The organism is Vibrio sp. CB1-5 (assembly GCF_059412285.1).
The window spans coordinates 57,238-114,908 of record NZ_JBJHPB010000013.1; the positions used below are offsets into that span (position 1 = coordinate 57,238).

General features: G+C 47.3%; 55 protein-coding genes (1 of these 55 running past the window's edge). 27 read left to right on the forward strand and 28 right to left on the reverse strand.

Annotated elements, in window-relative coordinates; all coding sequences use genetic code 11:
* Nucleotides 1-946, reverse strand: partial view of a PAS domain-containing hybrid sensor histidine kinase/response regulator gene (locus tag ACJB0T_RS11285; RefSeq protein ID WP_479288515.1) — the 5' end (the start) only. Its footprint begins 2,483 nt before the window's first position; only the first 946 of its 3,429 coding nucleotides appear in the window; the start codon lies at nucleotides 944-946; the stop codon falls past the left edge of the window.
* A gap of 70 nt (nucleotides 947-1,016) precedes the next feature.
* Nucleotides 1,017-2,204 (reverse strand): 3-phenylpropionate MFS transporter, encoded by a 1,188-nt coding sequence (locus ACJB0T_RS11290; RefSeq protein ID WP_479288513.1) that lies wholly within the window; start codon nucleotides 2,202-2,204, stop codon nucleotides 1,017-1,019.
* Between the two features lie 228 nt (nucleotides 2,205-2,432).
* On the opposite strand from ACJB0T_RS11290, the gene ACJB0T_RS11295 reads away from it, so the two are divergent.
* From ACJB0T_RS11295 to ACJB0T_RS11355, 13 genes are all read left to right on the forward strand, one after another.
* A complete protein-coding gene (locus ACJB0T_RS11295) occupies nucleotides 2,433-4,253 on the forward strand; it encodes a putative nucleotidyltransferase substrate binding domain-containing protein (protein WP_479288511.1) in 1,821 nt (606 codons plus the stop codon).
* A 16-nt stretch (nucleotides 4,254-4,269) separates the two neighbouring features.
* On the forward strand, nucleotides 4,270-4,896 hold the full coding sequence (locus tag ACJB0T_RS11300; protein WP_479288510.1) for a 3'-5' exonuclease: 627 nt from the start codon (nucleotides 4,270-4,272) through the stop codon (nucleotides 4,894-4,896).
* Between the two features lie 176 nt (nucleotides 4,897-5,072).
* Nucleotides 5,073-7,022, forward strand: a complete 1,950-nt coding sequence (gene acs / locus ACJB0T_RS11305; RefSeq protein WP_479288508.1) for an acetate--CoA ligase — start codon at nucleotides 5,073-5,075, stop codon at nucleotides 7,020-7,022.
* A 277-nt stretch (nucleotides 7,023-7,299) separates the two neighbouring features.
* Nucleotides 7,300-7,749: a type II 3-dehydroquinate dehydratase gene (aroQ, locus tag ACJB0T_RS11310; RefSeq protein WP_479288507.1), complete on the forward strand. Its 450-nt coding sequence runs from the start codon at nucleotides 7,300-7,302 to the stop codon at nucleotides 7,747-7,749.
* 59 nt (nucleotides 7,750-7,808) lie between these two features.
* Nucleotides 7,809-8,270, forward strand: coding sequence for an acetyl-CoA carboxylase biotin carboxyl carrier protein (gene accB / locus ACJB0T_RS11315; RefSeq protein WP_479288504.1), 462 nt, complete (start codon nucleotides 7,809-7,811; stop codon nucleotides 8,268-8,270).
* Between the two features lie 14 nt (nucleotides 8,271-8,284).
* Nucleotides 8,285-9,628 (forward strand): acetyl-CoA carboxylase biotin carboxylase subunit, encoded by a 1,344-nt coding sequence (gene accC / locus ACJB0T_RS11320; RefSeq protein WP_479288503.1) that lies wholly within the window; start codon nucleotides 8,285-8,287, stop codon nucleotides 9,626-9,628.
* 104 nt (nucleotides 9,629-9,732) lie between these two features.
* The gene (prmA, locus tag ACJB0T_RS11325; protein WP_353497336.1) at nucleotides 9,733-10,614 is read left to right on the forward strand and encodes a 50S ribosomal protein L11 methyltransferase; all 882 of its coding nucleotides are present in this window, start codon (nucleotides 9,733-9,735) and stop codon (nucleotides 10,612-10,614) included.
* A gap of 200 nt (nucleotides 10,615-10,814) precedes the next feature.
* Nucleotides 10,815-11,783, forward strand: a complete 969-nt coding sequence (gene dusB / locus ACJB0T_RS11330) for a tRNA dihydrouridine synthase DusB (protein WP_479288501.1) — start codon at nucleotides 10,815-10,817, stop codon at nucleotides 11,781-11,783.
* A 23-nt stretch (nucleotides 11,784-11,806) separates the two neighbouring features.
* On the forward strand, nucleotides 11,807-12,103 hold the full coding sequence (gene fis, locus ACJB0T_RS11335; RefSeq protein WP_042478607.1) for a DNA-binding transcriptional regulator Fis: 297 nt from the start codon (nucleotides 11,807-11,809) through the stop codon (nucleotides 12,101-12,103).
* Between the two features lie 139 nt (nucleotides 12,104-12,242).
* Complete coding sequence (locus ACJB0T_RS11340; RefSeq protein WP_479288499.1) at nucleotides 12,243-12,839, forward strand: hypothetical protein; 597 nt, start codon at nucleotides 12,243-12,245, stop codon at nucleotides 12,837-12,839.
* A gap of 92 nt (nucleotides 12,840-12,931) precedes the next feature.
* On the forward strand, nucleotides 12,932-13,156 hold the full coding sequence (locus tag ACJB0T_RS11345; protein ID WP_479288497.1) for a helix-turn-helix transcriptional regulator: 225 nt from the start codon (nucleotides 12,932-12,934) through the stop codon (nucleotides 13,154-13,156).
* Nucleotides 13,137-13,388 carry a helix-turn-helix transcriptional regulator gene (locus ACJB0T_RS11350; protein WP_479288495.1) on the forward strand — a complete coding sequence of 84 codons (252 nt, stop codon included), beginning with the start codon at nucleotides 13,137-13,139 and terminating at the stop codon, nucleotides 13,386-13,388. Before ACJB0T_RS11345 ends, ACJB0T_RS11350 begins: the two co-directional genes overlap by 20 nt.
* Nucleotides 13,389-13,481: 93 nt before the next feature.
* Nucleotides 13,482-14,063, forward strand: coding sequence for a YagK/YfjJ domain-containing protein (locus tag ACJB0T_RS11355; protein WP_479288493.1), 582 nt, complete (start codon nucleotides 13,482-13,484; stop codon nucleotides 14,061-14,063).
* A 199-nt stretch (nucleotides 14,064-14,262) separates the two neighbouring features.
* Here the strand turns inward: ACJB0T_RS11355 and ACJB0T_RS11360 are convergent, their stop codons facing one another.
* Nucleotides 14,263-14,958 carry a hypothetical protein gene (locus ACJB0T_RS11360; protein WP_479288491.1) on the reverse strand — a complete coding sequence of 232 codons (696 nt, stop codon included), beginning with the start codon at nucleotides 14,956-14,958 and terminating at the stop codon, nucleotides 14,263-14,265.
* A gap of 241 nt (nucleotides 14,959-15,199) precedes the next feature.
* Here ACJB0T_RS11360 and ACJB0T_RS11365 point away from each other — a divergent pair, with 241 nt between their 5' ends.
* Entirely contained in the window at nucleotides 15,200-17,197 is a 1,998-nt protein-coding gene (locus tag ACJB0T_RS11365; RefSeq protein ID WP_479288489.1) for an RNA/DNA-binding domain-containing protein, read from the forward strand.
* Nucleotides 17,198-17,587: 390 nt separating this feature from the next.
* Here ACJB0T_RS11365 and ACJB0T_RS11370 read toward each other — a convergent pair whose 3' ends face one another.
* The 3 genes from ACJB0T_RS11370 to ACJB0T_RS11380 all read right to left on the reverse strand — a co-directional run bounded on the left by ACJB0T_RS11370 (nucleotide 17,588) and on the right by ACJB0T_RS11380 (nucleotide 20,502).
* A complete protein-coding gene (locus tag ACJB0T_RS11370) occupies nucleotides 17,588-18,562 on the reverse strand; it encodes a DHH family phosphoesterase (RefSeq protein WP_479288488.1) in 975 nt (324 codons plus the stop codon).
* Between the two features lie 16 nt (nucleotides 18,563-18,578).
* Nucleotides 18,579-18,737 (reverse strand): hypothetical protein, encoded by a 159-nt coding sequence (locus tag ACJB0T_RS11375; protein WP_479288486.1) that lies wholly within the window; start codon nucleotides 18,735-18,737, stop codon nucleotides 18,579-18,581.
* 544 nt (nucleotides 18,738-19,281) lie between these two features.
* Nucleotides 19,282-20,502: a tyrosine-type recombinase/integrase gene (locus ACJB0T_RS11380; protein WP_479288484.1), complete on the reverse strand. Its 1,221-nt coding sequence runs from the start codon at nucleotides 20,500-20,502 to the stop codon at nucleotides 19,282-19,284.
* Between the two features lie 395 nt (nucleotides 20,503-20,897).
* On the opposite strand from ACJB0T_RS11380, the gene ACJB0T_RS11385 reads away from it, so the two are divergent.
* Nucleotides 20,898-21,326 (forward strand): VOC family protein, encoded by a 429-nt coding sequence (locus ACJB0T_RS11385; protein ID WP_479288482.1) that lies wholly within the window; start codon nucleotides 20,898-20,900, stop codon nucleotides 21,324-21,326.
* Between the two features lie 646 nt (nucleotides 21,327-21,972).
* Here the strand turns inward: ACJB0T_RS11385 and zntR are convergent.
* Nucleotides 21,973-22,386 (reverse strand): Zn(2+)-responsive transcriptional regulator, encoded by a 414-nt coding sequence (gene zntR, locus ACJB0T_RS11390; RefSeq protein WP_479288480.1) that lies wholly within the window; start codon nucleotides 22,384-22,386, stop codon nucleotides 21,973-21,975.
* Nucleotides 22,387-22,676: 290 nt separating this feature from the next.
* On the opposite strand from zntR, the gene purH reads away from it, so the two are divergent.
* Both purH and purD read left to right on the forward strand, forming a co-directional pair.
* A complete protein-coding gene (gene purH, locus ACJB0T_RS11395) occupies nucleotides 22,677-24,269 on the forward strand; it encodes a bifunctional phosphoribosylaminoimidazolecarboxamide formyltransferase/IMP cyclohydrolase (protein ID WP_479288479.1) in 1,593 nt (530 codons plus the stop codon).
* An 85-nt stretch (nucleotides 24,270-24,354) separates the two neighbouring features.
* Nucleotides 24,355-25,641: a phosphoribosylamine--glycine ligase gene (gene purD / locus ACJB0T_RS11400; RefSeq protein WP_479288477.1), complete on the forward strand. Its 1,287-nt coding sequence runs from the start codon at nucleotides 24,355-24,357 to the stop codon at nucleotides 25,639-25,641.
* A gap of 73 nt (nucleotides 25,642-25,714) precedes the next feature.
* On the opposite strand, the gene ACJB0T_RS11405 is transcribed toward purD, so the two are convergent.
* Nucleotides 25,715-26,401, reverse strand: coding sequence for a DUF1481 domain-containing protein (locus ACJB0T_RS11405; RefSeq protein ID WP_479288475.1), 687 nt, complete (start codon nucleotides 26,399-26,401; stop codon nucleotides 25,715-25,717).
* 215 nt (nucleotides 26,402-26,616) lie between these two features.
* Complete coding sequence (hupA, locus tag ACJB0T_RS11410; protein ID WP_042478600.1) at nucleotides 26,617-26,889, reverse strand: nucleoid-associated protein HU-alpha; 273 nt, start codon at nucleotides 26,887-26,889, stop codon at nucleotides 26,617-26,619.
* Nucleotides 26,890-27,208: 319 nt separating this feature from the next.
* On the opposite strand from hupA, the gene ACJB0T_RS11415 reads away from it, so the two are divergent.
* Nucleotides 27,209-28,366, forward strand: a complete 1,158-nt coding sequence (locus tag ACJB0T_RS11415; RefSeq protein WP_479288473.1) for a CNNM domain-containing protein — start codon at nucleotides 27,209-27,211, stop codon at nucleotides 28,364-28,366.
* A gap of 95 nt (nucleotides 28,367-28,461) precedes the next feature.
* Here ACJB0T_RS11415 and ACJB0T_RS11420 read toward each other — a convergent pair whose 3' ends face one another.
* Entirely contained in the window at nucleotides 28,462-30,351 is a 1,890-nt protein-coding gene (locus tag ACJB0T_RS11420) for an ATP-dependent zinc protease family protein (protein ID WP_479288472.1), read from the reverse strand.
* A gap of 300 nt (nucleotides 30,352-30,651) precedes the next feature.
* Here ACJB0T_RS11420 and ACJB0T_RS11425 point away from each other — a divergent pair, with 300 nt between their 5' ends.
* On the forward strand, nucleotides 30,652-32,985 hold the full coding sequence (locus tag ACJB0T_RS11425; protein WP_479288470.1) for a Tex family protein: 2,334 nt from the start codon (nucleotides 30,652-30,654) through the stop codon (nucleotides 32,983-32,985).
* A 41-nt stretch (nucleotides 32,986-33,026) separates the two neighbouring features.
* On the opposite strand, the gene ACJB0T_RS11430 is transcribed toward ACJB0T_RS11425, so the two are convergent.
* Together ACJB0T_RS11430 and bioH are read right to left on the reverse strand one after the other, a co-directional pair.
* Nucleotides 33,027-33,476: an ATP-dependent Lon protease gene (locus tag ACJB0T_RS11430; protein WP_479288469.1), complete on the reverse strand. Its 450-nt coding sequence runs from the start codon at nucleotides 33,474-33,476 to the stop codon at nucleotides 33,027-33,029.
* A 133-nt stretch (nucleotides 33,477-33,609) separates the two neighbouring features.
* Nucleotides 33,610-34,380, reverse strand: coding sequence for a pimeloyl-ACP methyl ester esterase BioH (gene bioH, locus ACJB0T_RS11435; RefSeq protein WP_479288467.1), 771 nt, complete (start codon nucleotides 34,378-34,380; stop codon nucleotides 33,610-33,612).
* Between the two features lie 82 nt (nucleotides 34,381-34,462).
* Here bioH and ACJB0T_RS11440 point away from each other — a divergent pair, with 82 nt between their 5' ends.
* From ACJB0T_RS11440 to cysQ, 4 genes are all read left to right on the forward strand, one after another.
* Nucleotides 34,463-35,143 carry a ComF family protein gene (locus ACJB0T_RS11440; RefSeq protein WP_495292920.1) on the forward strand — a complete coding sequence of 227 codons (681 nt, stop codon included), beginning with the start codon at nucleotides 34,463-34,465 and terminating at the stop codon, nucleotides 35,141-35,143.
* A 117-nt stretch (nucleotides 35,144-35,260) separates the two neighbouring features.
* Entirely contained in the window at nucleotides 35,261-35,848 is a 588-nt protein-coding gene (gene nfuA, locus ACJB0T_RS11445; protein ID WP_479288464.1) for a Fe-S biogenesis protein NfuA, read from the forward strand.
* A 218-nt stretch (nucleotides 35,849-36,066) separates the two neighbouring features.
* On the forward strand, nucleotides 36,067-36,624 hold the full coding sequence (gene nudE / locus ACJB0T_RS11450) for an ADP compounds hydrolase NudE (RefSeq protein ID WP_479288463.1): 558 nt from the start codon (nucleotides 36,067-36,069) through the stop codon (nucleotides 36,622-36,624).
* A 1-nt stretch (nucleotide 36,625) separates the two neighbouring features.
* Nucleotides 36,626-37,453: a 3'(2'),5'-bisphosphate nucleotidase CysQ gene (gene cysQ / locus ACJB0T_RS11455; RefSeq protein WP_479288461.1), complete on the forward strand. Its 828-nt coding sequence runs from the start codon at nucleotides 36,626-36,628 to the stop codon at nucleotides 37,451-37,453.
* A gap of 73 nt (nucleotides 37,454-37,526) precedes the next feature.
* On the opposite strand, the gene ACJB0T_RS11460 is transcribed toward cysQ, so the two are convergent.
* From ACJB0T_RS11460 to gspC, 12 genes are read right to left on the reverse strand one after another with little or no spacing between them, the layout of a single operon-like run.
* Complete coding sequence (locus ACJB0T_RS11460; protein WP_479288458.1) at nucleotides 37,527-38,285, reverse strand: type II secretion system protein N; 759 nt, start codon at nucleotides 38,283-38,285, stop codon at nucleotides 37,527-37,529.
* A 3-nt stretch (nucleotides 38,286-38,288) separates the two neighbouring features.
* The gene (locus ACJB0T_RS11465) at nucleotides 38,289-38,783 is read right to left on the reverse strand and encodes a type II secretion system protein M (RefSeq protein ID WP_479288456.1); all 495 of its coding nucleotides are present in this window, start codon (nucleotides 38,781-38,783) and stop codon (nucleotides 38,289-38,291) included.
* 6 nt (nucleotides 38,784-38,789) lie between these two features.
* Nucleotides 38,790-40,022, reverse strand: a complete 1,233-nt coding sequence (gspL, locus tag ACJB0T_RS11470) for a type II secretion system protein GspL (RefSeq protein WP_479288454.1) — start codon at nucleotides 40,020-40,022, stop codon at nucleotides 38,790-38,792.
* A complete protein-coding gene (gene gspK / locus ACJB0T_RS11475; RefSeq protein ID WP_479288452.1) occupies nucleotides 39,991-41,016 on the reverse strand; it encodes a type II secretion system minor pseudopilin GspK in 1,026 nt (341 codons plus the stop codon). The genes gspL and gspK overlap by 32 nt, the downstream gene beginning before the upstream one ends.
* On the reverse strand, nucleotides 41,013-41,702 hold the full coding sequence (gene gspJ / locus ACJB0T_RS11480; protein ID WP_479288450.1) for a type II secretion system minor pseudopilin GspJ: 690 nt from the start codon (nucleotides 41,700-41,702) through the stop codon (nucleotides 41,013-41,015). Before gspJ ends, gspK begins: the two co-directional genes overlap by 4 nt.
* Nucleotides 41,689-42,045: a type II secretion system minor pseudopilin GspI gene (gene gspI / locus ACJB0T_RS11485; RefSeq protein ID WP_479288448.1), complete on the reverse strand. Its 357-nt coding sequence runs from the start codon at nucleotides 42,043-42,045 to the stop codon at nucleotides 41,689-41,691. Before gspI ends, gspJ begins: the two co-directional genes overlap by 14 nt.
* Nucleotides 42,029-42,628, reverse strand: coding sequence for a type II secretion system minor pseudopilin GspH (gene gspH, locus ACJB0T_RS11490; protein ID WP_479292162.1), 600 nt, complete (start codon nucleotides 42,626-42,628; stop codon nucleotides 42,029-42,031). Before gspH ends, gspI begins: the two co-directional genes overlap by 17 nt.
* 55 nt (nucleotides 42,629-42,683) lie before the next feature.
* On the reverse strand, nucleotides 42,684-43,127 hold the full coding sequence (gene gspG, locus ACJB0T_RS11495; protein ID WP_112460935.1) for a type II secretion system major pseudopilin GspG: 444 nt from the start codon (nucleotides 43,125-43,127) through the stop codon (nucleotides 42,684-42,686).
* A 60-nt stretch (nucleotides 43,128-43,187) separates the two neighbouring features.
* The gene (gspF, locus tag ACJB0T_RS11500; RefSeq protein ID WP_479288446.1) at nucleotides 43,188-44,420 is read right to left on the reverse strand and encodes a type II secretion system inner membrane protein GspF; all 1,233 of its coding nucleotides are present in this window, start codon (nucleotides 44,418-44,420) and stop codon (nucleotides 43,188-43,190) included.
* Nucleotides 44,421-45,917, reverse strand: a complete 1,497-nt coding sequence (gene gspE / locus ACJB0T_RS11505) for a type II secretion system ATPase GspE (protein ID WP_479288444.1) — start codon at nucleotides 45,915-45,917, stop codon at nucleotides 44,421-44,423.
* Nucleotides 45,917-47,941: a type II secretion system secretin GspD gene (gspD, locus tag ACJB0T_RS11510; RefSeq protein WP_479288443.1), complete on the reverse strand. Its 2,025-nt coding sequence runs from the start codon at nucleotides 47,939-47,941 to the stop codon at nucleotides 45,917-45,919. Before gspD ends, gspE begins: the two co-directional genes overlap by 1 nt.
* Nucleotides 47,942-47,972: 31 nt before the next feature.
* Nucleotides 47,973-48,869 (reverse strand): type II secretion system protein GspC, encoded by an 897-nt coding sequence (gene gspC / locus ACJB0T_RS11515; RefSeq protein ID WP_479292160.1) that lies wholly within the window; start codon nucleotides 48,867-48,869, stop codon nucleotides 47,973-47,975.
* A 279-nt stretch (nucleotides 48,870-49,148) separates the two neighbouring features.
* On the opposite strand from gspC, the gene hslR reads away from it, so the two are divergent.
* The 4 genes from hslR (at nucleotide 49,149) to ACJB0T_RS11535 (ending at nucleotide 54,414) form a co-directional block, all read left to right on the forward strand.
* The gene (gene hslR / locus ACJB0T_RS11520; RefSeq protein WP_042478583.1) at nucleotides 49,149-49,535 is read left to right on the forward strand and encodes a ribosome-associated heat shock protein Hsp15; all 387 of its coding nucleotides are present in this window, start codon (nucleotides 49,149-49,151) and stop codon (nucleotides 49,533-49,535) included.
* Between the two features lie 15 nt (nucleotides 49,536-49,550).
* Nucleotides 49,551-50,432 carry an Hsp33 family molecular chaperone HslO gene (gene hslO / locus ACJB0T_RS11525; RefSeq protein WP_479288442.1) on the forward strand — a complete coding sequence of 294 codons (882 nt, stop codon included), beginning with the start codon at nucleotides 49,551-49,553 and terminating at the stop codon, nucleotides 50,430-50,432.
* Nucleotides 50,433-50,781: 349 nt separating this feature from the next.
* Nucleotides 50,782-52,410: a phosphoenolpyruvate carboxykinase (ATP) gene (gene pckA / locus ACJB0T_RS11530; RefSeq protein ID WP_479288440.1), complete on the forward strand. Its 1,629-nt coding sequence runs from the start codon at nucleotides 50,782-50,784 to the stop codon at nucleotides 52,408-52,410.
* A gap of 111 nt (nucleotides 52,411-52,521) precedes the next feature.
* Complete coding sequence (locus tag ACJB0T_RS11535) at nucleotides 52,522-54,414, forward strand: AsmA family protein (RefSeq protein WP_479288438.1); 1,893 nt, start codon at nucleotides 52,522-52,524, stop codon at nucleotides 54,412-54,414.
* A 33-nt stretch (nucleotides 54,415-54,447) separates the two neighbouring features.
* Here ACJB0T_RS11535 and ACJB0T_RS11540 read toward each other — a convergent pair whose 3' ends face one another.
* Genes ACJB0T_RS11540 through ACJB0T_RS11555 form a run of 4 tightly spaced genes read right to left on the reverse strand, consistent with a single transcriptional unit; the run spans nucleotide 54,448 to nucleotide 57,324 of the window.
* Nucleotides 54,448-55,368, reverse strand: a complete 921-nt coding sequence (locus ACJB0T_RS11540; RefSeq protein ID WP_042502153.1) for a bifunctional GNAT family N-acetyltransferase/hotdog fold thioesterase — start codon at nucleotides 55,366-55,368, stop codon at nucleotides 54,448-54,450.
* Nucleotides 55,369-55,406: 38 nt separating this feature from the next.
* Nucleotides 55,407-55,841 carry a D-aminoacyl-tRNA deacylase gene (gene dtd / locus ACJB0T_RS11545; RefSeq protein ID WP_479288435.1) on the reverse strand — a complete coding sequence of 145 codons (435 nt, stop codon included), beginning with the start codon at nucleotides 55,839-55,841 and terminating at the stop codon, nucleotides 55,407-55,409.
* Nucleotides 55,813-56,748: a virulence factor BrkB family protein gene (locus ACJB0T_RS11550; protein ID WP_479288434.1), complete on the reverse strand. Its 936-nt coding sequence runs from the start codon at nucleotides 56,746-56,748 to the stop codon at nucleotides 55,813-55,815. The genes dtd and ACJB0T_RS11550 overlap by 29 nt, the downstream gene beginning before the upstream one ends.
* 6 nt (nucleotides 56,749-56,754) lie before the next feature.
* Nucleotides 56,755-57,324: an AAA family ATPase gene (locus ACJB0T_RS11555; RefSeq protein ID WP_479288432.1), complete on the reverse strand. Its 570-nt coding sequence runs from the start codon at nucleotides 57,322-57,324 to the stop codon at nucleotides 56,755-56,757.
* Nucleotides 57,325-57,671: the final 347 nt, after the last annotated feature.

The following is a 57,671-nucleotide window of genomic DNA, read 5'->3' on the forward strand; positions in this document are numbered from 1 at the left end:
TCGCTTCAGCAAACTTGGGAATACTAATCACGAACGTATCCGGTGACGTGCCCATCAAAAGACCTTGCCCCACCCAAGCAATCGGCAATACAAATAGTCCCATCAACACAAGATAAACAGGGAATAACCAACGCGCGGTATGCAAGTCCTGGGCGCGCTCATTCTCGACCACCATGGTATGAAACTGGCGCGGCAAACAGACGATCGCCATCATAGTCAAGCTGGTGTGAATCAATAAGGTGGGTATATTAGGAGATTGATAAGTACTTGAGGCAAGCTCGGTGAGCTTGATGTCAGGGCGCTCCCAAGCGAGATAGAGTATGAAGAATCCAACCACCAAAAAAGCCACCAGCTTAACAATAGACTCAAACGCCACCGCCATCATCATGCCTCGGTGATGCTCAGTGTTATCAATATGGCGAGTACCAAATAGCATGGTGAAGATCGCCAATGCACCAACAACAAACCAAGAGATGTGCTTATCTTGATACCCGAGCTCAGACGCTAAATCAGGGGCGACGACTTCAAGCCCCATGGTGATGCCGCGAAGCTGCAATGCGATATAGGGTAAGATACCCGCGACGGCGATTAAGGTCACGACAACCGCTAAGCCTTGGGATTTACCATAGCGAGCCGCGATAAAGTCGGCAATGGAGGTGATATGCTCGCGCTTGGCAATAAGGATAAGGCGAGCGATGACGCGCCAACCTAAGGTAAAAACGATGATTGGCGCGATATAAATGGGCAAGAACGCCCAAGGGTTGCTGCTGGCCTGACCAACGGTGCCGTAAAAGGTCCAAGAGGTACAGTAAACAGCAATGGATAGGCTATAAACCCAGGGACGCCAATTGGATAACCACTTTTTTTGCCTATCCCCGTACCATGCAATAAGAAATAAGATGCCCAAATAGGCTAATGACACGGGGACGACGATCCATCCTTGCATAAGTGATATCCCTTTAAAATCGTTAACTATTATTTAAAGGGTTATCACAAATTTTCTCAAACTCCGTAACTCAATTCTGTGGCTCAGGCTGAGATTTTTTCTGGATGTCTTTCACGCCATTTTTACCTGGTTCAACTTTGATAAACAGCGCCAATACACCCATAGCCGCCATACCCCAGAACACATTCGCGCCCCAATTCTCATAACCCCAGCCACTCACAGCCATCATCAGAGCAATGAACGCACCGAGAGGGATAGCGTTATATAGCGCCTGTAATGCCACCATTTTGTTGGCTTCTGATTTCTGGATGTACTGGATCGCCGCAATATGCGCGATAGCAAACGTCACGCCATGTAAAAGCTGAATCACCACCAAGGCACCGACAGCGGTGGTTGAAGCCGTCAAACCCCAACGCACAATAACGCCCACGGAAGAAATCACAAACAGAGTACGTAGCGACCAGCCAGCAAACCATTTCTTGCTAAAAGCAAACAACATCACTTCCGATACCACACCCAAGCTCCACAGGTAACCAATGAGGCTCTCAGGGTGACCGGCTTCTTTCCAATAAATAGAGCTAAAACTGTAGTACGCGGCGTGACTGCCTTGAATCAGCGCAATCAAAACCAAAAAGCGAATGACTGACGCCTCTTTTAATAACGCGCTAAGCTTCGGTCTTGCCGCATCATCATGACTTTGCGATACCGGCATAGTCGCAGGATTACGCATCACCAGTAGCATTGAGATGACAAAGCCTGCCAAAGCCGTGTAAACAATCATGTTGGCACCGAATTGGGAAGCAAGGTAACCCACCACAGAAGAGCCTGCGATAAATGCCACCGAGCCCCAAAGGCGTGTGCGTCCATAATCAAGCATATCCCTGTTCGCATAATGATTCGCTGCCGCATCTGACAATGGAACTACAGGACCAAAGCTCAAATTGAACAGTACAGTGACTAACGCTAGCATGGCGAAACTCGGTCCTGCGGCTAGGTGAGCGGCCACAAACAGAGTACACGCCAAGGTCGCCCAGCGAAGTGCCGGCAATAGACTTTCGGCTTTGTGAATGCGCGGCGTGATAAGCAGGTTCGCCACACATCGAGTGGCAAAACCCAATCCCATTAGCAAGCCAACATCGGCAGCTGACACCCCTTGGTCTTCAAACCACAAAGCCCAAAACGGCAAATACACTCCGTAGGCAAAAAAGAAACCAAATAAATATTGGGAAACCCAAGCAAAAGGGGAAGGCGTTAACATGTCAATGATCCTTGCTACAACAGGATAGGCGGATTAAAAGTGGCGCTATTATGCAACGAGACCTTGCTCATAAAAAGGGAATTAATCGATAGCGTAAATTTCCCCCTATCCTGCGTAGCAAAGGCCTTCAGAAAGACCCCACTAACGGTGTTCGACTAAAGTCGTCTGGAGCTTGGCGACGAATTTGCCAGACTATAGCCATGATGGAAGAAAATGGAGCGCTCTGGTATGCCTGATAAATTCAATATGTCGTCACCACCTTTCGATCGACTCAGTGACAGCCAACAAACCGAACTTCGCTCTGCGCTCGATGTCGCCTACTATCGAGACAAAGACACCATCCTAAAGGCGGGTGGCAATGCCGACCACCTGTATGTCATTATCAAAGGCTCTGTCGAAGAGCGCGATAGCGAACAAAAAGAGGTCTACGCTCACTATACTTATGACGATATGTTTGATGTCAGAGCGATACTCAGTGAAACCGTCAAACATGATTACGTCGCCCTAGAAGACACGCTGGTTTACCTACTTCCTAAAAATGTATTTCTCTCGCTTTATCACAGCAACGGTCAGTTCGCCGCTTACTTCGACACCAGCCTGGCGACACGCCAACAATTGATTGAAGAGGCGCAAAAGCAGCAAAATTTAGGCGAGTTTATCCTCACCAAAGTCGATGAAGACATCTACCATCCGCCATTAATTCTGCCTGCAGACATGCCAATCGCCACGGTGACCGAAACCTTACTCAGCCAGGGCGTGGACGCTGCATTGATTGAACTATCCAACGACGACCCTCGCATCGCTAAAAATACCACGCCTTATGGCATCGTCACTCGAACTAACATGCTCCACGCCGTGGTACTCGACAAGCTAGACAGCGACACGGCGATAGGCAAGATTGCCACTTATCCTGTGCATCAAGTGGAGAAGCATGAGTTTTTATTCAACGCCATGGTGACCATGACTCGTCAACGAGTGAAACGCTTAATGGTGTGTGAAGGCAGCCAAGCGGTGGGTATGCTCGATATGACGCAGATTCTTAGTGCGTTCTCCACCCACTCTCATGTGTTATCACTCAGCATTGCCCGAGCGAACAGTGTTGAAGAATTGGCGTTAGCATCTAATCGTCAACAGCAACTGGTCGATAGCCTTGTAACCAACGGTATTCGCACCCGATTTATGATGGAGTTGGTGTCAGCCGTTAACGAACAAATCATTGAGCGTGCCTTTGAGCTTGTAGTACCACCCGCGATGCACAATCACTGCTGCTTAGTTGTGATGGGCTCTGAAGGGCGCGGAGAGCAAATTCTTAAAACTGATCAAGACAATGCCCTCATTCTCGAGCCAGGTCTGGAATGGCCAAATCAACAAAAAGTGCTTGATGAACTCAACCACACGCTCGCACGTCTTGGCTATCCACTTTGCCCTGGCAAAGTCATGGTCAGCAACTCTCACTGGGTACGCACGACTGACGCTTGGCAGCAGCGCATTGATGAGTTAGTCGCCAGTGCCAACAGCGAAAGTGTCATGGAGATTGCCATTCTCGCTGATGCAAGAGCAGTAGCCGGCAACGAAGCCTTGCTCTCACCGGTCAAGCAGCACCTGCAACAAAAAATGGAGGGCCAAGAGCTAATCTTAACCGAGTTCACTCGCCCTGCCCTTAACTTCGCAGTGCCGCTCACCCTATTTGGTAACGTAAAAAGCTCGAAGCAAGGCGTGGATCTCAAACAAGGGGGAATTTTCCCTATCGTGCATGGCGTCAGAGCATTGAGCATGGAATACGCCATTGATGCCACTAACACTTTTGATCGCATCGACCAACTGGTAGCAAAGCGAGTCCTAGAGCAAGCGACTGCTGAGAACTTATCAGAGGCTCTCAAACACCTATTTAAACTGCGCCTTCAGCAGCAACTCTCCCACCATGATACGAGCAACGCCATAAAATTGGATGCGCTTGAACGACCCGAGCGCGATCTACTTAGACACGGTTTGCATGTGGTGAAGAAATTCAAGCAATGGCTTGGTTACCACTATCAAATTCGCCACTAACGTAGCGAGGTGAAACATGAATATTGTCACCAGAGCCTTTTGGCACTACCGGACAAAAGGCACGCCTTACCAAGGTTTGTTCACCAAGCCCGATCCCGATGAGTTTGTCTCACTTGACTGTGAGACCACCAGCCTCGACCCGAACGTGGCCGACATTGTTACCATTGCAGCAACAAAAATCATCGACAATCGCATTATTACCAGCGCCCCATTTGAAGTGCGTCTGTCAGCGCCAAAGACCCTCGATGAAGATTCCATCAAAATTCATCATATTCGCCATGACGATCTCAAGCACGGCATCAGCGAGAAGCAAGCGATCAAGGCGCTGCTGCAGTTTATTGGTAATCGCCCTCTCGTTGGCTACCACATCCGCTACGACAAAAAGATCCTCGATCGCGCCTGTAAAAAGCACTTGGGGTTCCCATTGCCAAACGCCTTGGTTGAGGTCAGTCAGATCTACAACGATCAGCTGCTGAAACTGCTGCCCAATGGCTACTTTGACTTAAGCCTAGAAGCCATCTGCCGTCATTTACAGATCCCCAACTATCACAAACACGACGCATTAGAAGATGCTAAAGCGGCCGCCATGGTGTACCTAAAACTGACCCGTGGCACATTACCGCCATTTCGACCTCAGAACTAAATTCGCAAGAACTGCGACCAAGATCTCATTACACCACCAGCCTAAGCCATTAATTTAGTTCGATTTTTATTCAGTACGCCTAAAGTCTAATTGCTCATTGCCGCGAACTAGTCGAGAGTTAATACACGATCTAGTTCAGCCCTAGCCCGCTAAGCTCAATTCAAAGGAGAGAAGCAATGAGTGAAGTTCATGTCTATCCGGTAAAAGAAAACATTAAAACTAACACCCACGCGGATAACGACACTTATCTATCCATGTATCAACAGTCTGTCTCGGACCCAGAAGGATTCTGGGGCGAACACGGCAAAATCGTTGACTGGATTAAACCATTCACTAAGGTCAAGCAAACTTCTTTTGACACTGGCCACGTCGACATTCGCTGGTTTGAAGACGGCACCCTAAACGTCTCTGCCAACTGTATTGACCGCCACCTCGCAGAGCGCGGCGACGACGTTGCCATTATTTGGGAAGGCGATGATCCAGCAGACGACAAGACGCTAACCTTTAACGAACTGCACAAAGAAGTGTGTAAGTTCTCCAATGCGCTTAAGGCTCAAGGCGTAAACAAAGGCGATGTGGTTTGTCTTTACATGCCAATGGTGCCAGAAGCGGCAGTGGCAATGCTCGCGTGTACCCGTATTGGCGCGGTACATACTGTGGTATTTGGCGGCTTCTCTCCTGAAGCACTGTCTGGCCGTATTATCGATTCCGACGCTAAGGTCGTTATCACTGCAGATGAAGGCGTTCGCGGCGGCCGTGCGGTACCGCTGAAAAAGAATGTCGATGAAGCACTGACTAACCCAGAAGTAAAAACCATCTCTAAAGTCATGGTGCTTAAGCGCACTGGTGGCGATGTGGCTTGGCATGAACATCGTGATGTGTGGTGGCATGAAGCGACAGCAAATGCCTCTGAAGTCTGTCCACCAGAAGAGATGAACGCAGAAGATCCTCTATTCATCCTTTATACCTCAGGCTCTACAGGTAAGCCAAAAGGCGTAATGCACACCACCGGCGGTTACTTGGTTTATGCGACCATGACCTTTAAGTACGTGTTTGATTACCAACCAGGGGAAACATTCTGGTGTACCGCGGATGTAGGTTGGATCACTGGCCACACTTATCTCATCTATGGACCGCTTGCCAATGGCGCTAAAACCATCTTGTTTGAAGGCGTGCCAAACTACCCAAGTACTAGCCGTATGAGCGAAGTGGTCGATAAGCACCAAGTGAATATTCTTTACACTGCACCGACGGCCATCCGCGCGTTAATGGCGAAAGGCGACGAAGCGGTTAAAGGCACAACTCGCGACAGCCTACGCATCATGGGCTCAGTTGGCGAACCTATCAACCCAGAAGCTTGGGAATGGTATTACAAAACTATCGGTAATGAGCAATCACCTATCGTTGACACCTGGTGGCAGACAGAAACAGGCGGTATCTTGATTACTCCACTTCCGGGAGCCACAGAGCTCAAACCAGGTTCGGCAACTCGCCCATTCTTCGGTGTACAACCAGCACTGGTCGATAACATGGGTAACATTGTCGATGGTGCGACCGAAGGTAACCTCGTCATTCTTGACTCTTGGCCAGGACAAATGCGCACCGTTTATGGTGACCATGATCGCTTTGAGCAGACCTACTTCTCGACCTTTAGAGGTATGTACTTTACTGGTGACGGTGCCCGCCGTGATGAAGATGGCTACTACTGGATAACAGGTCGCGTTGATGATGTACTGAATGTTTCTGGTCACCGTATGGGTACCGCTGAGATTGAGTCGGCATTGGTTGCGTTCGATAAGATTGCAGAAGCAGCTATCGTCGGTATCCCGCACGACATTAAAGGTCAGGCTATCTATGCCTACATCACACTAAACGATGGTGAGTTCCCATCTGCAGAGCTGCACAAAGAAGTGAAGGACTGGGTTCGTAAAGAAATCGGACCTATCGCAACGCCAGACGTGCTGCACTGGACCGATGCACTACCTAAGACGCGTTCAGGTAAAATCATGCGTCGTATCCTACGTAAGATCGCAACAGGTGATACTAGCAATCTGGGTGATACATCAACATTGGCTGACCCAAGCGTGGTCGACAAACTCATTGCTGAAAAAGCCGAACTCGCTTAATGACGCTTTTGACAACTTGATAACAAGCCGCCCTCAATTGGGCGGCTTTTTTGTTTCAGGTTTTTTCAGCAGCCTGTAAAAATGTGCTCTGTGCTGCAAATTTTCTGCCAGACTACAGGTGATTAGACCAGTAAATTGCTGCTAAATGTTGTGAATTAGCTATAATCTTGGTCAATTTTTAAAAATACGAGCTTAATGAGCTTCTCAGCAGCTCCTATTTTTATGTAAACTTGGGATAAACCTCGTTTATTTCACGTTAACCGAAGATGGCGACAATATGACAGCAAAGTCTCGAATTCTAGTTTTAAATGGCCCAAATCTTAACCTTTTAGGTGTCAGAGAGCCGGGACATTACGGCAGTGAAACACTCTCACAAATTGTTGATAACTTAGAAAAGCAAGCGGCAGAAGCCGATATCGAGCTGTCCCACCTTCAATCTAACCGTGAATATGAATTGATTGAGGCCATACACGCGGCATTTGGGAATACCGATTTTATCATCATCAACCCAGCAGCGTTTACTCATACCAGTGTGGCATTGCGTGATGCATTACTGGGTGTCTCAATCCCGTTTATCGAAGTGCATTTATCAAACGTTCATGCCAGAGAGGCGTTTCGTCATCACTCTTATCTGTCCGATGTGGCACAAGGGGTGATTTGCGGATTAGGTCCACAAGGCTATGAATTTGCGCTTTCAGCGGCCATTAAGGCACTAAAAGCAAACTAACCAAATACTCTACGGCTTAATGCAAAGCCGTCTTACTCACAAGACGAAGAGAAAGAAACATGGATATTCGTAAAATTAAGAAGCTAATTGAACTGGTTGAAGAATCTGGCATCGCTGAGCTAGAGATTTCTGAAGGTGAAGAGTCAGTGCGCATCAGCCGCAACGGTCCTGTTGCTGCACCAGCTCCTGTTCAATACGCAGCAGCGCCAGCTCCAGTAGCAGCGCCGGCAGCAGCTCCAGCCGCGGCACCAGCTGCAGCTGAAGAAGCGGCACCAGCAGTACCAGCTGGTCACCAAGTTCTTTCTCCAATGGTAGGTAGCTTCTACCGTGCGCCAAGCCCAGACTCAAAACCATTTGTTGAAGTTGGTCAATCAGTAAACGCTGGCGACACTATCTGTATCGTTGAAGCGATGAAGATGATGAACCAGATTGAAGCAGACAAGTCTGGCGTTGTTACCGCTATCCTAGCTGAAGATGGTCAAGCAGTAGAATTCGATCAACCGCTAGTTATCATCGAATAAGCGGGGCTTTGACTATGTTAGATAAAGTCGTTATCGCAAACCGAGGTGAGATTGCACTTCGTATTTTGCGCGCTTGTAAAGAATTAGGTATCAAGACGGTCGCTGTTCACTCAACAGCAGACCGCGATCTAAAACACGTACTGCTTGCTGATGAAGCCATCTGTATTGGTCCAGCTCGTGGTATCGACAGCTACCTAAACATCCCACGCATCATCTCAGCCGCTGAAGTAACAGGTGCTGTGGCGATCCACCCAGGTTACGGTTTCTTGTCTGAGAACGCAGATTTTGCTGAGCAAGTTGAGCGTTCAGGATTCATCTTCATTGGTCCAAAAGCGGACACCATTCGCATGATGGGCGACAAAGTATCGGCTATCACAGCGATGAAGAAAGCGGGCGTACCATGCGTACCTGGTTCTGACGGCCCACTTGACGATGACGAAGCGAAGAACAAAGCGCACGCGAAGCGCATTGGCTACCCAGTTATCATCAAAGCCTCTGGTGGCGGCGGTGGTCGTGGTATGCGTGTGGTTCGCAGTGAAGCTGAGTTGGTCGAATCCATTGCCATGACACGTGCAGAAGCAAAAGCAGCCTTCAACAACGACATTGTTTACATGGAGAAATTCCTAGAAAACCCTCGTCACGTTGAAGTTCAGGTTATCGCAGACGGTCAAGGCGGCGCTATCCACCTTGGCGAACGTGACTGTTCAATGCAGCGTCGTCACCAAAAGGTTGTCGAGGAAGCACCAGCACCTGGCATCACTGAAGAGATGCGTAAGTACATCGGTGAACGTTGTACTCGTGCATGTCTAGAAATCGGTTACCGCGGCGCAGGTACGTTTGAGTTCCTATACGAAAACGGCGAGTTCTACTTCATCGAAATGAACACGCGTATTCAGGTAGAACACCCAGTAACCGAAATGGTGACTGGCATTGACCTCATCAAAGAGCAGCTTCGCGTAGCAGCAGGCCAACCACTGTCGTTCACTCAGGATGACATCAAACTGCGTGGTCATGCGATTGAATGTCGTATCAATGCGGAAGATCCTGAGCGCTTCCTACCATGCCCAGGTACCATCACGCGCTTCCACGCGCCAGGCGGTATGGGCGTTCGTTGGGAATCGCACATCTACACAGGCTACACAGTACCACCGCACTACGATTCAATGATCGGCAAGCTGATCACGTTTGGTGAGAACCGCGATGTAGCGATTGCTCGTATGAAGAATGCACTGGGTGAGATGTTCATTGAAGGCATCAAGACCAACATTCCTCTACAAGAATCAATCATGAATGATGAGAACTTCCAACACGGCGGTGCTAACATTCATTACCTAGAGAAGAAGCTTGGCATGAGCTAATTGCTTCCCTCTTGATAAAAACCCGCCACGGCGGGTTTTTTTATGCCGAGTGTCAGTGAATCTGCTACACTCTGCGCAAAATTCACCTTGCTAGGACCCAACTTATGCCTTGGATTCAAATTAAACTCAACGCGACCAATGAAAATGCAGAGCAAATCGGCGACATGCTGATGGAAGAAACGGGCGCTCTGTCTGTCACCTTCCTAGATGCGCACGATACGCCTGTATTTGAGCCGCTGCCTGGTGAGACGCGTTTATGGGGCGATACCGATATCGTCGCACTATACGATGCCGAAGCAGACACCAAGTGGGTAGTTGAGACCATTAAAGGCAGCAATATGCTACCGGAAGGTTTCGCGCACAAAGTCGAGCAGCTAGAAGACAAGGACTGGGAACGTGAGTGGATGGAAAACTTCCACCCAATGAAGTTTGGTGAACGTTTGTGGATCTGCCCAAGCTGGCGTGATGTACCAGAGCCAGATGCCGTCAATGTAATGCTTGACCCAGGTCTAGCGTTCGGTACCGGTACTCACCCAACCACAGCACTTTGTCTTGAGTGGCTTGAATCACTCAACCTTGAGGGTAAGACAGTTATCGATTTTGGCTGTGGTTCAGGGATCCTAGCGATTGCCGCGATCAAGCTTGGTGCAGCAAAAGTCATCGGGATCGACATTGATCCTCAAGCTCTGGTAGCGTCAAAAGACAATGCGCAGCGCAATGGCGTCGCAGACCAGTTAGAGCTATTCCTGCCACAAGATCAGCCAGAAGGCCTGATTGCCGATGTGGTTGTTGCCAACATTCTTGCAGGCCCGCTTCGCGACTTGTCTGGCATCATCAAAGGGCTCATTAAGCCTGGTGGTGAACTGGCCATGTCAGGCGTGCTAGATACCCAAGCAGAAGACGTAGCGAACTACTACCGCGATGATATGAGCATTGACCCTATCGTTGAACTGAACGAGTGGTGCCGTATCTCGGGCAAAAAATAACCACTCTCGTTTAAATAGCGGTGTTTTAGGGGGCTAAAACACCGCTATTTTTGCTCTAAAGGGAATAGTTTTAAGACTAAGCAACTGAAAATGCGACGGTTTTCATAAACAAATTGTAAATGCTCAAATATTAGTCTTTTCACGCACCGAAAAAATGCGTAAAATGCGCGCCCTTGCTTGTGTAAACCTGTGGCGATGTTTTGAAAATCGGACAATACCAACTTAAGAACAACCTCATTGTCGCACCCATGGCAGGTGTTACCGATAGACCGTTCCGTGAGTTGTGCCTTCGTTACGGTGCCGGTATGGCCGTCAGTGAAATGATGTCCTCAAACCCGAAACTGTGGAAAACAGCCAAGTCACAGCAGCGCATGGTGCACGAGGGCGAATCAGGTATTCGTTCAGTGCAAATAGCAGGTGCCGATCCAACACTCATGGCGGAAGCGGCACAGTTCAGTGTTGAAAACGGTGCGCAAATCATCGACATCAATATGGGCTGCCCTGCTAAAAAAGTGAATAAGAAACTGGCGGGTTCTGCTCTACTAAAGTACCCAGATATCATCGAAGATATTCTGCGTACCGTCGTCGATGCAGTCGATGTCCCTGTGACATTAAAAACCCGTACAGGCTGGGATACAGACAATAAAAACTGTGTCCAAATTGCAAAACTAGCCGAAGACTGCGGCATACAGGCGCTCGCCCTTCATGGTCGAACTCGTACCTGCATGTACAAAGGCGAGGCAGAATACGACAGCATCAAAGCGGTAAAAGAAGCTGTCTCTATACCGGTTATCGCTAACGGTGATATCGATAGCCCAGAGAAAGCGAAATATGTACTGGATTACACCGGTGCAGACGCTTTGATGATTGGACGTCCGGCCCAAGGACGGCCTTGGATTTTCGAGGAAATCCAACACTATTTGGAAAACGGCACACTGATGCCTGAGCGCCCGACTTCGGACGTACAGGGTATCTTGCTTGGTCATGTTCAAGCACTTCATCAGTTTTATGGTGAGTTTTTAGGTCCACGCATCGCGCGTAAGCATGTTGGCTGGTATCTAAAGGAACATGAACAGGCGAGTGAGTTCCGCCGTACCTTCAACGCGATTGAGGCTGCAAATGAACAGCTCAACGCATTGCAAGGTTATTTTGACAACGTTGCATCATAATTACGAGAAGAGCTAAACCGATTATGTTCGAACAAAATTTGACTTCAGAACCATTGACAGTTACTACAGTAACATCTTCAGACCAAATCACACAGAAGCCACTACGTGACTCTGTTAAAGCGTCTTTAAAGAACTACCTTGCTCAATTAAATGGTCAAGACGTCACTGAATTGTATGAACTAGTTCTAGCGGAAGTTGAACAGCCGCTACTAGACACCATCATGCAGTACACTCGCGGTAACCAAACTCGCGCAGCAACAATGATGGGTATCAACCGCGGTACTCTTCGTAAGAAGCTTAAGAAATACGGCATGAACTAATAGCCAACGGCTAAATTCTTGTTTTTAAAAGGCTTTCAACCCTTGGTTGAAGGCCTTTTTTACTATTTGTACCCCCATCTGTACCCCGAGGGTTCTATTAGAGGGGGATTTGAGACCATACTGATTAAGGAGTAATCGGATGCTCAATCAAAGCATGAAGATTGTTAGCGGTTTAGAACCGTCGAAAAGCTTTGGTGATATCACCGACACTATTTCACTATCTCCGGTTGCCAAGGCAATTCGCCAAGAACTAAACGGTATTATCAAACCTGAGCACAAAGACACCTATCTTTCAGAGCATATCCTTCAGTCCAAGAAGCTCGATAGCTTCTATGAAGAGATTGGTGATAGAGATCCAACCTCAATCGAAAGGAAGGCTATTCGACAAACCTTACAAAGAATCTACAGTGGTATGCTCAACGGCTATGACGCCAACGATGACAAAGAAAGGCACGCCACTATCAAAGGGTTACTGAAAAACTTACTCCCAGCCTTCTATCAGAGCCCCTCTCATAGCCATATTCGACTAGGTGCTGTCCTTAATTGCCTCCAAGAGTACCTCGACCTTGCTGCGCCGCTCGTCAGAGAGAAATACAACGCGCTCATGGGAAAAAGCCTCAACACGCTGAAAGACCTTGCTGCTGAGTTAGTGCCCTCCTCTGCAAAACAACGAGGTAGAAACAGTCGCAAAGACCATGATCTGATAAGGGCATTCCTAAAAACACACGCAATTTAATGTCAAAAGCTACCTTAGTACAGCAGAGTGGCTTCCCTCTCATCACAATAGAAATCAAACCAATACGTTCTGGATGAAAGGAGTACATAAATATGAGCGAACAACAATCATGCCCTAGCTCTGCTGACCGATTGGTGCGAGAAAAAGAAAGGTTCCATATAACGTCAGTTTCTCGCTCAAGAGCTTGGCATCTTGAAAGAGAAGGCCTTTTCCCTAAACGCATAAAGCTTGGCAGTCGATCTGTTGCGTGGCGTCTGTCCGAACTTAACCAGTGGATTGAGAACAAGGAGAAGTGGAATGAAAAAGAAGTCGTTTGATGCATCAAGGCACTATACCGCTGGTGGCATTCCACAAATAGTTAAAAAGAAGCAATTAGCACAGGAACTTGGTTGCAGCGAGAGACAGATCTATCGAATGGTTGAAGACGGGCGACTTCCCCAACCATTGAAAACTCGACAAGGACGCAACGGCGGCTGGTTCAGGCCTACCATTGACAGAGCCATCAAAGAGACGATGAGTCCTAAATCGTCCTCAACTGTCACAAGTTAAGCACTTCCGTTGAAGAAACCAACATTGGGCGACCCGTTTTTACATCGGGAGCCCTTTCTAGTTTTTCTCCTATGACATGCAGGTTTTTTAATAATGTATGCCCCCGTTCTACTACACCCACAAAAGAAAGGGGTGGGTCTGTTCGAGTTCAATCACTCACACTATCTTGTGTTCTTACCCAAGCCCGAGTTGTTACTGAATCGCATCCTGAAGCGGAGCTTTTGCTGGCTCAATCAAGTGATTGAACACTACTCTAAAGTCTGCGTTGTTTTCTTGCAGCTTCACAGCAAACGTTATGCTGAAAACAATGCTTCTATGACATACTTCAATAGGAGATTGCGCAAGGCACTCAAAGCCCAGTATGGAGGCAAAATCGGTATTTTTTGGGTAAGAGAGCGCAAGTTAAGCCAATCACAGCACTACCACCTTGCCGTCACCGTTAGCGGGCACTTCTGTCGCAAATCATTTCACATAGATCGGTTGACCAAAGAAATCTGGGAAAGTATCAATGATGGCAACTTCTCATATAGCCCAAAAAACCGCTTGTATTACATCAATAGGCTGAGTCAAAACTTTACCTATCGCGCCGCGTTCATGCGATTGAGTTACTTTGCAAAAGCAACCACTAAAGAACAAGGTATCTTGGGCAATCACTTTGGCGGGAGTTTCAGTTAGCAGGCTGTCAGTAACAACAAAGGAAATGCAGGGCTGAAACCTACCCAGATTTTGCACCTCGACATAGGGGTATTTTCTGATAGGGGGATTTTAGAAACGGCGGTAGGGGTGTTTTAGTCGGTATCCTTATTGAAGCAAGTATCTGCTCAAAAGTAACATCAATACTGCACAACCCAAGATTAAATACGCTTAAACAGGCCTATCGCGTAGACAGAATGAGCCGAACACCTTCATACGCCACTAAGGTGTGCCCATTAGAACAGTGGTATCTTTCTTGAGAGTGACCACCAGCCATGCTTGATTTACCTTGCAGTCGACCAACTTCCATCTCATCATCGCAAACTTTGCAGCTTACCTTGCCGATATTTTGCTCAATAAGCGTGTCAATCACGTAAACAAAGCGCGGCCATATTGTGGGTACATCAACTGGCTCTAGCAATGCATCATCGCGACGCTGAACCCAAGCCAGTAACTTACCTTCATCGCTATGCCGTAAATGCGGGTTCTCATGAAGTTTTTCTATCAGGAGGTGTTCAATGACCTCACTCGGAAAGGTAAACTCTCCATGGCTCTCGTCACAAATACCCACCGGAGTCGGTAAGAATCGCACATAAGCGCCGCATTGTTGTATCTGTTGCAGCTCCTGCACCGCTTCACGCTGGCGAGCTGCAAAATTAGGTTCTGGATTCATCCATTCAGCTAAACTCGGTCTCCCTTGAAGGAACCAGCGCAATGACGCCATAGGCCAAAAGACAACAATAATGGTAAAACTAAGCCAGATGTCTGCCTTGTTATAGCGCCAGTCGTACTCATCTAGCTTCTTGATCATCGTCCAAAGTAGACAAAGTCCCACCAGCGAAGCGAAGCACATGTAGCCAAACAGTATTGTTGTCATTGACTCTCTTCCTATCTCACCGTTCTTGTTCTAACTTAGCACGACAACTGCCACCAATAATGCCACAATACTCAATATTTAACGCCTTGCTGCGCTTTGCCATTATTTGATAGATTCAAGCGTAGTTTTAGAGCAACCTGAATACTGGTTCAATTTTCACCACGCTCACACAGTATCAACAAGAGCTAAAGAAGTGGAATTCAAGAAAGGCTGGCTGTAACAAATGTTTGTGTGAGGGAGCATGGCAGAATTAACCCTAAGTAGCATCGAAGACATTCAAGCACTTCAAGAAAGCGCTGAAGTAGAATGTAAACTCGCTGGTGGCCGTGATGGTAAAGGCGCTGTACCCAATGATATGTGGGAGACTTACAGCGCATTCGCCAATACCAGAGGCGGCGTAATCTTACTTGGAATAAAGGAAAAGCGAGGTCAGTTCAGTCTTGAGGGCATCACAACCCCCGCTCCACTTATCAAGAACATTGTCGATACCGTCAACAACCCCAATAAAATCAGCTGCAATCTGCTTAGCGAGCGAGATGTTCGCGTCGAGACGATTGAGGGTAAATCATTTATTCGGATTGATGTTCCCAGAGCTCAACGCAAAGAGCGCCCTATCTATATTAATGGTAACCCTCTAACTGGTAGCTTTATACGTCGCTACGAGGCCGATCAGAGATGCTCAATCGACTCGGTTAAGCAGATGATGGCTGAACAAGAGAACGAACGTGACCAGCGAATGTTGGAGCACTTTACTATTGACGACATTGAACCGGATAGTCTTCGTGTTTATCGCCAGATGTTTAAAGATGCTAAACCTCAGCACCCTTTCTTGGAGCTTTCGGATCAAGAGTTCCTTCGCTCCATTCGAGCTTGGCGGCGTGAACGCGCCTCTGGCTTGGAAGGGCTCACACTGGCTGGACTCATTATGTTTGGTCGCTGGGACGCATTACAAGATGCTTTTCCTGCCTACTCACTTGACTACCAAGAGAAAGATGACAGTACTCACCGTTGGGTTGACCGTATTTATACCGACGGCTCATGGTCTGGTAATGCCTTTGATTTTTATCGCAAGGTATACCGAAAGCTCACGGCAGATTTAAAAGTCAGCTTTCAACTGAACGACGACCAACGTGTCGACACCTCACCTGCTCACGAAGCGATACGAGAAGCTTTAGTCAACACGCTTGCACATTCCGACTTTGACTCAGATGATAATATCCTGATAGAAAAACACCCTGACTTTATCGGTTTTCGTAACCCTGGTCTCATGCGCATCCCTGTGCAAGAGGCTATCGCTGGTGGCAATAGCCAGTGCCGCAACCCTGCTATTCATCAAATGTTTTTGAACATTGGCCTTAGTGAAAAAGCTGGCTCCGGTATTCCCAAAATTTACAGTAACTGCCGACAGCAAAACTGGCAACCGCCACACCTTTACGAAAAATATGAACTAGGCCAAACACTGCTAGAACTGCGAATGGTTAACATCTTGTCGCCTGAGCTCCACCAGCAGCTAGTGGAGCTATTTGGTGAAGACTACAAACAGTTAAGTGAACTAAAGCGAACCATTCTAGTGACTGCTGTCACTGAGTCTTGGTTTAACCATGAACGCATCTGCTCCCTATCCTCAGAACACACTCGTGAAGTCACCTTGGCTCTAAGCCAATTGGTTTCGGCTGGATATTTGCAGTCGGCTGGTAAGCACAAAGGAAAGATTTATCACCTAAAAGGAATTGAAGTTCCGACACCAGACAATGATGCAGGCAAAAGCATCAGCTTTGTTACCTCTCCTAGTGCGGCACAGCTTTCTCTATTCGAACCAGAGGTTTTAACTTCAGCGCCGGACTTAAAGCAGGATGCGCCGGACTTAGTGCCGGACTTAGTGCCGGACTTAGTGCCGGAGCTCCACAAAAATGTGCCGGAGTCTGCAAATAGGCTTACAGAAGAAGATCAGCAGCTATGGATAGAGCTAAAGCGTATCGCTACTCCTGTGACAGAGAAGCAGGGTCGAAAGCACAAGTCTGAAGTAAAAAACATCATCCTTAAACTATGCTCACATGCCGAGCCCAACTGTTTGAGGCTATCCGACCTTGCAGAATTGCTTAACATGAACAGTGATACACTAAGACGACATTACCTTAGCCCTATGACTAAAGAGCAGCAGCTGTATCTCGCGTTTCCAACGGTTCCTAATCATCCGGAGCAGGGATATACCACTCAAAACAATACTAATCACAATTAATACTGGTCTAGTAAAGACGGTTTGGTGCGTATTTCGGTGATTGCAATCGCTCGTTACCCTGACGGAACGGAATGCTCCGAAATATGCGCTTGGCTTCCTATTTCTGCGAAAAGTCCAATGTAATTCTCAACTCTTTACTTATAAGGACTGAGAGCCATGACGTATTCTCTTTCGTACCCCACTGGAATGCGCAAAAAATATGACAAGATCGCTCAGTGATCACACACTGCTCACCGTATTGCTGAGTAACTTTTGCCCCATTGTGTTTCACGTTAGTTTTTCTACATAGCATTCAGTTTGGTATTTGACTTACTTTTCCTTATGACAAAAAATCTAGCGATGTGGTCAAATTTACTAATCCACTACAGCTATCCTGTAGTCAGTTAAATACTAACTTAGTTCTAATTCTTCTCTAAACAGCTCGTAAACGTAGTTGGATTCATTCGCTAGTTGGAAAGTTTCGTTGATCACGCCACCAGCCATGTGAGGGTGCCCTCCGCCGAATCCAACACCAGAATCGTTTAGCACGCGCCTTACGATACCTGCCATGTTATTTTTCTTACATTCCGAGCGAAGGGAGATAAAGGTTTTTTCTCTGTTTCTGGCACTAAGAACCACGATATCGAGTTCATTAACCGACAGTAAAAAGTCTCCAAGAATACCTAACATGTTTTTGGAACATCCTTCAGGTAAGGTAGCAAAAGCGCAGTTTCCTTCTTTTTTCATACTTCCTAGCATGAAATCAAATAGTTTAAGCTCTTGATACTCTATTTGATTGCGAGAAATTCTATTCACCATATCCATGTCGGCTTTCACTTGTAGCTGTATGAGTGCTTTAATATCAGCAGAACTAACCGCTCGTGTGAAGTTTGCTGTATCGAAACTTAGACCAACGAGAAGGGCCGTTGCCACTCGTTTAGGGATGGGTAATTCATAGTAATTAAAATACTCAACCATTATGGTCGCTGTAGCACCATAATGAGGGCGAATATCTTTATAGGCGACAAAACTTGGCGCTTTCACTTGATGGTGGTCTATCACACCCACTTCAATTCCTGGAAGGTCGGTGATATTTTTTTCACCAATACAGCCATCTACGACAATGATCTTGTCAAATGGTTTCAAATCAAGCTGATGGGATTTTGTAATAGGAATATCGAGCCAATCAATTAAGTTTCTTAGAGACACTCGATCAATAAAGCCTTCATAAGAAATAAAGGGAGCAAACCCCTTTTTCTTGAGGAGGTAAGCGAGAGCAAATGCAGAGCCAATTGCATCATGATCGGGAAAATCATGAGCCTGAATTATGATTCGAGAAGAGCCTCGTAAACTCGTTAATAAACGATCAAACTTTTCAAGTGACATTGTTAGTTGCCCTGCATTAATTGCTCAACTCTTCCACGGTATCGACAATAGTTTCGGCACTATCTTTCAACTGCTCGATATGATCTTCGTTAACGGCACTTTGAATCTCATCAGAGTACTGAACGCCGATAAATACCCCAAAAAGGATAAGGGCTAGGGCGATAAACTTAAGCATTATACACCTTGCAAAAACGTGTAGCTCACTATGCACCTAGCATGTGTGCGACGTATTTAAAGTTCTAAATTTAAAGAGGTATTAAATATTCGTACAGATTATTTTGCAATGTTGACTCAGGCTTTACAATTATATTCTTGACATTGATCTCATTATCAGGGGTTGCCCTTGTGTCCATACTGCGGGTTATATATGTTGAATCAAGCGAGGCTAGACACTTATCCGACCAAGTTTACCTTGGTTTTTTAGCTACCAAGCTAGGTGAAATGGAAAGCTTGAATTTGTCAATATCTCGCATGTTGGTTTTAATCAACTGCAAATGACTTATATCCAGTCAAACTTGGGTTTTCTGTAGGTGACGGTAAACCTGTACTGTTTGACTTTTTGGATGCGAGAAGTAATCCGAAATAGGCCACCTTAGTGTGTTTACTTTAAAATGGCTCTTTCGATTTACGATATTGATTTTCAGTGTGTCCTTTTTGCTCCAATAAACCCAACCATATCTCGCTATCTGCTCATCGATGGACTGTGGGGCAGTGTTACTCTACGCCCTCAAAATCGACGCCACATTGTCAGGTGGATAGCAAAGCACCTCCAAATGTTCCAACCACATCTCTAGAGCCTGCTGCTTCTCCGGAAGGTACTGACTACGGTTATAAATCGCCATTACACCACCAAGCGTATGGCCTAGTAGTTGCTCTACAACGTGAGGGGCGACACCCAAATCATTCATTCGCGTTGCAAGGGTTCTGCGCAAGTCATGTAACGTCCATGATTCATCATGCCCTATTCGCTTCCACAACATCCGACCAAACTGACTTACCGCCTCGGACTGCTTCAACTGCCCTAATAGATAATCACTGACCTCACTTCCCTCTTTTAACTCTTGCAACCAAGGCAATAGCTGCTTAGGAATTGGACGGATAATCTTGTCTTTGGTTTTACTGTGTGCTTTGGGAACCGTCCATAAAAGCGCATTAAAATCCCACTCTGCCCACGTTGATAGGCGCACCTCTTGAGTTCGAGCACCAAACACAATGAGTAGTCTGATTAGGTTGCTGTAGTATGGGAGCAGCCTATCGCTCGATGTAACTTTCCATACATCCGCTAACTCACCTGCAGATAAAACTCGATCCCTCTTTTCTTGCCGACTGCCGACATCCTTAACAATCAGATCATCAAGAGCACGGCTGGTGGCATAGCGACGCACACGGCAGAATCTCAATGCTTGTTTGGCATTCTGCAAAACGTAGCCAGCAGCAACAGGGGCTGGACGCTGTTTTCCAGCGATTCCCTTTCTCGTTCTGTCAAAGCACTCCAACCAATGGCGTGTTTCAGTTTTGTCTAAAGGAAGGTGACCGATGTAAGGGTAGATATGTCGCTCAAACTGAGCGCGATGCTTAGCGACATTTGAACGATTGTGTTCTGCGTATTCAACTAACCAGTATTCTAGCGCTTCCTTTACAGTTACAGGATGGAGCCGCTCTTCCCGCTCCAGACTTCTCTGCTGTTTGGGGTCAAAACCATCAGCCAACCATTCACGACATCGTTCTGCAGCAGATCTAGCCTTGACTAACGATAAAGCAGGGTAATCTCCCAAATCCATGCGCTGGTTCTTACCCTCAAGCTTATAACGATACTGCCATCTGACTTTTCCTTTTTTAGAAACCCGAGCGCTGAGGCCATTACCATCGGTCAATACAAACTGTTCAGAATGCTCCTTGCCTGCCACCGACTTTAGACTTTTATCGTACAGCTTTCCCATAACGCCCTCTCCCTAAAACGGCACACAAACTCAAAACCATGTACCCTCTCGTGTACCCTGAGAACATAATAAGACTGAAAACAAACAAAAACAAATCAAAACAAGAAAAACCCTAAACAAATGTTTTATAATAGCTTTAATCCACCAACAAGAACAAACAAGCACGTACAAAAACCATTAATTTGATAATACGGCATGAACTAATTCGCCTTGAGCGAACGTATTTGAGATTAAAGGGCCTGAAGCACACGCTTCAGGCCCTTTTTCTTTGTCCGAAACTCACTCAAACCTCCCCTAGTCACTGATATTAGATTTTCTGTTGACCTCAACTTAACTTGAGGATTTATCGTTAACGTCATCTACCGTTTTATATCAAACACAAACAAGGAGACGTTATGAAAAGCTACGTAGAACACGCCAATATCACCGTAATCGATGCTGAGCACACTGTTGGGCTGCTTTTGGCAGCACTACCGGACTGGTCAATACGAGGAGAAGGTCGAACCGATGATTGGTTTGGTAAACCGATGCGCTGGTATCACGTTGGAACAGAAGAGAGTTACATCACCATCCAAGATGGCGGCGAAGGAGAGGCTGGGACATGGCAGCAGCCTTGGGTTGGGGTTAAACATATCGGCATTGTCGTCGACGATCTAAAGAAGGCCGTTTCACGACTTGAAGCCGCCGGCTACCCGCTGGATCACATGGGCGGCGAACACCCTCATCGCCAGAGTGCCTATTTTCAAGACAAGCATCATATCCAGTTTGAGTTTGTCGAATACTTCTCTGAACTCGCTACGGAGCGCAATGACTATCAGTTATAGCTTCCGATTTGAGTAACCCCCTAAAAGAGCTAGGGTTGCTATAAGTCGTTCTACCCATAAGCAACCATACCCACAAATGCAAAGCTGGACTCAAACCCAGCTTTGTAATCCGCTTAATAATTAGACGATAGTGGCATAGTCTCAGCCCAGAACATGGCATAGGGTATAGGGTATAGGGTATAGGGTATAGCTATAACAACAATCAGCATGCCGAATGACTATAGGTGATGCACTCTTTTTCCAAGAAAGGAATTCTTGCTATGACTACAGCGCATTTCGATTCAACATAGACTGTTTCTGCTCATTGGACTCGTTTTCGTTGCTCTAATTATTCCGCTCATTTTAGCACTGCTCGATTATCAGCAGTCATTAATGACCAACAAACAGAATAAAAACACAACACTTAGTACAAACCGCTTATACCTTAGTGGAGCACTACCACCATGGTCATGCACCCAATGAAGCCTGCACTCAATGGACAAGATCTTGGCCAATGAAGAGAAAAAACTGGCCGAAGTCAGTGAGCAATTGATGGAGAATGGCAACACGTTAAGTGTCGGTGTGGGGGCATTTAAAGTGCAATCGTAAGCCGCACTTAGTAGTAAGGGAGGCAATGCCTCCCTTACCTTCTTTTCTTTTCTGTTCTTCACGACTTTTCATCTGCAACTTCTAAAGCTGCAAGTATTGAACAGTGACTCGCGTCATGGTCATGACCACAGCAGGCATCATTGATCTTCTTCAGCGCCGCACGAATTCTGGTAAGCTCTGCGATTTTGTTATCAATAAGTTCAAGCTTACTGGAGGTTATGGCTTTCACTTCAGAGCAGCTGTGCTCAGTGGCCTCAAGCTTGATTCCGAGCAGCTCTTTGATTTCATCTAAGCTCAGACCCACCTCTTTCGCCTTAAGAATAAAACGAACTTGCCTCTGACTCTCTTCATTGTAAAGACGGTAACCCGACTCACTGCGGCCAACGGGAGTAATCAATTGGTTCTTTTCATAAAAACGCAACGTATCTGACGTCACCTTACAGCGTTTTGCTAACTCACCTATTTGAAACATAACCGTTTAAATTAACCTCTTTGTTACAAAAGTGTTCTTTAATAGGCTTTTTTGCACTTTTTTTGCCTATGCCAAACGATTGCGCGAGCTTTTTTGTAATAGATTGGTTAGAATACGCGCCATCGCCACCCCGGTGATAAAAATCCAAGGGTATTTACCCAACAGACGACTAGGTCGCCTCAATCATGAAAGACCTCGTCCTGTTTGGCAACTATCTTTACATCCGCAGGCCAAACCCATCGTTTGCCTGTACACAGCAACACAATCTGTGACTTTGAGGAAACAGAAGCATGAGTAACGCTCGTCCAATTCGCCGCGCTTTAATCAGCGTATCTGACAAAACTGGTATCGTTGAGTTCGCACAAGCACTAGCACAACGCGGTGTTGATATCCTTTCTACTGGTGGTACTGCTCGCCTTCTTGCTGAGCAAGGCATCGCAGTAACTGAAGTATCTGACTACACTGGCTTCCCAGAGATGATGGACGGTCGTGTTAAGACGCTACATCCAAAAGTACACGGTGGCGTACTGGGTCGTCGCGGTCAAGACGACGAGGTGATGGCAACTCACGGCATCAACCCAATCGATATGGTGGTGGTAAACCTATACCCATTTGCTGCGACAGTAGCAAAAGAAGGCTGCACACTAGAAGACGCGGTTGAGAACATCGACATCGGTGGTCCAACAATGGTTCGCTCTGCAGCGAAAAACCACAAAGACGTGACTATCGTTGTGAATGCACACGACTACGACCGCGTTATTGCTGAAATGGACGCAAACGACAAATCTCTTACACTAGAGACACGTTTCGACCTAGCTATCGCAGCATTCGAACACACCGCATCTTACGACGGCATGATCGCTAACTACTTCGGCACTATGGTCCCATCTTACGGTGAGAACAAAGAAGGTGATGAAGAGTCTAAATTCCCACGTACGTTCAACCAACAGTTCGTGAAGAAGCAAGACATGCGCTACGGTGAGAACAGCCATCAAGACGCGGCATTCTACGTAGAAGCAAACCCAGAAGAGGCATCGGTATCTACCGCTCGCCAAATTCAAGGTAAAGCTCTGTCTTACAACAACATCGCTGACACTGACGCAGCGCTTGAGTGTGTAAAAGAGTTTGATGAGCCAGCTTGCGTTATCGTTAAGCACGCCAACCCTTGTGGTGTTGCGCTAGGGAAAGACATTCTTGAAGCGTATGACCGCGCATACAAAACTGACCCAACGTCAGCGTTTGGCGGCATCATCGCGTTCAACCAAGAGCTAGATGCAGAAACAGCGAAAGCGATTGTTGAGCGTCAATTCGTTGAAGTCATCATCGCACCTTCTGTTTCAGCTGAAGCAGTAGAAGTGGTTGCCGCTAAGAAAAACGTTCGCTTACTAGAGTGTGGTGAGTGGACGACTAAGACAACCGGCTTTGACGTTAAGCGCGTTAACGGTGGTCTTCTGGTTCAAGACCGCGACCAAGGCATGGTATCGCTTGATGACGTTAAAGTGGTTTCTAAGCGCCAACCGACAGAAGAAGAGCTAAAAGATGCCCTATTCTGCTGGAAAGTAGCTAAGTACGTGAAGTCTAACGCGATCGTTTACTCGAAAGGCGACATGACTATCGGTGTGGGCGCTGGTCAAATGAGCCGCGTGTACTCTGCAAAAATTGCTGGTATTAAGGCTGCTGACGAAGGTCTACAGGTTGAAGGCTGCGTAATGGCATCAGATGCGTTCTTCCCATTCCGTGATGGCATTGACGCTGCAGCAGAAGCTGGCATCAAGTGCGTTATCCAACCAGGCGGCTCTATGCGTGATGACGAAGTTATCGCAGCGGCTGACGAGCATGGCATGGCGATGGTCTTCACAGGCATGCGCCACTTCCGTCACTAATTACTCGTCGCATTTGGTGCTGTAGCCGCGTTAGCGCTACAGCACCAACTGCTTAGAGTAATCCAAACTTTGAAAGGATTATTAAATGAACGTTCTAATTATTGGTGCTGGTGGTCGTGAGCACGCTCTGGGTTGGAAAGTGGCTCAGAATCCAAATGTTGAAACGGTTTTCGTAGCGCCAGGTAACGCAGGCACTGCGCTTGAACCTAAACTAGAAAACGTTGCGATTGACGCTGAAGACATTCAAGGTCTGGTGGCGTTTGCAAAAGAGAAAAACATCGAGCTAACGATTGTTGGTCCTGAAGCACCGCTTGTAATTGGCGTTGTGGATGCATTCCAAGAAGCTGGTCTAGCTATCTTTGGTCCTACTCAAGCTGCTGCTCAACTAGAAGGCTCAAAAGCATTCACAAAAGACTTCCTAGCTCGTCACGCTATCCCAACTGGCGCTTACGCGAACTTCACAGAAATTGAGCCAGCACTGGCTTACGTTCGTGAGCAAGGTGCTCCGATCGTGGTTAAGGCTGACGGTCTTGCAGCTGGTAAAGGTGTTATCGTTGCGATGACACTGGAAGAAGCAGAAGACGCAATCAAAGACATGCTAGCTGGCAACGCATTTGGCAACGCTGGTAGCCGTGTGGTTATCGAAGAGTTCCTAGACGGCGAGGAAGCAAGCTTCATCGTGATGGTTGATGGCGAAAACGTATTGCCAATGGCAACCAGCCAAGACCACAAACGCGTTGGTAATAAGGACACAGGTCCTAACACTGGCGGCATGGGCGCTTACTCTCCGGCTCCAGTTGTGACGCAAGAGATTCACAACCGCATTATGGAAGAAGTTATCTACCCAACTGTTCGCGGTATGGCTTCAGAAGGTAACCCATACACAGGTTTCCTATACGCAGGTCTGATGATTGACAAAGACGGCACGCCTAAAGTTATCGAATACAACTGCCGTTTCGGTGATCCAGAAACACAACCTATCATGATGCGCATGCAATCAGACATGGTTGAGCTTTGCCAGGCTGCGATCGACAAGAAGCTAGACCAAGTTGAGTCTAAGTGGGATCCACGTGCTTCTATCGGTATCGTTCTAGCAGCAGGTGGCTACCCAGCGTCTTACAACAAGGGTGATGTTATCTCTGGCCTGCCAACAACAGAAGTGGAAGGCGAGAAGGTATTCCACGCTGGTACAGCTGACAAAGACGGAAATGTTGTGACTAACGGTGGTCGCGTACTATGTGCGACAGCCCTAGGTAACACAGTCTCTGAAGCTCAAGCACGCGCTTATGAGCTGACTAAGAAGATCAGCTGGGACGGTATGTTCCACCGCAACGATATTGGCTACCGTGCGATTGCTCGCGAGCAAAAGTAATTGAGCCAAGCCCAAAATAGCGAAGGGTGCCAGTCGGCACCCTTCTTTTGCTCTGCTTGATGTGAAACATATCTTAGATAAGCTTAGGCTTTGGTATGCAGTCTTTGGCACCATCCGCCAGCATCAATAGTTGCTCTACCCTTGCGCCAGTCAATCGCGTGCTGCCTAGGAACGCCACATAACTCTCTACTTCAGCCAAGCGTTTTACCACGAAGCTCGGTAAGCTTTCCTCAAACTTAATGTTGTTAAATTCTATACCGCTACACGTTTCTAACGTCTCACCACCCCAATGCCCCTGAACGAGTTCCAAACCGTCGCTGTCTTGCTCTTTTACTCGTTCAACTAACAACGAGGCTTCACTTTGGTAATTCTCAAGCTGAGCTTTTTTCACCGGTAACACTTTACCGTTACGGCGATACTGCTGATAAACCGCTTCGCCTTCTTTGTTAAATCGTACGTGGATACGATACGTCACCGAGCCCGACTCTGCATCATTTTGCACCCCTTCACGCACAAACTCTCTGAGCGTGTCACCACTCCAGCGATAATTGGATTGATACCAGCCGTAATCATTCATATTGACGTAATCGGCCGCGCTGTGAGGACGGGTGAGTTTTTCGGTATACCAATAAAAACTGGTTGCATCACCCAGCGTTTGACCACCGGTAAATTCTGAGAATTGATTGATACTCGGAGTAGGCGAAGATGAGCAGCCAAGCAAGGTAGCTGCAAGAAGCGAAACCAACAGTATTCTTTTCATAGTTGCGAGGCACCTCTATTGAACGCACGACAGGAAAATGACACCGATTTATACAGTTATGACAGCAAATGGTGCATCACGTTCAGTTAAAATGAAGCTTAAAGTGAGGAGACAGATTGGTAATCGCGCTAATTCAAAACACGCTTAACAATCGATCCTAGGGAGGAATTAAGATGGAGAGAACAGCACCGATGAAGCCATCGGTGCTGTAAAAATTATTTCACTGCGTCTTTCAGTGCTTTGCCAGCTACGAATGCTGGAACGTTAGCAGCAGCGATTTGGATCTCATCACCAGTCTTTGGGTTACGACCAGTACGAGCTGCGCGGTGGTTTACTTTGAACGTACCAAAACCAATTAGTTGAACTTGGTCACCTTCAGTTAGCGCTTCAGATACGCCTGAAAGCGTCGCTTCTAGCGCTGCTTTAGCTTGTGCTTTAGATAGGTCAGCTTTTTCAGCGATAAAATCGATCAATTGGGTCTTGTTCATTAGGTTTCCCTTCTTCATGTTATCGAGTTAAAGCCCACTCTAAATCATAAAGCCCCCATCTGGCAAAGGTTTGTAGCGGTTCTTCATCGCTTATGACGTAGATTTAACCGTTTTATGAGCAATAACTCACAATTTGTTACGCTAAGATTGAGTTTGAAACCTTGTAATTTATTGCATAAAGTCCCATAAATGCTCTGCGACTCAACTGATAAGCCTGATAAATCGGTCTGTCGCTACTGTTTTTAAGCACTCACCAACAATGCACAGGCTCATTTTTGCAGCAAAGTTAGGTTGATGTGTGCACTTACCTAGGAAATGAATGTTTCTCTTAACGGTTTATATTGCTGTCGCTATTGGTGTCTCTTTTATCTGTTCGGTATTAGAGGCGGTACTTTTAAGTATTACCCCAAGCTATCTTGCTCAGCTAAGACAAAAGGGTCACCCAGCGGCAGAAAAGCTAACCAAGCTCAAAGCAGAGCTAGATAGACCGCTAGCGTCTATTTTGACCCTAAACACCATCGCTCACACTATTGGTGCGGCGAGTGCAGGTGCGCAAGCTGCGAAAGTGTTCGGTAGCCAGTGGCTAGGCGTTTTCTCAGCAGTACTGACGCTAGGCATTCTGGTGTTGTCAGAAATCGTCCCGAAAACCATTGGTGCGACATACTGGCGTCAACTCGCTCCGGTTTCGGCCACTATTCTGCGCTGGATGGTGTGGGCACTGACGCCATTTGTTTGGTTCTCAGAACAAATCACTAAACGCCTAGCGCGCGGCCATGAAACGCCGAAAATGCGTGATGAGCTATCAGCAATGGCAATGCTAGCTAAAGAAAGCGGCGAGTTCGCAGAAGGCGAATCGAACATCTTGAATAATATTTTGAATATTCAAGACATCCCCGTAACGCAAGTAATGACGCCTCGTCCAGTGGTGTTCCGCGTACCGGCTGAGATGACCATCAGTGAGTTTTTGACTGAGCATAAAGAGACGCCGTTCTCACGCCCATTGGTGTACAGCCAACAGAAAGACAACATTCTGGGCTTTGTACACCGCTTGGAGCTGTTTAAGCTTCAACAGCAAGGCAGCGGCGAGAAGCAACTAGGCTCAGTGATGCGCCCAATCCAGGTGTTGTTTAACACCATCATGTTGCCGAAAGCGTTTGAACAGATGATGGCAGCACGCCTGCAAATTGCGATGATTGTCGACGAATACGGCACCATCCAAGGCATCATCACTCTGGAAGACATCTTCGAGCACTTGTTAGGGCAAGAGATTGTTGATGAGGCGGACAAAACCACCGACATGCAAGAGCTGGCTTATCAGCGCTGGGAAAACTGGAAAGAAAAGCACAGCATCGTTGATAACACTGACGATGATGACGAAGAAGCGCCAGTTGAAAAGTCTGAGCCTCAAGCTCAAACGCAACAAGACGCTGCAAAGACGAAAGGCGAATCCAATTCTCAGGATAAGAAAGAGTCTTAAGCGCTCAATCTCAGAAAGCTCTGAATCTCTACAAGCACTCAAAATAAAATGGCCGCGAAATTCGCGGCCATTTTTTTATATCCAGTAGGCTGTCGCTAGTGACTACCTATCTCGTTGCCCAGTAGGAAGTTCTCATCACTACTGACCACAACACCATACTTAAGGAAGTTCTTACCGAGAATCATGCTGTAGTGGAAGCGAGAGCGGTCTTGCAGGTTCACACGTACTGTTTTCTCAACATCGCCAAGCTTCACGCGCATGTTGACCACGGGGCGAACATTCGCCTTCTCCCCCGCTTTAGCACGAATACGCATCACATCCACCACTTCGCGGGTAAATTCTTGTTTCATGCCCATGTCATTGGTGTAGGTGAAGGTCACCATTTTCTTGCCGTCTTTTTCAAACTGTTTAATGTTGGTCGCGTTCATTGAGCTTACGTCTGCACCCGTATCCAGTTTCACTGGGAAAGAGAGCCCTTCCACCGTGGCATTTTCAATATGACCTGCCGTAAACACAGGGTAGGCATCAAGTAGGTTCTCACTGCGAGTGTTCACCAGTACGCCCGCCTTCGTGGCTTTCTTACCGATGATAAAGTATGGCTTTTCCCCTTCATCGCTATCTAGCGCTTCAAGGGCAAACTCTACAGTGACTTCTCTATCACCTACGATAAACTCACCATCGACTACCGGCCTGACGGTATCGCCGACTTTGATACGGCGTAAAATTGTTTTTCGGATCTTCTCTTCATTGCCCAAATCAGTCGACAAATAGTACTCCACTTTATCGCGACCCTTAGTTTCAATAATTTCAAAACTACTGACTTTCAGAAGTGGCGTGCTCACCGCAAACGACGGTTCGGCATCAAGCTGAACACCATCGAGGATCAAGCTTTCCGTTGGTGAGACCACCAGCGGCTTGTCTTTCATACGAGCGGCAAAGCTCTGCTTTTTCTTCTCAAGCTTTCCTTTAGCGCCGGTATCGACGATAAAGTTCTTGTTAAGCGTATTCAGACCTAGGCGAAGCTGAGTGCTCTGCTTCGAGCGATCTTTAAGGTAAACCTGAATCGTACCTTCAAAGTCTTTACCGCCTTTAAATGGCACAAAGATTATTGGGTACTCATTGCCAGACACTGGAAGCATTTTCACTAACGGATAAGTCACACGTTTTTGTGCGCCTTCCTTGCCGACCAAATCGAAACTCACTGAATTGGCGTTTTTGTCCACTTCAATATTTTGCGCATTGAGAATGCTGTAGTTGTTCGACAAAGAGATGCTGACGTCTACCGGCACATCTGCCACCAAGCCGGACTCTCGACGACCAATCACTTGTGCATCTTTCTGCTCTTGGAGGTAATCATACCCCGCCATGACCCAAGCGTTGTTAGCTAGAAACGTCTTACCGATCAAGATTGGGGCGCTAAAGCCGCTTCGGTCGGTAAGGTTCACTTCCGTGTCCACAGTTTTGCCCGCAATGGTCATAGGTAGAGTGACAACCGGACGGTAGATAGGCATAGAGCTGGTACGGCTTCGAATAACACTGGTGCGCGTCAATGGGCGCTCCATTTCAATCTTTTCACCGGTGTAAGGGTGGCGCAAAGTGAAGCTGACGACACCTTGGAAGTTGCGTTCGTCGTTATCGAACTCTTTCAGCCACCAGTCACTCGCTGAACCGCCGTACTCATCGACGATGGTTTGCATCAGCTTCTCATCACTGAGGCCTTGGTATTTAGGGTTGTTACTGATGACCTTGATGTCTTCAGCGTGCATTGATGTAGTATCAGCGCCCGTATCAATTTTACCGACAAATGGAATGCCTTCGAGCGCTTCAATATCTTGGTAGTAAACACTTTCAACGCGTCCAAGGACAACCTTATCCTCAATAGAAAGAACCGGTGCTTGTGTAGTAGAAAGATCTGGTGCAGCCATAGCCCACCCGCTTGTCATTGTGGCTAGAATTAACGCCAACTTAGTTGCTGTAGTTTTCATTTTAATACATCCATTCATCGACTGGCTCTAAATACGCATGAGTTCCTAAGACAACGGTCGACTCACTTCGTTTACCGACTCCTTTAAACTTTACAGAAAATCAACGGAATATCCACGCGATTATCAATAAATTAGCAATTCCTCGTTTGGTTTCACCTTTCTCCATAGCAGAAACGTGTATTAGAAACATGGCGCAGAAAAATGACCAAGGAATTGCAAATCACTGCTGATGCCCTTATATCCTATGGATATCTAGGAGTGCCCGCGCACTCCCCACACAACAAAAAAGAGAATACACGGATGAGCCAAGCTATCTGTCAACTGATTGCTAAAGAGCTGAACGTCAGTCACAAGCAAGTTGAAGCCGCCGTTACCCTAATTGATGACGGTAACACAGTTCCATTTATCGCTCGCTATCGAAAAGAGGTCACAGGGGGGCTGGATGATACCCAACTTCGCACCCTAGACTCTCGCCTGAGTTACCTGCGTGAATTGGACGACCGACGTCAGACGATTCTGAAATCCATCGACGATCAGGGCAAGCTGACCGCAGAGCTGCGCAGTGAAATTGAAAATGCGGACAACAAAACTCGCCTTGAAGATCTTTACCTGCCATACAAACCAAAGCGTCGCACCAAAGGTCAGATTGCTATTGAGGCCGGCCTTGAGCCTCTAGCTAATTTGTTATGGACAGATCCAAGCAATGAACCTGAAAGTGCTGCGTTGAGTTACATCGATAGTGAAAAAGGCATTGCTGACAGCAAGGCCGCTTTGGATGGCGCACGTGCCATCATTATGGAGCGCATTGCAGAAGATGCCGACCTACTCGAGAAAGTACGTCAATACCTGAATCGCCATGCGGAACTGCGCTCACGCGTTGTAACAGGCAAAGAGCAAGAAGGTGAAAAGTTCAAAGACTATTTTGAACACGATGAGGCCATGAGCAAAGTCCCGTCCCACCGCGCACTAGCGATGCTTCGTGGTCGCAATGAAGGTTTTTTGCAGCTATCGGTTAACGCCGATCCAGCCAACGATGAAAATGCTCGTGAGTCCTACTGCGAAACTCTGATTGCTGAACACTATGGCATTCATCTTAGCCAAGCACCGGCAGATGTGTGGCGCAAACAAGTGATTAGCTGGGCATGGCGCATTAAAGTCTCCATGCACATGGAAACCGAACTGATGGGTGCACTCAAAGAGCGCTCTGAGGTCGACGCGATTACCGTATTTGCAACTAACTTGAAAGATCTGCTGATGGCCGCGCCTGCCGGTCCAAAAGCCACACTTGGCCTCGACCCTGGCCTACGTACTGGCTGTAAGGTCGCCGTTGTCGATGCGACGGGTAAAGTGCTCGCAACCGACACCATCTACCCACACGCTCCGCAAAAGCAGTATGACAAAGCCGCTCATGTAGTAGATAAGCTGGTTCGCCAGTTTAACGTCGATCTGATTGCCATCGGTAATGGTACAGCATCACGCGAAACAGACAGTTTTGCAGCCGATGTCATCAAACGCGGCAACTTAAAAGTGCAGAAGATCATCGTCAGTGAAGCAGGCGCGTCTGTATATTCAGCGTCTGAGCTAGCAGCAAAAGAGTTCCCGAATATGGACGTATCGCTGCGCGGTGCAGTTTCTATTGCGAGACGTTTGCAAGATCCGCTAGCGGAGCTTGTTAAGATCGACCCTAAGTCCATTGGTGTGGGTCAGTATCAGCACGATGTAAGCCAAACGATGCTGGCCAAGCGTCTTGATGCGGTTGTGGAAGACTGTGTAAACGCCGTCGGCGTTGATGTGAATACCGCTTCTGCTGCGCTACTAACCCGAGTTGCAGGTTTATCCTCAACACTCGCGCAAAATATTGTCGACTACCGTGATGAGAATGGCCGCTTCGAGGCTCGCACCACCCTTAAAAAAGTGGCGCGACTTGGCCCCAAAGCGTTTGAGCAGTGTGCTGGTTTCCTTCGTATCATGGATGGCAAAAACCCGCTTGATGCATCAGCGGTGCACCCAGAAGCTTACCCTGTGGTCAAAACCATTGCGGAGAAAACGGGTCGCGCAATGAAATCTATCATCGGTGACAGCAGCTTCCTTCGCACCGTCAATGCGATTGATTACACGGATGAGACCTTTGGTCTACCAACGGTCACCGACATCATCCGAGAGCTGGATAAGCCGGGCCGAGACCCTCGCCCTGAATTTAAAACCGCCACCTTCGCTGAAGGCGTTAACACTATTAATGATCTTGAGCCGGGTATGGTACTCGAAGGTGTGGTTTCGAATGTGGCTAACTTCGGTGCGTTTGTGGACATCGGTGTTCACCAAGATGGTTTGGTGCACATCTCTGCGCTAACAGACAAGTTTGTTGCCGATCCGCGTGAAGTGGTAAAAGCCGGCGACATCGTTAAAGTGAAAGTCATGGAAGTGGATGCGGGTCGTAAACGCATTGGCTTGTCGATGCGTCTTAATGATGAGCCCGGTGCGGATAACCGCCCTGCGCGTTCAAGCAAACCTGCTCGTGGTAATCAACGTGATAACCAACGTGGTGGTCAGCATCAACGTTCAAACCATCAAGAGTCGGGAAACAGTGCAATGGGCGGCGCATTCGCAGCAGCCTTCGCTAAAGCGAAAAAATAAGTTTCCCAGATAGTAAAAAAGAGCACCTTGAGTGCTCTTTTTTATCCAACCGCAATAATATCCGAAGGCGTATTCGGAGCGACTGAGTGCCCATAGTGATAACGAATCACCGTACGTCGCTTGGCCATTTTTCCTGCCATCAATGCCTCTTGAAGCACTTTTGCAGGCAAGCGAAAACGCATCGCATAGCCCTTACCTTGAGACTGACTGTAGCTGCTCAGTGACAGCAGGTAAAACAGGCGCTCAATCGGGTCTTCACGCTCAGGCGTCACCTCTTCAGCGTCATAATCCGGATGTTCAGCAGGATCCCATGCAGAGCGCTTGCGGCGTTTTTCTTCTTCATTAATTCGGCGTTCAGCGTTCGTCCGCGCCAGTTGAACGGTGGGCACGATCGGTTCACGCACTTTGTTGTCGCGCGCCGCCTGCTCAGTTTGTGGATTAACCGACGGAGCAATAACGGGGGCGCTGACACTGTTGGGCGACACTATCATAGGTCACGTTCCTCTGCTGTGAGTGATTTTCCCAAACCTCAACAACTAACCTAGATCGACAAGCAATCTATCTACTAGATTATCGGAAAAACAGTGCCAACCTTTACCTGTTTGTGCAAAAAAACCGCAAAAATTAGCGAGCTAACTCACGAACCCGTGCGATAAACTCTGCCGTTTCAGTAATGAAGGGAGCATGAGAAGAGGCCGTAAAAATATGACTCTGATGCGCATCCATTTCTTTGTCTAATGCACTAGCAACTCGCACTGGCACCAAACCATCTAAGCGCCCATACCAGCGATGCACAGGCATACTTAACGCAGCAAGTTCGCTGCGATAATCGAGCCTATCTAACCACTGCAGCCCTAACATCAATGCATCCGGGTTAGGCATAGGCCTAGATAGCACAGCCTGTTTGAGAAGCTTAATATCTTGGCGTGCGCTTGGACTCCCCATAGCTTGTAGCGCCATAAAGCGCTCAATCGTCACCGTGAAGTTATCACTAAGCTGCGTCATAAACGCTGCAAGTACGTCTTGTTTAATCCCGCGCCAACCTTCTCCTTGGGAAAATTTTGGTGAGCTCGCCAATGTCACTAATTGGCTAACTCGCACTGGATGCTCATGAGCGATATGCGTTGCGATCAATCCTCCCAAAGACCAACCAAGCCAGATGGCGCGCTCTGGTGCCTCCGATAGCAATGCGTCCACCAACTCAGTTAAAGAATCATAACCAACTTGATGACTATAGCCATAACCAGGTAAATCCACCGTGTGTACAGTGAAATGCCCGGCTAATTCACTCACGCACGCAGACCATACCGCGCCGTTCATGCCCCAGCCGTGGACTAACACCAAATCAGGTCCTTGCCCTGCCACCTGCCAATGTACTTTTGCCGAACTGCTCACACGCTCTCCTACTGATTTGGTTCTTTTCCTGCTTCGAATTGTCCCATGCTAATAGGATTCCTTTACACGTCAACTCAGACCAATGCGATTTTTATCTCAGCTACCTATGCAATGTCATGTCTGCGGTTTTACGATTGACCGCTCCCTCGGCCACAACCTTTGGTGTGAGCACTGTCAGCCATTATTTAACTTTGAACGTCATCGTTGCTCACGCTGTGGCCTGACTATGGACAATACCGCCGTAGTCTGCGGTACATGTCTCACCACGCCCCCGCCATGGCAAACTCTGACCTGCCTTGGCGATTATCGAACACCATTGTCGTCTTTTATACAACGTATAAAGCGACACAAAGAGCCTTGGTTATTACCACCGCTCAGTAAACTGCTCGCCGAACGTATTAATGAACCTGCACCCATACTGATTTGTGTCCCAACACTGCTTCATGTCGAACTAAAACGGGGCTTTAATCTTAGCGAGCTAATAATGCTGCAACTCGCGCAGCACCTACCGGGAGTGAAAACCGCAGACCGCGTTTTTCACAAGCACCTCCATACTGCGACTCAAAAGAGCCTCAATCGCCAACAAAGGCTGGAAAATGTGCGCCAAGCGTTCTCCCTTCAACAAATGCCAACATCCAAGCACGTCGCTATTATTGATGATGTGGTCACAACCGGCGCAACCGTTCGGCATCTGAGTGAATTATTACTTGAAGTGAACGTAGAAAAAATCGATATTTATTGTTTATGCCGTACCCCAAAGTAAGCCCGCTGTTGGGTTGTCAGCCAGATTGCGCAGAGGATGTGCAAAATTTTTTGGCATCTACTCGTGACAGGAGTAGAATGGGGGGTAATAACCTACAATCTTACTCAGGTATTCGTCGTGTCAAATCCAATTACTATTACAGAAAGTGCTCAAAGCCACTTCGCTAAACTGCTGGCTCAACAGCCAGAGGGAACGAACATCCGTGTTTTTGTCGTTAACCCGGGCACTCAAAACGCTGAGTGTGGTGTGTCTTACTGCCCACCAGAAGCGGTTGAGTCTAACGACACCGAATTCAAGTACGAAGCACTAGCAGCCTACGTTGATGAACTGTCGCTACCATTTCTAGAAGATGCAGAGATCGACTTCGTTACCGACAAAATGGGTTCACAGCTAACCCTAAAAGCGCCAAACGCAAAAATGCGTAAAGTTTCCGATGATGCACCACTGATGGAGCGTGTTGAGTACGCAATCCAAACTCAAGTTAACCCACAGCTTGCAGGTCACGGTGGTCACGTAAGTTTGATGGAAATTACTGAAGAAGGTATCGCTATCGTGCAATTCGGCGGTGGTTGTAACGGTTGCTCGATGGTGGACGTAACACTAAAAGAAGGCATAGAGAAACAGCTTCTTCAAGAATTCTCTGGTGAGCTAACTGCTGTCCGAGATATGACAGAGCACGATCGCGGCGAGCATTCTTACTACTAGCAAGGATGGCTCATTGCCAAATTTGTTTTCGAATCGAGCGCCAAGGTAAACCTTTGCGCTCTTTTTTTTAGCACTACTATTTGGCGCGCGTCCAAATCCTATATATATTAATCACTAACTACTATTCGAGTACCAAGTGCTCAATGTTTCAAACAATTACGTGTTTCAAACAACCTAGCGTTTCAGAAGACATTGGTACCCAGCGGAGGAGAACGCCCATGCGATCCAAAAAAGGACCTGAGATCTTAGCCCAAAAGACAGTAGCTGAATCTAGGCTATTCAAAATTGAGGCTTTAGACTTAGCGTTTTCGAACGGCGAAAAGCGCACGTATGAGCGCATGAAACCGAGTGGTCGCAACGCGGTCATGATGGTGCCGATCACTGAGCATGGGGATATTTTGCTGGTTCGTGAATATGCAGCAGGCACCGAGCGCTATGAACTAGGTTTTCCGAAAGGGCTCATCGACCTCGGCGAGACTACTGAGCAAGCGGCAGAGCGTGAGCTCAAAGAAGAGATTGGCTTTGGCGCCACTAAGCTGACACCACTTAAAGAGGTGATTCTCGCACCTTCCTATTTCTCCAGCCGTATGACCCTCTTTGTGGCTCAAGATCTCTATCCTGAGAAGCTAGAGGGGGACGAACCAGAGCCTCTAGAAATCGTGAAATGGCCATTGGCACAAGCTGATGAGCTACTGACTCATCTCGACTTCTCAGAAGCGCGCAGTATTACCGCATTGCTACTAATGCTAAGAATGAAGTCCGAGTTGGGGTTATAACGTGGCAACAAGACATTTAGATTTATCGCATCACCTTCCAGCAGTCATCGACATCGCTCGCCAAGCTGGTCAGCTTATTCTCGATATCTACGAGAACAAAGACTACGAAGAATTTACCAAAGATGACGAAACCCCGGTCACGAGCGCTGACTTGGCGGCACATAAACTGATCATGGAAAAACTGTCTGAGCTGACACCCGATATCCCAGTTTTGTCCGAAGAAGCGGCGGATATTAGTTTAGAGCAGCGTTCACAATGGAATACTTATTGGTTAGTCGACCCACTTGATGGCACTCAAGAGTTTATCGCTCGAAGCGGTGACTTTGCCACCATCATTGCGCTAGTGAGCAACAACAAGCCAATTATGGGCGTGGTGTATGCGCCGGTGTCAGGTGTGACCTATCACGCTTATGAAGGCAAAGGAGCGTGGAAAATTCCAAGCCTTGGGGAGAGCTTACGCATCAAAATACTCAAGCACGAGATGCCACAGCAATCTATCTCTATCGCCATAAGTCGCCGCCAGAACATCAATCGCATCACACAACGCATGAGTTCCGCTTGGAGCTATGATTTAGTGCCACTTGGCTCTGCCGCGCTTAAAGCTTGCTTAGTCGCCGAAGGGGCTGTCGATTGTTATCTGCGTCTTGGTCCTACCGGCGAATGGGATACCGCTGCGACACAATGCATTGTTGAAGAAGCCGGTGGCACCATTGTCGATACTAAGCTTCAGCCACTCTCTTACAACGAGCGCGAAACACTCGAAAACCCAAACTTTATTGTGATTGGGGATCGAGAACTGCCGTGGGATCAGATCTTAGTGCAGAGTTAACACTCTGTTTTAGATGATAAAATTTAAAAAGGAGGCTAAGCCTCCTTTTTATTTTGTTTAACATCGCACTCGCTTAGAATCGCCCTTGATAATTAAACGAATACCGCCCTTCGCCATCTGGATTACCAAGCCAATTCAACTGCTGGCGCATATTAGTTGGAAACTCAGATTCAGGTTTAAACCACGCCTGTGATTGATACTGTCTATTCGGCGTCACACTCGCAGAGAACTCACTCGACACCTGATTACTGCTTTGACTACCCGCAGCAGAAAGCACACTGTCCTCACAAGATAAGTCCACAATTGTCGGCCCTAGCCCTAAGCTACCGATAGGTGACTCAATGTATCCTGCATTCCACGATAAACTCCCATCACCACTGCCACACCATGGCGATGCATAATTGAGAGACTTAATGGCAAGCTCTAGCTGACCACCCGCTTTGATTGGTAGTGGAATTGGCGCATATTGAACCACAGTATCGGCAGGGATTGAGGCAAGCACATTCTCGAGGTAGGCACCTGACATGCTCACACCAAGATTACCTCGCCCTGATAAGCCCAAAGTGCTGCCACCTCCAAATCGCAATGAATACTCTGGTGAAAGCGTCAAAAGACTAGACCAGCTAAACTGCCAAGAGACATCGCCAATGGAGTATTGTTGGAATCGGACATTCTGTGCGCTGCCCTGCCAAATAGTCCCCGTAGTACCATCTAGAGTCAGCTCTCTAGGCATCGGGGCATAGCTCATCACAACACTGGCTGGGAGGTGATAAATCGCGCTCGCTGCAAAAACCGTAGTACACAACAAACTGTACTTGATGACTTTTTTCACCACTTAGCCACCTCTTTTAAATTGCAATCGGTTGACTTCAATAACGCCAGTTTGATCTGCCTTGTCGATATCAAGGATCTCGACCGTCACGCCATGGTTATCTTGTAAATAAAACAGCCAATTGACAAAAAACTCAAATGGAATCGGTTTGATCCAGACTTGAAGTTGCTCGTTGCGCGGTTGCATGCGAATTAGCTCAACGCTAAATCGACTCGTTGACGAGGTGATCACGCGATTAAGCGGCTCTTTCGACACCACTACACCGCCCGCTTGTCTTTGCTGAGAAATATCATCCGCTTTTTGCTTCACCCACGTGAGCAACTGCCTCTCAGATTGAATGCGCGATTGCGCAAGCTCAGTTCGTTGAGCAAAAGGGGCTAAAATCCCCCAGTAAATAATGCCAAGCACGACCACCAGCGAGCACGCAACGACCAGTCGCTGCTCTCGCTGACTAATACTCAGCCACCAGCTTTGAAGGTTCAGTAATAATCCTTTCATTACGCTCTACTTCTTCTTAAGTACAAAGTTACCCATAACCACCTCGCCGTTACGATTAAGTGGCCCTTGGGATACTTCAAATTGCGTTTCTAACTTCACTCGCGCCGCCTCGAAACTATCAAAGTCTCGACTGGTGACATTCATGCGAACTTCATTCCGATTGCCATCGAAAGTAAAACTCTGCACTTGCATGCCATTCACTTGCCCTACCGTGTCGGGTAGTTTCGACAGCCACTCCAACACAGAGGCACTCGATAGGTCACTGCCTCCTAATCGCTTCAGCTCATCATCCAGCTGGCGCTTGAGGTAGCTCACCGTCGGGATACGCTTTTTGTCTGGCAGAACCGCTCGGAAAATTCGTTCACTTTCGGCGCGATAGGCGGCCGCTTGTGCCTCGTATTGATTCACCAGCACTACTTGCTCTGCCACCAATGCGACAACCAACACCGAAGCAGCAATAGCGACTTTCTGCCAAACTTTCCAATGCCTTAAAAACGATGCTTTCGGCTTAAACTCACCGGTCATCAAGTTAGCGCTCGCTTCTACGGTGCCCTTTGACAGCAGCGCCATCGCCGGCTCTGGCGGCATGCTTTGCCAGTCGATATGCAAAGAGCGCTCAGCCAGCGATTTGGCAACCGGAGAGTAGCTCTCTATCACCACTTTGCTGTCATCGTCACTCGTCGATTGAACTAAGTAATCGGAGTCAATGACCGCATCCATCCAGCCCTCATCGACAACAAGGCCGCTTTGATTGCCCGTACGAAACAACCATTGACCGTCGAGGTGAATCGAGCTGATATGGTCTGTTTGCGGCAACGCTAGGACATCGGGGATCACTTTTTTGACTTCTATACCGTGCTCTGCAAAGCGATCAATCACATGCGTAAGGTATTGGCGATCCACCGCAGCGATAGAAGCGCGGCCACCTTGTTTATTAAAGATGGTAAAGTGCAGCTCATCGACATCTTGTGCTATGTCATCTTCGACAATAAACGGCAACATCGACTCAAACTGACGCGCGCCACCCGCTGGGATCTCGACATCAGCAAAGTGCACATCCTGTCCACTCAGCATCAGCAACGTCACGCGCTGCTGTGCATACTCTTTTATGTCAGCGAGCTGGTCGAGGTTATTAAGCTCTCCGCTGGCTATCACTTCTTGCTGACTAGTTGACCATACCGCCCAATGTATTTGGCTATCTGGTTGGCTATTCAGGCGAACGGTTAAGAACTCGCTCACTAAATCCTCCAAATCGACGACGAACGACCGTCACTTCCTGCCTATCTTGGCTATAAAACAGGCTGCGAAGACGCATCCGCGACTCTCCAACAACAACCTGAGTGTCCATTTCAAAATAGGCACTGTCTACAGCAAGATACTGTTGCGCTTGCTGTTTAGTATTATCATCCACGCTGGCCATCTGCGACTCAGCGAGAAATTTATCAATCCCGGACCAACCATCAAATGGGCGGTTCTCTATCATTTGTCTCGCATTTTCTAGCGAGAGATTCGGCGCAAATAGCGCTGATAATAGCCCAGCCTGCTCTTCAACCAGCGTATTTACATTGAGGCGCCAGTCGCTTGTTGGCAATGCACAAACAAAAAGGCTGATACTGAGCATCGCCTCACCGCTCATCTGATTAATCGCCCTAAGCTCTGAGCTATCAGCGATCAAGCCATTAGCCGCCACATAGGCAGGAGAGAGCGATTCATAGTAGCTGTCTCCGACACCGGATACCGAGCGCACACTGGTCTCTTTGTTGACAAACTCCCATGTGGAGTCCGCCACCTGCTCGGCTTGGTAGTTTTCGACTCCACTTTCCTCGAGCAGCTTTTGGAAAAAGCGAACTAAAAATGGCTTGGTTGCGCTGTTTTGATTCGGCTGCACCGTCGATAACGCATTGATATTAAAACAAGCCTGCATATCACGAATGTAGCCCGTCGCTTCACCATAATCGAGCGGATAAGTACGCTCTTCAATCGCCCAAGGCTGGTTGAGGTTCACATTGTCCTTATTATCTTTGTAGCTCTCTTTTATCGCCACCGATGCCAATGCTTCAACGCCAATCGCATACCAATAAGCTTGCTGATAATTCACCTGGTTAGACGCGCGCGTAAATTGACTAAATAGGCGCTCCGACATCGTGGCTGCAATAGACACCATAATGGCAAGTAACAGCAGAATCACAATCAAGGCAACCCCTTTTTGGGATTTAACCGTCACTCTTGTCATGAGTTGCCGCCTTGGTTATTACCTTGGTTGTTACCACCCTCGGAGCCATTATTGTTACCGCCAGGTGTCGCATTGAGCGTACCCGCTGGAGCCAGATAGATACGGTTAATTTCATCAAAATCCTCAAAACGGATTTTTACTTCCACCGCAAGCGGAAGCGTCATGTCGGTTTGCCACTCATTACTCCAAGATTCGCCATTATAAAAACGCATATCAAACGCTTCCACCTTGGTAAATATGGGGAGCACCACAGGAGGCTCGCCCACACTAGTATCCGGATAACGCCACCACAAACGCTCAAGCTTACCTCCTTGAAGGCGGTAACCAATCTTAGCCACTTCACCACGTGGAAATTGGTTTTGCGGGTTAAGCCAACCGAGACGAGCAAACAGTAAGCCGCGTCCTTCAGACTCCAACAACCCTTCTTGCCACAGCATCAGACGAGACAGAGGCTCTTCCCCTTCATGACGAAACTGACGCAGCGCCAACTGCTTAAAGTCACTATCTAGATAAACAAAGCCACGCTGAATTTCTTGTAGTCGAGTGCTGCGCTCTAGAGAAAGCTCATTGCTACGCTGCACCTGATTCACCACTTGATAGGCCGCTACGCTTAAGCTGGCAAAAATCGCTATGGCCACCAGCACTTCGATAAGAGTAAAGCCTTTAACACGGTTACTTGTCGACATAGCTTCTCACCGTCACTATCGGGCTCGCTTTCGCATCAGTGGCAACACTTACATCCACCGCCGAGAGTAAGTTATCTGCCGTTTCAACCGGCTGAATGTTCCAATACCACTCGCGCCCCGCTAGTTTCTCTTTGCCTTTCTTAGCTTTAGGCTTTGCGGTGTCGAGCATAAGCTTAGCCATCTGATTGTCGACCACCATACTGGCAAACGCCTTCTCTTCCAGATAGCTTAGGGTGTTAATATGCTGACTGACCGCTCGGATGATGGAGATGGCCGCCGTGGCAAATATCGCCAGCGCAATCAGCACCTCTAACAGGGTCATGCCTCTAACGGTCTTTTTCATTCCAATCTTTCACATCCATAAGCGCCAACTGCCCATTTTCTTTGACTTCGACGTACCAGGTTTGCTCTTGCAGTGCTCGATTCACCGGCGCAACAACAAATGCACCTTCGGTGATCTCTCCGCTAGAGAGAATAAAGACTTGTGGTGGCTTTTCTGGTTTTTTCTCTTTTTCCACATCAGCAAACATGTCTTCATCGAACAAAGAGCCAGGCTCAAATAACCTATCACTCTCGCCCCAAATACCCGTGCTTAAATCGAGCTTAATCGACAAGGTCTCTGGCAATGTCGTCTCTTCTGGGATCTTACTGAGTGACACGCGCTGCCACCCTTCAGAAGTTAATTCAAGAAACACGTATTGCTTTTTGGCTTCATCAACACGTATACCAAAATCTTTACCTGCCAACATCGCTTCTTCGTTGAACAGTTGTAGCCTTTGGTATAAACGCTGCGCTTGCTGTTTGGTGTCGTCACTTTGATTCTGAGGCAGGGTCGAAATCACCGCTACTGCACTGATAGACAACAGCACCAGTACCAGCATGATTTCCAGTAAGGTAAAACCTAATTGATGACGTTTTGACTGCAACAACATGGAGATTCACTTTGAACTAAGGAGAGGCGAACCGCCTCTCCTTTGGTGATTACTGGAAGTCTTGGATGTTCCAGTTACCGATATCAGCCGCAGGGCCTTCACCGCCCTCTTGACCATCAGCACCTAGTGTAAAGATGTCGATAGTGCCTTTATCACCTGGGCTTAGGTATTGGTATTCGTTGCCCCATGGATCAGCAGGTAGACGACGAATATAACCGCCGTCGCGGTAGTTGCGTGGCTCTGGGTTGGTTGGTTTGGTTACCAACGCTTCTAAGCCTTGATCCGTCGTTGGGTAAACACTGTTATCCAGCTTGTACATATCAAGCGCATTTTCCAAAGCAACAATATCCGTCACCGCTTTCTGTTGGTCTGCTTTCTCTTTGTTACCCAGCAAGTTAGGTACGACAAAGCTTGCCAAAATACCTAGAATAACAACCACTACCATTACCTCTAATAAGGTAAAGCCGGATTGTTTTTTCATTGTTTTTTTCATCTCTCACTCCAAATAAATATCCTCAAGTTGAGGACAATACTAACCATCTGACTGATTGGATTAACCAGACATCAAATTGTTCATTTCCAAAATCGGCATTAGGGTCGCCATCACAATAAACAGTACCAAACCTGCCATTAAGGCGATCAGTGCAGGTGTGAAGATGCCAAGAGCAATGTTTACCGTCGATTCAAAGCTTTGATCTTGGTTATCAGCCGCACGCGTCAGCATGCTTTCTAGCTCTCCACTTTGCTCACCACTGGCAATCATGTGCAGCATCATAGGTGGGAAAAGCTTGGTTTGCTCAAGTGCCTTACGAAGACTTGCCCCCTCTCGCACGTTATCGGCCGCCGTGGACACTTGCTTCTTAGCAAAGTGGTTGGTCATCACATCCACAGAGACTTTCATCCCTTCTAGGATAGGAATGGCACTCGAAGTACAAATCGCTAAGGTGCGCGCAAAACGCGATGTATTCAGACCACGAGCAATTTTACCAATGAGAGGAAGCCCTAACACTTTGGTGTCCCAGCTCATGCGAATCGATGGCTTACGAAGCGCGGCTTTGATTAAATACAAGGTCAGCGCAAAACCACCAAGCAGCAATAAGCCCCACTCTTGGATAAAGTCACTAGAAGAGAGCAAAAACTGTGTCGATGCTGGCAGCTCTTGCCCCATTTGAACAAACTGACCGACAATTTTGGGCACCACTGCCGCTAGCAAAAACGCCACAATCGAGACTGCAAATACCACCAGCACAACAGGGTAAATCATCGCTTGTTGCAGCTTAGAGCGCATTTTCTGACGATTCTCGGCATAATCCGCAAGGCGCTCCAAAATAGAATCTAGGTGGCCCGACTTTTCTCCGGCTGCGACCATGGAGCGAAACAGCTCATCGAAGACATGTGGATAATCAGCAAGACTGTCAGACAGCGTATAACCTTCGGTGACTTTAGAGCGAATGGCCGCCAACATAGTGCGAATGCGTGGCTTTTCTGACTGCTCAGATACCGCTCGCAAACACTCTTCTAACGGCATACCAGATTGAACTAAGGTGGATAGCTGTCGCGTAATCAGTGCCAAATCAGGCGTACTTAAACCACGCTTAAACATCGGTTTTGCACTGGCTGCACCGGATGAATTTGACGACGCCTTACCTTTGGCTTCAACAATATCAACCGGGATAAGGCCTTGTTCTTTTAGACGCTGGCGCGCCTGACGAGCATTATCACCTTCAATCAACCCTTTGACTTGCTTACCTTTGGCATTGAGTGCCTTATATTCAAATGCCGCCACTTACGCTTCCTTAGTCACGCGCATGACTTCTTCAAGCGAGGTCACGCCGAGTCTGACTTTATGGAAACCATCATCACGGATGCTTGGGGTATGAGAGCGCACGGCTTTTTCGATCGCTTGCTCACCCGCTTCGTCATGGATCAACGATTGCACCTTATCATCGACCATCAGCAGCTCATGAATACCCGTACGGCCGCGATAGCCTTTCTGATTACAACGCTCACAGCCAACCGCCTTGTGCAGTGTTAGCGGCTCAGACTCTGCAAGACCAAACAGTTGTTTCGTGGCTGCGTCCGCTTCGTAGGGCTGTTTGCAGTCCTTACACAGAGTTCGCACCAAACGCTGCGCCAACACGCCCAATAGTGATGAGGAGATCAAAAATGGCTCAATACCCATATCACGCATACGTGTGATCGCGCCTACAGCCGTATTGGTATGCAATGTCGACATCACTAGGTGACCGGTCAATGACGCTTGGACGGCAATTTGCGCCGTTTCTAGGTCACGGATCTCACCCACCATCACCACATCAGGATCTTGACGCAAGATAGCACGCAAGCCTCGAGCGAAGGTCATATCGACTTTAGGATTCACTTGAGTCTGACCGATACCATCAATATCAAATTCAATCGGGTCTTCAACGGTGAGGATATTACGCTCATTGCTGTTGATCTCTTGTAAGCCCGCATACAGCGTGGTCGACTTACCAGAGCCGGTGGGACCAGTGACCAAAATGATGCCGTGAGGACGGCCGATAAGATGTCTAAAGTTGGCATGGTTATCTGCCGTCATACCTAAGCTGTGTAGATCGAGGCGAGTGGCGTTTTTGTCTAATAGACGCATTACCACTCGCTCGCCATGCGATGACGGCATAGTTGATACACGCACATCCACTGCTCGACCACCGATACGCAGTGAGATACGACCATCTTGTGGTACGCGTTTTTCAGCGATATCCAGCTTAGCCATGACCTTAACGCGCGATACCAAAAGTGGCGCCAGTTTGCGACTTGGCGCCAGAACGTCACGCAATACACCATCAATACGAAAACGGATCGACAGCACTTTCTCGAAGGTTTCGATATGGATATCAGACGCACCTTCTTTGATCGCCTCGCCAAGCATGGCGTTGATCAATTTAATGATTGGCGCATCATCATCGGACTCTAACAAATCTTCATCTTGAGGCAGATCTTCTGCCAAAGAGAAGAAGTCGTCACTATCCGCGCCAATATCTTCCATCAACTGTCTAGCTTCAGAGGAGTCACGCTGGTACGCCTGAGTCAACTTGGCATCAAACTCGCTCGACGGCAGTGCATGCAATGAAAACGGCTTTCGAAATACCCGCTTTACTTCCTGCAAAGCATTAAGCGCCAGCGGTTCTACATAATAGAGAACCGACTGCGACTCCTGCGCTTCAAACACCACTTTAAAGCGATTCGCAAAGCTAAACGGCAAACGGTTTGCTAGCGGGCGATGCTCTGGGCTTTCCATCATTACTTCGCTTCCACCTGATCAATAAACGCTTGGATCTCTGATGGGTAACGCGCCGTCTCATTAAACTCAGGCAGAACAGGGATAAAGCCATCATCCATTAGCTTAAGGCCTTTGTCCGCTTTGAACAGCTGCTCAGCGCGAATGTAGTTGTACTTACGCTGCGTGATGCCGTCTGATGTCATGCCATCACGAATGATGGTTGGCTTAATGAATACCATCAAATTCTTCTTCTCTACCGTAGTAGAGGTCGACGTAAACAAGCGGCCAAGATAAGGAATATCGCCTAAGAACGGTACTTTCGATTCGCTCTCTGCGGCACGCTCATCAATCAAGCCACCAAGCACCAGCATTTGGCCATCCTGGATCATGACTGAAGTGTTGAGCTGACGCTTAGCAAAGCGCACGTCAACGGCACCATTCGCACCTAGGACGTTAGAGACTTCTTGCTCAATGTTGAGCTGAACTGAGTTACCTTCGTTAATCTGTGGGACGACTTTTAGCTTAATACCCACTTCCTTACGATCAACGGTTTGGAATGGGTTGCTGTTGTTTGAGCCTGCTGTTGACCCCGTCAGAACTGGGACTTCTTCACCGACGATGAACGAAGCTTCACCGTTATCCATTACAGTAATGCTTGGCGATGACAGAATGTTCGAATTTGACTGACTAGAAACCGCGGTGATGAGTGCTGTCCAGTCACCGAGGGCAATGCCGACGGCAGCACCTTGCACGCCGCTCAATGCGCTTGCCAATTTAGAGAAGTCACCGGTTGTTGTCGTTTCTACGTTGTATGGATTGCCATCAGCATCGACACGAGTTTCCGTGGTCTTCTTGTCTTTGGCTTCTTCCATGCCGACCATCACGCTACCGATAGACGCACCTGTGTTGCTAAACTGCACCACACTGCCACCATTGACCGAGCCCCACTGAACACCGAGGTTAGCACCATCAACGTCAGCCAATTCTACAATGAGAGCTTCAATCAAGACTTGCGCGCGGCGAATATCCAGCTGAGAGATCACCTCAAGTAGCGCCTTCATAATATCTGGCGGAGCAGTCAGTACTAGCGCATTGGTATCTGGGTGCGCGGCAATCATGACTTCACTGCGATTCGCTGTAGAACCTGATTTTGTTCCTGCTTGCTTCTCTTTTTGCAGGTTATCTGACACGCCTTTCAGCACATCGACCAAATCTTCCGCTTTGGCGTATTTTAGGTATTGAACACGGTTATTGCCTTTAGTGGCCATTTCAATGTCCAGTTGACCAATCAAACGGCGCAAGCGTTGACGCACTTTAGGGTCACCGGAAATAAGAATTGAGTTAGTACGCTCATCAGCCACCAGCTTAGGTTGTAAGAACGCAGGAGTATTTTTGGCATCCGTGGTTTTGTTCAGCGCATCGACAATACGCACCATTTCTGCTGCAGACGCGTTTTTCAGCTCTACTACTTCCACTTCTTTATCACCAGCTTGGTCAACACGCTTGATAATTTCCGCTAGGCGGTTTACCACCGCAGCGCGGCCTGTGATCAAAATGATATTCGCCGGGTCATAATGCACTACGTTACCCGCACCAGCGTTATCATTGAGCTGCCTTAGCAGTGGCGACAACTCACGTACCGAGACGTTTTTAACCGCAACCACACGAGTGACCACAGTATCGCCCACGGCAATATCAGTATCACCGACAACGGGAATCGCGGAGGTTTTCGCGTCTTTGGCTTTGATAACTTTTAGAATGCCGTTGTCCATCTCAACCACAGCGAAGCCATACACTTCGAGAACGTTGAGGAAAAAGCTGTAATACTGCTCTTCATTCAGTACGTCATAACTGCGCACATCGACTTTACCGCGTACGGAAGGATCAACGATGATGGTTTTGTCGAGGTTGCGCCCAACAATATTGATAAACTCATGAAGGTCAGTGCCTTTAAAACTGGCGCTAAATTCATTGGCTGATACCGCGGGTGCAGCCATCAGGCTCCCCATCAATAACCAGGTACTTGTTTTAAGCCAACTTTTCACTTATTGCTCCCTTGTAATACTGTCGACATGACTAAAACTGAATGAAGATGTCATGTTGCTGTCCATCGCGTTCAACGGTGAGGTTTAACTCGGTTAGGTCGGTGATGGATTGATAAATCTGCCCCATCGCAGCAGGGTCAGTTAGGTCAGCACCATTGAGTGCGATGGCGATATCGCCATTTTGTAAACCAACCGAATTGAACAGCTCAGGGTCTCGCCCTGGGCTCACTCGATAACCTGCTACCTTGCCATCACGCTTTACTTGAGAAAGCCTGACGTATTGGAATATTTGCTGTGGGTCTTGGGTAATGGTGCTGCGGATCGCAGCTAGTTTCTCTTCTGAATCGACCGGATTGTTACCTGCGATGTTCGAAGCCGCAGCTCTAGGGCGCTGATTCAATTCCAACTTTTTATATTCCAACCCCTCTAGCATGACGGTTTCATCACGGCCAGAATTGGAAATAATAATCCGATCGATAAGAACTGCATTCACAGTTGCACGGGTACCATCAATCTGTTCACCGATACCATAAGTGCCTTGCTTACCTCTATGAGCAACGACGGCTAGACTGCGCTCAGGGTTCGAACTCACCACGGAGCCGACAAGAACCACATTAAGACGAGTTTTAGGCGCGTCAGTGACTACCGGTGCTTGCACCACTTTTTGCTTTTTGCTGTAACGACCAAAAATATTGGCATTGTTGATATCTGACGACTGCAGCTTAGTCGTTTGCACATTATTTGGGGCATTCACTGCCGTTGGTGCAACCCAGCGTGTTACGGAGTGCGATTGCGGAAACAACTGCCACAACAAAGCCCCAGCGATCCAAGAAGAGATAACAAGCAACACTAAGGTGACAATAAGACTAATTTGAGACTGGTACTGCGTACAACGTCGTAAAAATGAAGTTAAAGAGGCCGCGGTCATGCCATTCGCCGATATAGATATTCCTTTCACCCTTTTAACTTCCTGCTAGGTAATGAACGTTCCGATATTTCACTATGTTATAAATCTCGAAGATATAAGCAACCTTTTTACTCATTGCCAACCGACAGACTATAGCATATCTGCTGTGACAGTAATGCTATTGCGAATGTGGGGTTGAATTTTTTAGATCTGAGCACCATTTAGTACACCAATAGCAAGATAAATCTATCACTAGTTCAGTTTGGCTCACCAATACTGACTTAGAAACTAGGAATGACAATGAGTTCCGAGAATAATTCCGTTCGTTTGGACAAATGGTTGTGGGCTGCTCGCTTCTATAAAACCAGAAGTATCGCACGAAATATGGTCGACGGCGGCAAAGTCCACTACAATGGACAGCGCTCGAAGCCGAGCAAAATAGTGGAATTGGGAGCAGTGATCGCCCTGCGCCAAGGTAATGAAGAGAAAACCGTGGTCATTGAGCGAATCTCTGATCAACGTCGAGGTGCACCGGAAGCCCAGACTCTCTATAGCGAGACTTCAGAGAGTATCGCCAAGCGAGAAGACAACGCGTTGAAAAGAAAACTGCACGCACATAACCCAAGTCCAGAGCGTCGACCTGACAAGAAACAGCGTCGAGACATCATTAAATTTAAACACCAATAAGCTGGAGCTTCCTCAATGGCTAACAACATACTTAACCGCTACCTTTTTGAAGAACTGTCTGTGCGCGGCGAACTCGTGCAACTGGATACCGCTTATCAAGAAATTCTATCAAGCCAAGACTACCCAGCTCCGCTACAAAAGCTACTTGGTGACCTACTCGTGTCCACCAGCCTTTTGACTGCGACACTTAAGTTTGAAGGCTCGATTACGATGCAGCTTCAAGGTGACGGTCCGGTATCACTTGCTGTAATCAACGGTGACCACAACCAAAAGCTTCGTGGTGTAGCGCGTTGGGAAGGTGACATTGCCGACGATGCCAACATCCATGACATGATGGGCAAAGGCTACCTAGTTATCACCATCACTCCTGATAAGGGCGAGCGCTACCAAGGTGTCGTAGGCCTAGAGGGTGACACACTTGCTGAAGTTCTTGAAGGTTACTTCGAACGCTCTGAGCAGCTAAAAACACGCTTGTGGATCCGCACAGGTGAGTTTGAAGGTAAACCACATGCTGCAGGTATGATGCTACAGGTGATGCCTGATGGTACAGGTTCAGCTGAGGACTTTGAACATCTAGAGCAACTGACCAATACCGTAAAAGACGAAGAGTTATTTGGCCTAGAGGCGAACACGCTGCTGTATCGCTTGTACAACCAAGATAAAGTACAAGTATTCGAACCAAAACAAGTCGAGTTTTTCTGTGGCTGCTCACGTGAGCGCAGCGCGGGTGCCATTTCAACGGTAGCACAAGAAGAGATCATGGATATTCTTGCACAAGATGGCGAAGTCGCACTTCACTGTGATTACTGTGGTACCACGTACGCTTTCGACGAACCAGAAATCAAAGCGATTTTTGCGGATGCTCAATCAGCATCTGGTGATAACACCGTTCACTAAAATCTGAACGTTTTCAAACCCAAAAGCCAGCTCGTTAACGAACTGGCTTTTTTTGTTCGTTTTTTTTAACAACGTTGCAAAAAACATGAACAGAACATCTAACTAGAGGTGGTTTTATTGTGTTACATTTGATCTAGCGCAAAGGTTTGCTTTGAGGAAAAATCACCCAAATTCAATATGTGATAAAACACTTAAAACCATCAATAACTGATGAGTAATTTTTGAGCTACCTCCCTGTTTTCTCGGATATCCGTTGCTAGCATGGAGTTCAAAATAAAAAACAAAATAACAACTAAACAATTATTACTACAATTTTAAAATCCCTACAAAAATCCAATAAGGAGCACCTATGACCGTTATGGACATTAACAAGGCTGCACAAATCGATCTAACCAAGTACGGAATCACTGGCGTAACTGACATCGTTCGCAACCCAAGCTACGAACAGTTATTTGAAGAGGAAACTCGCGAAGGTCTAGAAGGCTACGAGAAAGGCGTAGTTACTGAGCTTGGCGCCGTTGCTGTAGATACGGGGATCTTTACTGGACGCTCTCCAAAAGACAAATTTATCGTTAAAGACGCCACAACTGAAGAAAACATGTGGTGGACTAACGACAAGGTTAAAAATGACAACAAACCTATGTCTCAAGAGGTATGGAGCGACCTTAAAACTCTGGTTACTGGTCAACTATCCAATAAACGTTTATTTGTGATCGACGGATTCTGCGGTACCAACCCAGATACTCGCCTATGCATTCGTATTATCACTGAAGTAGCGTGGCAAGCGCACTTCGTTAAAAACATGTTCATTCGTCCAACAGAAGAAGAGCTCGCAACCTTCGAGCCTGATTTCGTTGTTATGAATGGCGCTAAATGCACCAACCAGAAATGGGAAGAGCACGGCCTTAACTCTGAAAACTTCACTGTGTTCAACCTAACTGAAAGAATGCAGCTTATCGGTGGTACTTGGTACGGCGGCGAAATGAAGAAAGGTATGTTCGCAATGATGAACTACTTCTTACCACTTCGTGATATCGCCTCTATGCACTGTTCTGCAAACATGGGCGAAGACGGTGATGTGGCGGTGTTCTTTGGTCTATCTGGTACAGGTAAAACCACACTATCAACCGACCCTAAACGTGCGCTAATCGGTGACGATGAACACGGCTGGGATGATGACGGTATCTTCAACTACGAAGGTGGCTGCTACGCGAAGACTATCAACCTATCGAAAGAAGCTGAGCCAGACATCTACAATGCGATCCGCAGAGATGCGCTACTAGAGAACGTGACTGTTCGCAATGACGGCTCTATCGACTTTGATGATGGTTCGAAAACAGAAAATACTCGTGTTTCATACCCACTTCACCACATTGACAACATTGTGAAGCCAGTATCGAAAGGCGGTCACGCGAATAAGGTGATCTTCCTATCTGCTGATGCGTTCGGTGTTCTACCACCAGTATCTAAGCTAACGCCAGAGCAAACTAAGTACCACTTCCTATCAGGCTTTACGGCTAAGTTAGCTGGTACTGAGCGTGGCATCACAGAGCCAACGCCAACCTTCTCTGCGTGTTTCGGTGCCGCGTTCCTAACGCTACACCCAACTAAGTACGCAGAAGTACTTGTTAAGCGTATGGAAGCTGCTGGCGCTGAGGCCTACCTGGTTAACACTGGCTGGAACGGCACAGGTAAACGTATCTCTATCCAAGATACTCGCGGCATTATCGATGCGATCCTTGATGGCTCTATCGAAAATGCAGAAACCACTAGCATTCCTGTGTTTAACCTAGAGGTACCGACCTCACTTCCAGGCGTGGATCCATCTATCTTAGATCCTCGTGAAACCTATGTTGACCCTCTTCAGTGGGAAAGCAAAGCGGAAGATCTTGCCAAGCGCTTCATCGCGAACTTCGACAAGTATACCGATAATGCTGAAGGCCAAGCTCTGGTTGCAGCAGGCCCACAACTAGACTAATAAGTTAGATATAAATCCAACTTTTTAAACCCAGCCCCCTAATTTAGAGGGGCTTTTTTCATCTATACACGCTAAATTATTGTTTATGTTGAACGATTAGGCTTTGTCACTGTGGTAAGAAAGTTTGTAGCACTGTTCGTTGCCCTCATGGCACTGGGTCTGCTTTCCATTTTGTTGGTGTTTGGTGTATTGCATACTCAATACGCAAAGCCAATGGTGAGCTACGCGCTAGAGAAAATACTGAATATTCACATCTACAGTGAAGCCGTCCACTATCACTATCCTAATCAGATCACATTTGAAAACGCTCGATTTGAGATTGCGGAACAGCCGCCAATTGAAGTTGCGACGCTTTCTGTTTGGTTGGCAGGTCATTTGTCGACTCAACAACCACTCACTGTTCAAGAATTACTGATTGATGGCACGACCCTAAATGGCAGAAACCCACTCCCCTTAGAGTTGATTGAGCGCTGGCAGATCGAAAACCTGGCGATTGATCATATGGATTACAGCGACAATGAACTGATCATCAACGATCTGCGCCTGCAAGTAAAAGGACTTATCGCTGGTGATTCACTTATGTCATCTCAAGGCGAAATCCAACTAGAGGCTTCTCAACTCAATTATCAAGGCTCTGCGCTGCATGATGTTTTACTTGACGGCCTGTTTGCGAAAGATAACAGCAAGCTGTACGGTGTTTCCTTCACATGGAACGGCGCAAATATCTCTACACAAGCGCAAAAATTCGAACGCGGATGGTCATTAGTTAACACCACCATCAATCGCTTAAGCCTAGAGCAAACCCATCTTGATGACCCTTGGTTTTCATTATTTCAGAAGTACGTTAATCACATCAACAGCCTTGATATTCTTAACTCATCGCTAAATTATAATGGCATTAAGATCAACAACATAAGCGCTTCTTTTGAGGGTATGGAGCTCGATAAAACGCCATGGTCTCAGCAGCAAGCTTATCTCTCTATCGATGCGGATCAAATCGTCTGGCAAGGATTTGAGTTTATCGAGCCGACGATAGAGCTCTATGCCAGTAAAGATCAAATCCAAATAGCCGACTTAGATACACGGCTTGAGCAAGGGCGCGTACAAGTGTCGGGAGAACTCACCCCCAACACAGTTAAGCTGGATAAGGTTAATATTGATGGCATCAAGTTTATCCAAGAGTCTAGTGATGCCTCTTTACTGACTCTATTTAATGCCATCGACGTCGACGACATTAAGACGCTCTCTATTGATAATGTGACCTTTAATCGCTCTCAGTGGATTCAACTGGCCAGCAAGCCATTTTGGCAAGTCACTGGTTTCAATATGGAGGCGAATGACCTCGTCCTTAAAAAAGACTACCAGTGGGGATTGTGGCAAGGAAAAGCAACGGCATCTGCCAATAGTGCAAGTATCGACAAAGTACTCGCCAATCAGATCATTATTGAAACCGAAAGCAAACAGGGCAAGTGGCAGTTAAATCGCTTATTTGTTCCATTTGACCAAGGTTACCTAACGGCCAATGCTGAGCTCGACTTTGCTGCGCCAAGCCAACCACTTAAAGTCAGCGCCAACGCTTTCTCTCTGCCGGTGCAGCTTACCCAATACCTAAGTAACCCTACTACGCTAGGATTCACCGGTGCAGCCGATGTCGAGCTTGCGATGAGCGCTTTGATTGCTGATAAACACGCTTTCTCTCAAACAGTATCTGGAGCACTCAACGCAAGCTTCTACAATACTACAGCCGTTACAGAACATTCTCAGACGCCGTTTTCAGTCGATATCACACCGCTGAAATTAACCGCAGATAGAGGGAGAGTGGAACTGATGCCATTTAAGATCGCTAGCGAAAACCTTAACGGTGAAGCGAAGCAGAGTATTGATTTGAGCTCGCAGCCTCTTGAAGCTCTCAGCATCGAGATAACCGAGTCCTGTGAGAGCTCTTATAAACTATACATGCTCACTGGTGAGATCACCGCAACACCAATAGAGAAGTGCCAATAAAAGTAGCCCCCACCTGAGGTGAGGGCTAATCTGTTAACTCGACAGTAGCTTGTCGTGATAATTAGGTAGTAGCATGTAGGTACCGACAAACTCAACCGCTGGTGTATCACCGCTATAGATAGTCACGTTGATCACGATTCTTGCTTTCTTACCTGCGGCGAGTCTGTCCAAATCACCACTAATGCCATCTAATGATGTGATAGAGACTGGGCTGGACTCCACGGGATGTCGATAGCGAATTCGGCTATCTGCCAGCACGATATCCGCTACCAAACCACGTTCGCGCATCAGTAACCAAGTCATGCCCCAGCCCGTTAACGTCGCCAACGTAAACGCAGAGCCGGCAAACATAGTGTTATGAGGGTTGAGGTTAGGATTGAGCTGCGCACTGCATTCAAAGCGATAACCAGTATATTGATTGATCTTAATACCCATCTTGTCACTAATAGGTATCTGCTGCTCCCAGCGCTCTTGTAGCTCGGCACACCATTCTGGTCTGCGAAGAACTTTGGCTAAAGGATCGAGCGGTTTCACCATTTGTTGGTGACGTACTGGCCCTTTCTGGTCATTAAGCTCGCCCTGGCTACTAAAGCCATTTTTTTCATAGAAAGAGATGGCATCTTCTCGAGCATTACACACCAAGCGCTTAACGCCTTCTTGACGAGCAAAGGACTCAAGTGCAACCAACACTAATGACCCCATGCCTTTGTCACGACGACTGCTCTTCACAGCCATGTAGCGAATTTGGCCTTCATTATCAGGTGTGATATACAAGCGTCCAATCGCCATGGGTCTTCCGCGCCCATCGACAATCATGCGGTGATGACTCATTTCGTCATACTCATCACGCTCTGATCCCACCGGCAGTCGCCACGGCTCACGTAACATCTGCCATCGAAAATGGTAGTACTTGCTGAGCTGATTTTCTGTCTTAGGAGTAATGAGTTTAAACATAGATATCCTTTCGCATGTAAACTTAACGCGTTACTCGTTTATACCTGCAACCAGAACGTTACAGGACCATCGTTGATGAGTGATACTTTCATATCAGCAGCAAATTGGCCACGCTCTGTTGGTAATACCTGCTGACAATGGTCAGCAAAATAGTCATATAGTCGCTCGGCATCCGCCGGATGTGCGCCCTTAGAAAAACCTGCTCGAGTCCCTTTCTTGGTGTCTGCTGGTAGCGTAAATTGTGAAACAATCAGAACACTACCATCCACATCCTTGACGTTTAGATTCATTTTGCCGGCTTCATCTTCAAAAACACGGTAGGTCGTGACGCGCTCAACCAGGCGCTTTGCTTTGGCTTCATCATCGTCCTTTTCAACACCTAACAAGACCAAAAGACCTTTACCGATTTCGCCGACCGTTTTTCCGTCAACCTTAACAGCAGACTCACTCACTCTTTGTATCAGTGCTATCACGCGGCTGTTCCTTTTGAGTCAATTGCTTCTTTTCGGCTGTCGATTGTATCACGGGGCTATTCAGCCGCCAGTGTTCTTTCTCTCCTAGTGCTGCAGTAAACTCGGCACCAATCAAGACGATAAACCAGCACAAATAGATCCAGAGAAAGAGGATAGGAATGGCCGCGAGCGCCCCATAAATCAGCTGATAAGAAGGGAACTGAGTAATGTAGTACGCGAAGCCTTTTTTACTCACCTCAAACAATAATGTCGCTACGGCAGCGCCGATAATGGCATGGCTCAAATAGACTTTCTTATTAGGAACGAGAACATAAAGCCCAGTGAACGCTAACAGTGCAAGAAAAGCTGGCAACCAGCCTAAAAAGAAACTAAATGCACCACTGAGTAGCTCATGCTCCAAGATCTTTAAAGACGTAAGGTATGAGGTTCCTACAATACTGGCACCAACCAAGATTGGTCCAAGGGTCAATATCATCCAATACATAGAGAAGGAGAACACCGGACGTCGCTTTACTTTGACTCGCCAGATGTAGTTGAGATTATTATCGATATTAGAGATGAGCATCAAGGCAGCGACAAACAAAAATCCACTACCTATTGCTGTCATTCGACCTGTATTGGCAACAAACTCAGTGAGCGCCGTATAAACAGCATCACCAGCTGCAGGCACAAAGTGCTGGATGATAAAGTTTTGTAGCACTTCGCCAACATTGGCAAATATCGAAAAAGAGGACAACACTGACAACAGAACCGTCAGCATGGGCACGATAGAGAGTAGCGTAATATACGTTAGATAGCCGGCGTTAACATTCACTCGGTCATGAGACATGCGCTGAATCAAATAACGAACAAAGCACAATAAGTGAGAAACAGGCTCTATGAGTTGACGAGGCAATTTGTCGTGCATTGTTCCTTAGCTCTCCTTGCTAATTGTAGTTGCAGTATGAGTTTGACACAGTTCAACAACAAACTCGACCCGCTGTTGTACAGACATTAACGGGATCTCAATAACTTGAAATCCTAGGCTTTGATACTGCAAATACAACGCTTGATGAATCAACAGTGCCTCTTCAAATGGATAGGGACGTACCTCATCTTGCACATAAGTCTCGCTCGTTGGTTTACAGAATAAGACTGACCGTTGATACCCTTTGCTAGCCTCGTTTAAGATATCACCTGGTACGGGAAGGTTTCCAAATCCCAAATATGCGCACACATCAGGAATGGCGCGATCGACAAAACTGAGCCGCTTCGATTGTTGAGCAAGGTCTCTTTGAATAAGCATTTCCTGAAAACACATTTCAGCAAAGCGGCCTAGTTGCATCCATGGCAATACGCCATCATCAAGCCGAGACTGCTGTTCTATCAGCTGCCTAGGAACTTCTGGAAATATCTGGTAACCCAGTCCAGCAAGCGCTTCGAGTAACGTAGTTTTTCCAGAACCTGGGCCACCCGAGATAATAAATGGTCGTTGTAAGCTCATAATAGATAACTAATTCAGTAACATGAACAAAGTGTAACTGAATCAGTAGCAAAATCATGCTAATAGTAATAAATAGGTAGGCTAGAAAACTTAATAAGGGCGCAGGAGCTCTGGTGACGAAAGGGATATAAATATCAGCAAACATACTCTGCCTTTCTAGTTGAGACAGAAAATCTACAAACGACAGATACGAAAACGCCCCAGCAAGTGCTGAGGCGTGGAAATAAAGCCTAGCGATGTCCTACTCTCACATGGGCGGTGCGGCGATCCGCAAGACACACTCTACCTTTTAAGCAAAATATTAGTACTGGTATACGCTAGATACGAAAACGCCCCAGCAAATGCTG

Excerpts from the sequence above, each read along its gene's own strand:
- gspK (WP_479288452.1), bottom strand. The coding sequence starts at position 41,016 with ATGACAAGAGTGACGGTTAAATCCCAAAAAGGGGTTGCCTTGATTGTG.
- ACJB0T_RS11440 (WP_495292920.1), top strand. The coding sequence starts at position 34,463 with ATGCGATTTTTATCTCAGCTACCTATGCAATGTCATGTCTGCGGTTTT.
- ACJB0T_RS11425 (WP_479288470.1), top strand. The coding sequence starts at position 30,652 with ATGAGCCAAGCTATCTGTCAACTGATTGCTAAAGAGCTGAACGTCAGT.
- fis (WP_042478607.1), top strand. The coding sequence starts at position 11,807 with ATGTTCGAACAAAATTTGACTTCAGAACCATTGACAGTTACTACAGTA.
- ACJB0T_RS11385 (WP_479288482.1), top strand. The coding sequence starts at position 20,898 with ATGAAAAGCTACGTAGAACACGCCAATATCACCGTAATCGATGCTGAG.
- ACJB0T_RS11375 (WP_479288486.1), bottom strand. The coding sequence starts at position 18,737 with ATGCTTAAGTTTATCGCCCTAGCCCTTATCCTTTTTGGGGTATTTATC.
- ACJB0T_RS11555 (WP_479288432.1), bottom strand. The coding sequence starts at position 57,324 with ATGAGCTTACAACGACCATTTATTATCTCGGGTGGCCCAGGTTCTGGA.
- ACJB0T_RS11420 (WP_479288472.1), bottom strand. The coding sequence starts at position 30,351 with ATGAAAACTACAGCAACTAAGTTGGCGTTAATTCTAGCCACAATGACA.
- ACJB0T_RS11370 (WP_479288488.1), bottom strand. The coding sequence starts at position 18,562 with ATGTCACTTGAAAAGTTTGATCGTTTATTAACGAGTTTACGAGGCTCT.
- purD (WP_479288477.1), top strand. The coding sequence starts at position 24,355 with ATGAACGTTCTAATTATTGGTGCTGGTGGTCGTGAGCACGCTCTGGGT.
- ACJB0T_RS11380 (WP_479288484.1), bottom strand. The coding sequence starts at position 20,502 with ATGGGAAAGCTGTACGATAAAAGTCTAAAGTCGGTGGCAGGCAAGGAG.
- ACJB0T_RS11465 (WP_479288456.1), bottom strand. The coding sequence starts at position 38,783 with ATGAAAGGATTATTACTGAACCTTCAAAGCTGGTGGCTGAGTATTAGT.
- accB (WP_479288504.1), top strand. The coding sequence starts at position 7,809 with ATGGATATTCGTAAAATTAAGAAGCTAATTGAACTGGTTGAAGAATCT.
- ACJB0T_RS11290 (WP_479288513.1), bottom strand. The coding sequence starts at position 2,204 with ATGTTAACGCCTTCCCCTTTTGCTTGGGTTTCCCAATATTTATTTGGT.
- ACJB0T_RS11405 (WP_479288475.1), bottom strand. The coding sequence starts at position 26,401 with ATGAAAAGAATACTGTTGGTTTCGCTTCTTGCAGCTACCTTGCTTGGC.
- gspI (WP_479288448.1), bottom strand. The coding sequence starts at position 42,045 with ATGAAAAAGACCGTTAGAGGCATGACCCTGTTAGAGGTGCTGATTGCG.
- pckA (WP_479288440.1), top strand. The coding sequence starts at position 50,782 with ATGACCGTTATGGACATTAACAAGGCTGCACAAATCGATCTAACCAAG.
- gspE (WP_479288444.1), bottom strand. The coding sequence starts at position 45,917 with ATGATGGAAAGCCCAGAGCATCGCCCGCTAGCAAACCGTTTGCCGTTT.
- hupA (WP_042478600.1), bottom strand. The coding sequence starts at position 26,889 with ATGAACAAGACCCAATTGATCGATTTTATCGCTGAAAAAGCTGACCTA.
- ACJB0T_RS11300 (WP_479288510.1), top strand. The coding sequence starts at position 4,270 with ATGAATATTGTCACCAGAGCCTTTTGGCACTACCGGACAAAAGGCACG.
- ACJB0T_RS11415 (WP_479288473.1), top strand. The coding sequence starts at position 27,209 with ATGTTTCTCTTAACGGTTTATATTGCTGTCGCTATTGGTGTCTCTTTT.
- ACJB0T_RS11340 (WP_479288499.1), top strand. The coding sequence starts at position 12,243 with ATGCTCAATCAAAGCATGAAGATTGTTAGCGGTTTAGAACCGTCGAAA.
- purH (WP_479288479.1), top strand. The coding sequence starts at position 22,677 with ATGAGTAACGCTCGTCCAATTCGCCGCGCTTTAATCAGCGTATCTGAC.
- accC (WP_479288503.1), top strand. The coding sequence starts at position 8,285 with ATGTTAGATAAAGTCGTTATCGCAAACCGAGGTGAGATTGCACTTCGT.
- zntR (WP_479288480.1), bottom strand. The coding sequence starts at position 22,386 with ATGTTTCAAATAGGTGAGTTAGCAAAACGCTGTAAGGTGACGTCAGAT.
- gspC (WP_479292160.1), bottom strand. The coding sequence starts at position 48,869 with ATGACCGCGGCCTCTTTAACTTCATTTTTACGACGTTGTACGCAGTAC.
- ACJB0T_RS11540 (WP_042502153.1), bottom strand. The coding sequence starts at position 55,368 with ATGTTTAAACTCATTACTCCTAAGACAGAAAATCAGCTCAGCAAGTAC.
- ACJB0T_RS11355 (WP_479288493.1), top strand. The coding sequence starts at position 13,482 with ATGTATGCCCCCGTTCTACTACACCCACAAAAGAAAGGGGTGGGTCTG.
- ACJB0T_RS11365 (WP_479288489.1), top strand. The coding sequence starts at position 15,200 with ATGGCAGAATTAACCCTAAGTAGCATCGAAGACATTCAAGCACTTCAA.
- hslO (WP_479288442.1), top strand. The coding sequence starts at position 49,551 with ATGGCTAACAACATACTTAACCGCTACCTTTTTGAAGAACTGTCTGTG.
- gspG (WP_112460935.1), bottom strand. The coding sequence starts at position 43,127 with ATGAAAAAAACAATGAAAAAACAATCCGGCTTTACCTTATTAGAGGTA.
- aroQ (WP_479288507.1), top strand. The coding sequence starts at position 7,300 with ATGACAGCAAAGTCTCGAATTCTAGTTTTAAATGGCCCAAATCTTAAC.
- ACJB0T_RS11550 (WP_479288434.1), bottom strand. The coding sequence starts at position 56,748 with ATGCACGACAAATTGCCTCGTCAACTCATAGAGCCTGTTTCTCACTTA.
- ACJB0T_RS11360 (WP_479288491.1), bottom strand. The coding sequence starts at position 14,958 with ATGACAACAATACTGTTTGGCTACATGTGCTTCGCTTCGCTGGTGGGA.
- nudE (WP_479288463.1), top strand. The coding sequence starts at position 36,067 with ATGCGATCCAAAAAAGGACCTGAGATCTTAGCCCAAAAGACAGTAGCT.
- ACJB0T_RS11345 (WP_479288497.1), top strand. The coding sequence starts at position 12,932 with ATGAGCGAACAACAATCATGCCCTAGCTCTGCTGACCGATTGGTGCGA.
- ACJB0T_RS11295 (WP_479288511.1), top strand. The coding sequence starts at position 2,433 with ATGCCTGATAAATTCAATATGTCGTCACCACCTTTCGATCGACTCAGT.
- ACJB0T_RS11350 (WP_479288495.1), top strand. The coding sequence starts at position 13,137 with ATGAAAAAGAAGTCGTTTGATGCATCAAGGCACTATACCGCTGGTGGC.
- ACJB0T_RS11430 (WP_479288469.1), bottom strand. The coding sequence starts at position 33,476 with ATGATAGTGTCGCCCAACAGTGTCAGCGCCCCCGTTATTGCTCCGTCG.
- prmA (WP_353497336.1), top strand. The coding sequence starts at position 9,733 with ATGCCTTGGATTCAAATTAAACTCAACGCGACCAATGAAAATGCAGAG.
- acs (WP_479288508.1), top strand. The coding sequence starts at position 5,073 with ATGAGTGAAGTTCATGTCTATCCGGTAAAAGAAAACATTAAAACTAAC.
- hslR (WP_042478583.1), top strand. The coding sequence starts at position 49,149 with ATGAGTTCCGAGAATAATTCCGTTCGTTTGGACAAATGGTTGTGGGCT.
- gspJ (WP_479288450.1), bottom strand. The coding sequence starts at position 41,702 with ATGTCGACAAGTAACCGTGTTAAAGGCTTTACTCTTATCGAAGTGCTG.